Below are 45,419 nucleotides of genomic sequence, written 5' to 3'. Positions count from 1 at the left end.
TGCGCATCGGGTTGCTGTCGGCCGGCATGGTGTACGGCGCGAGCACGCTGAACACCGAGCCGAGCGCGACGCCGCAGCCGAGCATCGCCAGCGCGAGGCCGAGCGCGGAAGGCAGCCCGGCCCAGTCGCCGGTGACGGCGGCCAGCACCAGCCCGAGCACCGCCGCGACCGGCACGGCGTACGACAGCACGGCGTACGCCCGGCCGCGCAGCTCGTCCCGGGCGTCGGCGGGGGTGCGCAGGGTGGCGGCGACCATCCAGAACGCCGAGCCGTCCATGCCGAACAGGTTGAGCATCTGCAGCCCGAGGAAGGTCCCGGTCATCGCCAGCAGGTAGACGCTGGACCAGCCCTGGACCACCGACAGCGCGCAGATCACCAGCGTCATCCCGATGCTGGTGAACAGCGCCGCCTTGGCCCGCGGCTCACGCCAGGCGTACCGCAGGTGGCGCTGCATCACCGCGCCGGTCCGGCCCCGGGGCAGGAAGCGCCGGCCGTGCGACGCCTGCACCCCGCGGGCCACCTCCAGGGTGGAGGAGTCGGCGGTGACCATCAGCTCCTGCAGGCTGCTCCGCCACCAGCGCAGCAGCAGGGCCAGCAGTGCCCCGGCCGCGGCCAGCTGCAGGAGCGCCAGCGCGTAGCGGCCCTGGCCGGCGGTGTGGGTGGCGTCGGCCGCGCTGATCGGCGGGATCCAGCGCAGCACCGAGGCGATCGGCTTCAGCGGGCTGAGGTCGATCGGCCCGCCCCGGCGGCCGAAGATGCTCTGCGAGCCGACGTTGGCGGCCTGGACCAGCAGCGCGAAGGCCAGCCCGCCGAAGATCGCGAAGTCCTTGCCGCGCCGGCTGGAGAGCATCCGGGCGTTGCCGGCCGCGACCGCCCGGGAGAGCGTGACCAGGCAGAGCACCGCGAGCGGCACCCCGACCACCGCAGCCGCGGCCGAGGCACCCCCCTCGGCGCCGGACAGCGCCGCGCCGGTCACCAGCACCAGGCTGATCAGCGGACCGGGCCCGATCAGCGCGGCCAGCAGCGAGCCGCGCAGCAGCGGTCCGGGCCGCAGCGGCAGCATGGTGAGCCGGGTCGGGTCGGAGCTCTCGTCGCTGGAGAACAGGAACAGCGGCAGCGCGGCCCAGCCCAGGGTGAGCACGCCGAGCAGCACCACGCCGGCGTTCGCGGAGCCGGCGTAGCGCCCGTTGAGCATCGCCAGCGCGAAGGCGAGACCGCCCGCGAAGGCCAGCCCGACGAGGCCGCCGATCAGGTACACGGCGGTACGGCCGGGGCTGCGGCGCAGCCCGTTGCGCAGCAGCCGCAGCTTGAGCGCCACCAGGGCGCGGACCACCGTCCGCCCGTCGGGCACGGAAGCCGCGGTCACTGCCCACCGCCGAGCCGCTCGCCGCCGAGCCGCTCGCTCCCGGCGTGTCCGCCGCCGAGCCAGCCGAGCGCCTGGCCGTCGTCCTCGCGGACGCCGATCAGGTCGAGGAAGGCCGCGTGCAAGCTGCGCTCGCCGCGGACGGCGTCCAGCGGGCCGTGGGCGATCACCCGGCCGGCGTTGACCACCGCGACCCAGTCGCAGAGCTGCTCGACCAGTTCCATCACATGGCTGGAGAAGACCACCGTGGAGCCCGCCGCCGCGTACCGCTTGAGCACGCCGCGGATGGTCTGGGCGGAGACCGGGTCGACGCCCTCGAAGGGCTCGTCGAGGAACAGCACGTCGGGGTTGTGCAACAGCGCGGCGGCCAGCCCGATCTTCTTGCGCATGCCGGTGGAGTAGTCGGCGACCAGCTTGTCGGCGTCCCGGCCGAGGTCCAGGACGGTCAGCAGCTCCTCGGCGCGTCGGTCCACCTCGGCGCCGGGCAGGCCGCGCAGTCGGCCGGTGTACTGGAGCAGTTCGCGCCCGCTGAGCCGCTCGAACATCCGCAGGCCCTCGGGCAGGATGCCGATCCGGGCCTTGACCGTGACCGGGTCGGCCCACACGTCGGCGCCGTGCACCAGCACGGTGCCCTGGTCGGGCCGGAGCAGGCCGGTGACCATGGACAGCGTGGTGGTCTTGCCCGCGCCGTTCGGCCCGACCAGGCCGATGAAGGCCCCGGCGGGCAGTTCGAGGCTGAGCCCGGCCACGGCGGCCTGGCTGCCGAAGTGCTTCCACAGTCCCTGGATGCTGACGGCGGGCGGGGTGCCCGGTCCGGGGTGTCCGGAGGGCGACGGTACTGACGCCTGCATGGCGGCCTTCTGTCTCTACTCGTGTGCGGGTGGCTGAACGGTTGTCCGGGGCCCCAGCCTGTCACTGCCCGAACGGACTGTCGTCGGCTTTGAGCATCCCCTGAGCGTGTCCGCCGAACGGGTGAGGCGCGCCGCCCGGAATCCGCGCCGCCGCGGCAGACGGACCGATTTGGCAACTACTCAGCTCCGCTGTTCGTCCTGCACTATGAGGAACAGTGAGCACGCGCGGGGGTGCCGCGTTGCCGGGAGGTGGCGGATGTCCGTTCAACCGTGGGGCGAGTCCCGTCCCGCGCACCCGCACGGCCATCGGCCCGCGGTGCCGGGCTGGCAGCCCGCGCCCTCCCCGCAGACAACGATGCGGGCGAGCCACGCGGACCGGGACCGGACGGTGGACGTGCTGAAGGCCGGCTTCGCCGAGGGCCGGCTCTCCGCCGAGGAGTACGAGCAGCGCCACGAGGCGGCCGCCCTGGCGCGCACCTACGGCGAGCTGGCCGCGCTGGTGGCCGACCTGCCGGCCGGGCCGATGGTGGCGCCGCCGCTCCAGGCCGTGCAACCGGTCCCGGCGACCTTCCTGCCGCCGCCCGCGCCGCAGGTCCGTCCCACCAACGTGCTGGCAGTGGTCTCCCTGGTCTGCGGCCTGACCGGCTTCCTGGCGCTGCCGGCGGTGGGCGCGGTGGTCACCGGCCACATCGCCCGGGCGCAGATCCGCGAGCGCAACATGAACGGGGACGGGGCGGCCGTCCTCGGGCTGGTCCTCGGCTACCTGGGCACGGCCTTCTGGGCCCTGATGATCCTGCTGGGCATCGCGTAGGCCGTCCGTCCTCCCCGTCCGCCGCCGCGCCGGACGCCCGCTGGCGGGCCGGTTCCGCAGCATCAGTCGTGGCCGGACAAACCGGAACCGGACCGGGCGGGGGTGCCTCCCGGTGGGATTTTCACATTGTGAAGACCCTATGATGCCCGGAGAACTTCCATGTGCCCGGACCGTCGGCGTTCCGTGGCGGCCCGTGAACGAGGGGACCGGACACGACGTCCGGCAGATACGAGCTGAGGACCGTTCCAGTGACAGTCAGTGCCCGGGAGGCCGTCAGAGTTCCGCCGTCCAGGGGAGACGCCGCACTCGTACCCCCGGGCGGCCGCCGACCCCGGAACCCGTTCCTGACCTCCCCGCCGGTGCTGCTCGCCGGTGAGGCCGCGGTCGCCTTCCTGGCGGCGCTGGTGCTCCCACTGCTCGCCCGCGGTCTGAAGCTCGACCCGCTGGACCGGATCGCCCAGGTGAGCGGTCTCGCCGCCGTCCAGCTGCGGTTCGCCCTCCTCGGCCTACTGCTGCTCGCCGTCACGGTCGTGGCGATGCGGGCCCGGGCCGGACGGCACTTCAGCCTGGTGGCCCGTTTCGCCAGCGCCGGCCTCGCCGGCCTCGCCAGCGGCTTCGTGGCCGCCGGCGCGGTCATCGCGCTGCTGGGCACGCCGTGGCCGATGTTCGGCCTCAACGGCGACAGCGGACGCATCGTCGAGTGGGCCCACGCCGTGGTGAACGGCCAGCCCTCCGGATCGCCGGTCTACCCGCCCGCGCCGCTCTACACCCTCGGCTACTACGCCGAGTGGTTCCGCGGCGGCAACACCGCCTACGCCTTCAAGGACCTGCAGATCCTGGGCGCCGCGGCGTTCGGCCCGCTGGTGTACCTCTCCTGGCGGATGCTGCTCAGCCCGGTCCGCGCGCTCGCCTTCGGCGTGCTGCCGGCCTTCGCCCTGATCGACGCCTACAAGCCGTACAGCCAGACCGTGCTGGTGGTCCTGGTGCCGGTGCTGGTCGCGCTGGTGGTGGAGCTGCGCCGCAGTGGTACGGCGGCCTGGCGGCCGCTGCTGCTGAAGGCGGCCGGCTTCGGCGCCCTGCTGGGGCTGCTGTTCCTGACCTACTCCGGCTGGTACCTGTGGAGCGCGGCGGGCGTGCTGGTCGCGGCGTTGATGTACTTCCCGTGGCGGACCGGCCGGGCGAAGGGGCTGGTCTTCGCCGGTGTCACCGGGGTCGCGTTCCTGGCGGTCTGCGGCAGCTACCTGCTCACCATGCTGACGGAGGGGCAGGACACCAAGGACTCCAACTTCCGCTTCGACAACCTCACCGACCCGGCCTACTTCCTCATGTGGCGCACCGACATGCCGGGGAAGGTGGGGGAGTGGCCGCTGCCGGGCGAGTTCGGCGGCCTGGACCTGTTCGCCGTGCTGATGTTCGTCGCGCTCGGCGCCGCCCTGTGGCTGGGCATCCGCAAGCCGCTCGTGGTGGTCATCTGCTGCATGTTCGCGAGCGCCTGGGTGCTGCGGATGTACATCGCCTCGCACATGTACGAGACGCACACCGTCCAGCTCTACACCCGGACCAACAACCAGCTGCTCTACTGCGGCCTGCTGCTCTGCGCCCTGGTGGCCCATCTGGTGTCGCTGCGGCTGGCGGACCGCAGGGCCGCCGGACCGGCTCTTGGGGGGCTGCCCGGCTCCCACGCGGCCGTGGTCGGTACCCTGTTCGCTCTGCTGTTCTTGTTCGGCTCGGTCTCGTCGGCGATGGCGGACCGCTACATGCCGGCGAAGGAGAACAGCTACCGCATCCTGCCGTGGGTGTCGCACACGGTGCGCAAGCTCGACGGGACCTGCCCGAAGTTCGCGCCCGACGGCCGGTGCTCGAAGGACGGCGACCAGTCGTGGCTCACGATGATCCAGGACCCCACGGCGAGCTCCCACTGACCCCGAAGGCCCCTTGGACATGATGATCACTGCCGTCAAGAGCCTCGCCGACCGGCTCGCGTCGTCGCCGAGGCGCCTGTGGGCCGTGTCGTTCACGATCTTCCTGCTGCTGGGTGCCTCCTGGTCGCTGGCCACCCCGGTCGGCGCCTCCCCGGACGAGGCGGCGCACCTGATCCGGGCCGCGGCCGTCGCCCGAGGCCAGGTCGACGGCCGCGAGGTGATGGTCCCGCACGTGGTCGCCGATATCGAGGGCCACTTCTCGGAGACCGAGGTCACGCTTCCGCGGATGTACCAGGACGTGAAGGACGTGAACGCCTGTTACGTCTTCAAGTCCGACGTGCCGGCCTCCTGCGCGCCCAAGCTCAAGGACGAACCGGGGACGGCCCCGGTGACCACCGCGGCGGGCCGCTACCACCCGGCCTACTACTTCGCGGTGGGCTGGCCGAGCCTGCTGGTCGGGGGCGAGCCCGCGCTCTACCTGATGCGTCTGATGTCGGCCGCGATCTGTGCCGCCCTGGTGGCGAGTGCGATGGTCTCGGCGGCGGAGTGGCGGCGCCGCGACTTCACCCTGCTCGGCGTGATCACTGCGGCGACCCCGATGGCCCTGTTCATGTTCGGCATGGTCAACCCGAGCGGCCCGGAGATCGCGGCGGGCATCCTGGTCTGGAGCGCCGGGCTGCCCATGCTGATCAACCCGGACCCCCACCTGCTGAACCGCCGACTGGTCCGGCTCGGCATCGGCGCGCTGGTGCTGATCAGCATCCGTCCGCTGGGGCTGATCTGGTTCTCGGGGGCGCTCTTCTTCGCGCTGCTGCTGCAGACGAAGGGCGCGCTGCGGGAGGTGCTGCGCCGGAAGGCGACCTGGTTCTGGGGGCTGGCGGCGGTGGCCGCGGCAGGCTCCGCGTACGCCTGGGCGGCGCAGCACCCCGACCACTCGGTCATCGACACGCCGAGCAGCCTCACCCCGCTGGTGGCGGCTCGCAAGACCTTCGACAACTCGCTGGACTACATCAAGCAGATGGTCGGCTACTTCGGCTGGCTGGACGCGCCGCCGCCGGCCGCGACGCTGCTGGTCTGGTCCGGCGTGGTGCTCGCGCTCGTGCTGTTCGCGCTCTGCTTCGCGAAGGTCCGGGACACCCTCGCGATCGCGGGGGCGATGGCCGGGATCATCGCGATACCGATAGTGGCGCAGGCCATGCAGGCCAAGTCGCTCGGCATGATCTGGCAGGGCCGCTACCTGCTGCCGTTCGCCGTCGGACTGCCGATCGTCTGCGCCGTGATCTGCCACGAGCGCCTCCCACTGGGAGGCAGCTTCACCTGGCGCCGGCTGCTGGTGCTCTCCTCCTTCTCACTGACGGTGGTGAACGTCGCCGCGTTCCTCTGGGCGCTGCGCCGCAACGCGGTCGGCACCAAGGGCTCGCTGTTCATCAGCCCGGCCCACTGGGTGCCGCCCGGCGGCTGGCCGCTCTGGGTGGCGGTGTACACGGTGGCGGCACTGGCGCTGGGCGTGCTGGTGGCGGTGTCGGACAACCGGGGGCGCGGCGGGCTGGACGCCGGTGGCGCCGGTGGCGGTGCGACGGACCGGCGCGGTCGGCTCGCCGCGGTCCACGCGGGGGCGTAGGGTCGACCTGCGGGCGGCGGCCGGTTGTGGTATGGGTCCCGGCTCATGGCCGGTACCCGGTCCGCTTTCGGCGCGTACCCCGCGACCTGCGGCGTTGCATTTGTTTTGACCGCGCCCCATGCGCTAGGTACGCTCTGACCTTGTGCCTGGGGTGTCCCCGGGTCCTTGTGCGTGCATGCACACCGGTCGCCGCGCCGAGCCGGAGCGCCTCCCAGCGCGCCGCGCGTAGAGCGCCGTCGCTGTACATCAGCTCATGGGATTCCGTGTCGGAATAGCCCAACACACCCGACCGCGTGGGTCGACCACGGGGTCGTGTGCGAGGGAACACCGCAGGTTAGTTCCACCAAGCCTTGGCACACAGAAAACGGAGAAACGGTGCCTACGATCCAGCAGCTGGTCCGAAAGGGCCGGCAGGACAAGGTCGAGAAGAACAAGACTCCCGCGCTGAAGGGCTCCCCGCAGCGTCGTGGGGTCTGCACGCGTGTGTACACGACCACCCCGAAGAAGCCGAACTCGGCGCTTCGCAAGGTCGCCCGTGTGCGCCTCACCAGCGGGATCGAGGTCACCGCTTACATCCCGGGCGAGGGCCACAACCTGCAGGAGCACTCCATCGTGCTGGTGCGCGGTGGTCGTGTGAAGGACCTTCCTGGTGTCCGCTACAAGATCATCCGCGGTTCGCTCGACACCCAGGGTGTCAAGAACCGCAAGCAGGCCCGCAGCCGCTACGGCGCCAAGAAGGAGAAGTAAGAATGCCTCGTAAGGGCCCCGCCCCGAAGCGCCCGGTCATCATCGACCCGGTCTACGGCTCCCCGGTCGTCACCCAGCTGGTCAACAAGATCCTGCTGCACGGCAAGCGCTCCACCGCCGAGCGGATCGTGTACGGCGCCCTCGAGGGCGTCCGCGACAAGACCGGCTCGGACCCGGTCGTCACGCTGAAGCGCGCGCTGGAGAACGTCAAGCCGGCCCTCGAGGTCAAGTCCCGCCGTGTCGGTGGCGCGACCTACCAGGTTCCGGTCGAGGTCCGTCCGGGCCGCGCCAGCACCCTGGCGCTGCGCTGGATGGTCGGTTACTCCCGCGCCCGTCGCGAGAAGACCATGACCGAGCGCCTGATGAACGAGATCCTCGACGCCAGCAACGGCCTGGGCGCTTCCGTGAAGCGTCGTGAGGACACCCACAAGATGGCCGAGTCCAACAAGGCCTTCGCGCACTACCGCTGGTAGTCCGTACCCCGTCACTAGACAGAGAGAGAACGAGCCACCATGGCTGCAACCTCCCTTGACCTCGCCAGGGTCCGCAACATCGGGATCATGGCGCACATCGACGCGGGCAAGACCACCACCACCGAGCGGATCCTGTTCTACACCGGTGTCTCGTACAAGATCGGTGAGGTCCACGATGGCGCTGCCACCATGGACTGGATGGAGCAGGAGCAGGAGCGCGGCATCACGATCACGTCGGCCGCGACGACCTGCCACTGGACGGTCGACGGCGTCGACAACACCATCAACATCATCGACACCCCGGGCCACGTCGACTTCACCGTCGAGGTGGAGCGTTCGCTGCGCGTCCTCGACGGTGCCGTGACGGTGTTCGACGGTGTCGCCGGTGTCGAGCCCCAGTCCGAGACCGTGTGGCGGCAGGCTGACCGCTACGGCGTCCCGCGCATCTGCTTCATCAACAAGCTGGACCGCACGGGCGCGAACTTCTTCTTCTGCGTCGACACCATCGTGGAGCGCCTCGGCGCCACCCCGCTGGTGATGCAGCTCCCGATCGGCGCCGAGGCGGACTTCCAGGGCGTTGTCGACCTGGTCCGCATGAAGGCTCTGGTCTGGTCCGCCGAGGCCGCCAAGGGCGAGATGTACGACATCGTCGACATCCCGGCCGAGCTGCAGGAGCAGGCCGCGGAGTACCGCGAGCAGCTGATCGACACCGTCTCGAACGTCAGCGACGAGATCATGGAGCTCGCCCTCGAGGGCGAGGAGATCCCGGTCGAGCTGCTGCAGGACGCGATCCGCAAGGGCACCCTGAACTCGGACTTCACCCCGATCTTCTGCGGTACCGCCTTCAAGAACAAGGGCGTTCAGCCCCTGCTCGACGCGGTCGTCAAGTACCTGCCGTCGCCGCTGGACATCGAGTCCATCGAGGGCACCAAGCCCAACGACCCGGACACCAAGATCTCCCGCAAGGCCTCGGACGACGAGCCGCTGGCCGCGCTGGCGTTCAAGATCATGTCCGACCCGCACCTGGGCAAGCTCACCTTCGTCCGGATCTACTCCGGTCGCCTGGAGTCCGGCACCTCCGTGCTGAACGCCGTGAAGGGCAAGAAGGAGCGCATCGGCAAGATCTACCGCATGCACGCGAACAAGCGTGAGGAGATCGAGTCGGTGGGCGCCGGCGACATCGTCGCCGTCATGGGCCTGAAGCAGACCACCACCGGTGAGACGCTGGCCGACGAGAAGAACCCGGTCATCCTGGAGTCCATGGACTTCCCGGCCCCGGTCATCCGCGTCGCCATCGAGCCCAAGTCCAAGGGTGACCAGGAGAAGCTGGGTGTCGCCATCCAGCGTCTCGCCGAGGAGGACCCGTCCTTCCAGGTCAACACGGACGAGGAGACCGGCCAGACCATCATCGCGGGTATGGGCGAGCTGCACCTCGAGGTGCTCGTCGACCGTATGCGCCGTGAGTTCAAGGTCGAGGCCAACGTCGGCAAGCCGCAGGTCGCGTACCGCGAGACGATCCGTCAGGCCGTCGAGCGCATCGACTACACCCACAAGAAGCAGACCGGTGGTTCCGGTCAGTTCGCCAAGGTGCAGATCGCGATCGAGCCGCTCGAGCAGGCCGAGGGCTACGAGTTCGTCAACCTGGTCACCGGTGGCCGCGTGCCGCGCGAGTACATCCCGTCGGTCGACGCCGGTTGCCAGGAGGCCATGGAGTTCGGTGTTCTCGCCGGCTACCCGCTGCAGGGTGTCCGCGTGAAGCTGCTCGACGGCCAGTCGCACGACGTCGACTCCTCCGAGCTCGCGTTCAAGATCGCCGGTTCGATGGCCTTCAAGGAAGGCGCCAGGAAGGCCAAGCCGGTCCTTCTTGAGCCGATGATGGCCGTCGAGGTCACCACGCCCGAGGACTACATGGGCGACGTGATCGGTGACATCAACTCTCGCCGTGGCCAGATCCGGTCCATGGACGAGCGTCACGGTGCCCGCGTCGTCACGGCGCTGGTGCCCCTCTCCGAGATGTTCGGCTACGTCGGTGACCTGCGCAGCAAGACCTCTGGTCGCGCCAGCTACTCGATGCAGTTCGACTCGTACGCCGAGGTCCCCAAGGCCGTGGCTGAGGAGATCATCGCCAAGTCCAAGGGCGAGTGAGGTCCGGCTCTGCCGGCTTCAGAATCAGTCCGACATTCGGGATGATTCCGACCCCTTAGGCTATTAGGAGGCGACCCGGGAGGATCCGGACGGATCCTCCCGGGCCCTCCGGCCCCTACCCGCGGGACGGTTACGAGGTGCTTCCGGCACCACGGACCAAGCCCGATCAAGACCAACTGACGTCAGCACGGCGTACAGGAACTGTCCTCAGGAGGACTGCAGTGGCGAAGGCGAAGTTCGAGCGGACGAAGCCCCACGTCAACATCGGCACCATCGGTCACATCGACCACGGTAAGACGACCCTTACCGCGGCCATCACCAAGGTGCTGCACGACGCGTACCCGGAGATCAACCCCTTCACGCCGTTCGACCAGATCGACAAGGCGCCGGAGGAGCGGCAGCGCGGTATCACCATCTCGATCGCGCACGTCGAGTACCAGACCGAGGCGCGTCACTACGCCCACGTCGACTGCCCGGGTCACGCGGACTACATCAAGAACATGATCACCGGTGCGGCCCAGATGGACGGTGCGATCCTCGTCGTCGCCGCCACCGACGGCCCGATGCCGCAGACCAAGGAGCACGTCCTCCTGGCCCGCCAGGTCGGCGTCCCCTACATCGTCGTCGCCCTGAACAAGGCCGACATGGTGGACGACGAGGAGATCCTGGAGCTCGTCGAGCTCGAGGTCCGTGAGCTGCTCTCCGAGTACGAGTTCCCGGGCGACGACCTGCCGGTCGTCCGCGTCTCCGCCCTGAAGGCCCTCGAGGGCGACAAGGAGTGGGGCGAGAAGCTCCTCGGCCTCATGCACGCGGTCGACGAGAACATCCCCACCCCGGCCCGCGCCGTGGACCAGCCGTTCCTGATGCCGATCGAGGACGTCTTCACGATCACCGGTCGTGGCACCGTCGTCACCGGTCGTATCGAGCGCGGTATCCTCAAGGTCAACGAGACCGTCGACATCATCGGCATCAAGACCGAGAAGACCACCACCACGGTCACCGGCATCGAGATGTTCCGCAAGCTGCTCGACGAGGGCCAGGCCGGTGAGAACGTCGGTCTGCTGCTCCGTGGCATCAAGCGCGAGGACGTCGAGCGCGGCCAGGTCATCATCAAGCCGGGTTCGGTCACCCCGCACACCGACTTCGAGGCCCAGGCCTACATCCTGTCGAAGGACGAGGGTGGCCGTCACACCCCGTTCTTCAACAACTACCGCCCGCAGTTCTACTTCCGTACCACGGACGTGACCGGCGTCGTGACCCTCCCCGAGGGCACCGAGATGGTCATGCCGGGCGACAACACCGCCATGACCGTCGCGCTGATCCAGCCCGTCGCCATGGAGGAGGGCCTGAAGTTCGCCATCCGTGAGGGTGGCCGCACCGTCGGCGCCGGCCAGGTCACCAAGATCGTCAAGTAATTGACGTTCTGACGTTCTGACGTCTGACCTCTGGTCGAGGAGGGCTTGGTGAGGATCCTTGGATCTTCACCAAGCCCTCCTTCGTTTGTGCAGAAAATCGTCAACTATGCTCGCGGCGTCAGCCGGAGCGAAGCCGGGCGCGGGAGCGCGCCCGATACAGGGGATGGGATTTCGGGCTCTCGATGGACACTCTCCGCACCATGGCGGCCACTTCCTCGTCCGAGGAGGCCGCGCCGGGTGGCAGTCCCGGATCTCCACCGCGCTCCGCGGGTAAGCCGGCCCGCAGCCTGCCGGTCCTGGCCGGCGCGCTGCTCGCGTCCTGGCTGGTGCCCACCGCGCTGATCTCGGCCGGCCTCGGCTTCCTGGTCCTGCCGCTGCTGGTGCTGGCGGTCGCCGCGGTGATGCGGGTCGGCGGGGTGCTGCTCGACCGGCTGGTGGCGGCCGCGCTGGTCATCGCCGGCGGCGTGCTGGTGTTCGGCCTGGTGTTCTCGCTCTGGCCGTGGGGGATCGACCCCGTTCCGACCTCCGGCGTGCTGTTCTCCGTGGTGGCCCTGACCGGCTGGGCGAGCCGCCGCGCGCCGCGGCTGCCGCTGCGCTTCCGGCCCTCGGACCTGCTGGTCGTCGGCACCGGCTACGTGATGTGGCACTACCTCCACAAGCCGCTGGTCGGCAAGGGGCCGGGCTGGCGGCTGGAGTTCCTCACCACCTCCGAGGACCGGCTCAACCACTTCTCCTACTTCGTCGGCATCGAGCACGTCGGCGGCTACGACTTCCTGCACCAGGAGGCCGCCAAGGCGTACATGATGTCGGGCGAGGGGGTGTACCCGCAGGGTTCGCACTTCCTGCTGGCCTGGATCGACTCGCTGTTCCGCTCCTCGGCGGACCTGGGGTCGACGCTCGACACCATGAACCGCTACCTGCTCTACGTCCTGGCCGCCTACGCGCTGCTCGGCGTGGCGCTGGTCTGGGCGGCCCGCTGGATCGGCGGCCCGCGCCTGCGCGGCTGGCGCACCGCGGCGGTGTGCGGGACGGTCGCGGCGCTGGTGTTCTCCAGCAACTACACCGACCTGGTCACGCACGGCTTCGACTCGACGGTCATCGGCCTGCTGATGGTGGCCCTGCTGACCGCCTTCCTGGTCCGTCCCGCGATGCGGACGCCGGACTTCCTGGTGCTCGCCGGAGCCGGCCTGATCACCGTCACCTACGTCTACAACCTGTTCGGCGCCGTCGCCGGGATCGGCCTCGCGGCCGCGCTGCTGGTCCACCGGCGGCGCCTGCGCCGCTCGCGCTGGCTGCTGTACGTCCTCGCCGGGGTCGTCACCCTGGGCCTGGCCGCCCTGCCGAGCGTGGTGTCGGTGCTCTCCAACCTCGATGTCGCCAGCACGTCCAACCTGGGCGGGCCCAGCGTCGCGGCCGACCGGACGATCCTGGTCGGCGGTCTGCTGCTGGCGCTGCTGGCCGCGGCCGTGCCCGCCAACCGGCGCACCGGCACCGGGCAGGCGCACCTGGCCGTGGTGCTCGGCGCCGGCGTGGTGATCTGCGGCTTCGCCTGGTGGCAGATGCACACCATCGGGCACGTCTCGTACTACTTCGAGAAGCTGGCCGGCACCGGTGTGGTGATCGCGCTGGTCTCGATCGGCGCGATCGGACCGCTGCTGCGGGCCACCCCGCCCGCCCGGGTCCCGGTGCTGCGGCGCCGGATCGGCGACGGCGTGCTCTCGGTGGTCTCGGTGGCGACCGCGCTCAGCCTGTTCGCCGGCGTGCAGTGGGGGATGGAGTCCTTCAAGGCGGCGCCCACGGCCTGGCACCAGAACTCCCTGATGGCCTGGAGCCGGGGCGAGTCCTGGAGCGACATCGGCCCGCGTCACGGCGCCACCGTCATGGGGGACCTCGACGGCATCAACGAGCCGATGATGGTGCTGTACTCCAACGACGACTACAAGAACCTGAAGTCGACCTGGGTCGCGGCCCTGCTGCGCGGGCGCGGTGGTGACATGCGGGCGCTCTACGAGACGCACTGGGTGAACATCGGCGCCGAGCCGCGGAAGGACGCGGAGCACGAGGCCGCGCTGGCGCACGTGAAGACGGCCGCGGAGAAGCTCGGCCGGCCGATGACCGTGGTGGTCGCCGACCGCGCCACCGGCGACCGGCTGCGCAAGGAGCTGACCGGCTTCCAGCCGCGGATCACCGTGGTCGAGAAGCCGGGCAACAACTGGGTCGAGTCGTGGAACCGGAGCTTCCCGGGGGACTGATCCGCGACCCGGCGACGCCGGGGTGACAGCATCGCGTGGGGGCACCGTTCGAGCCGGGCGGTGCCCCGTCCGTTTCCGGCTCCCAGGGCCGTCGGACCACTCTCACCCCGTGCTCATCCGGTCTCATCGGGGGCTCACGACCGGCTGCTATTGTCGCCACAATCCAGCCCCACCAGTGGAAAGCGGGACCAAGTCATGTCGACAGCGCCTCAGTTGTCGGTCGTCATGCCGATCTACAACGAGCAGGAGGCGCTCCCGCTGACCGTCGAGCGGCTGCGGCCGATCCTCGACGGGCTCGGGGTCGACTACGAGGTGGTCGGCGTCGACGACGGCAGTACCGACGCCACTCCGGTGCTGATGCAGAAGATCCGGCAGGACTGGCCCGAGTTCCGGATCATCCGCTTCTCCCGCAACTCCGGCCACCAGGCCGCGCTCAAGGCCGGCCTGCACCGGGCGTTCGGCGACTACGTGGTGAGCATCGACGCGGACCTGCAGGACCCGCCGGAGAAGATCCCGGAGATGCTCGCGCTCGCCCGGGAGCAACACCTCGACATCGTCTACGGCGTGCGCGGGGACCGCGGCACCGACAGCGTCTTCAAGCGGCGCACGGCCGGCGCGTACTACTGGCTGATGCGCAAGCTCGTCGGCAAGCGGATGCCCAACCAGGCCGGCGACTACCGCCTGCTCAGCCGGGCGGCGGTGGACGCGCTCAAGGCGCTGCCCGAGCACCAGCCGGTCTACCGGCTCCTGGTGCCGTGGCTCGGCTTCCCCAGCGGCGAGGTGGTCTACGTCCGCGAGGAGCGGGTGGCCGGCGGCACCCACTACCCGCTGTCCAAGATGGTGCGGCTCGCCCTGGACAGCATCACCAACTTCTCCGCCGCCCCGCTGCGGCTGGCCACCTACCTCGGCCTGGTGAGCTTCCTGGTCTGCATCGGGCTCGCGATCCACGCCACCGTCGCGTACTCGCTCGGGTCGACCGTGCCCGGCTGGTCCTCGCTGTTCATCGGGATGCTGTTCCTCGGCGGCGTGCAGCTGATCTGCGTCGGACTGCTGGGGGAGTACGTCGGCCGGATCTACTCGGCGGTGCAGGCCCGCCCGGCCTACTTCGTCGGGTACGACTCGGCCGAGGACGACGAGCGGGGCCCGGGCCGGTGACCTTGACCGAGGAGCCCGCCGAGCCCGCCCCCAGGACCCGGCAGCTGCCGTCCTTCCTGGTCATCGGCATCCTCAGCACCCTCTTCTACCTGGGGTTGTTCGTCGCCGCGCGATGGTTCACCGACCCCCAGGTCGCCAACCTGATCGCGCTGGCGGTCAGCGCGGTGGCCAACACGGCGGCCAACCGCCGCTTCACCTTCGGGGTCGTCGGATCGGAGGGCATGGTCCGCCACCAGCTGCAGGGCGCCGTGGCCTTCCTGATCGGGCTCGGCCTCAGCAGCGGCGCACTGGCGCTGCTCGACCTGGCGGTGCCGCACGCGTCCCGGGTGGTCGAGGTGACCGGGCTGGTGGTGGCGAACGGTCTGGCCACCGTGGCCCGGTTCGTCCTGCTCAAGGTGTGGGTGTTCCGGAAGCACTGAACCGGGCCGGAGCGGCGCGCCGGGACCGGACACGAAGGAGGGGGCGCGTGCCGTTGCACGCGCCCCCTCCCGTCGGTCCTGCGTCGCCGTTACCGCTCGTTGAGCGAGTCCGTGTAGGCCTTGCACGCCTCGTAGGTCGGGAGCAGACCGGTGGCGATGGCTTCCTTGAGGGAGGGCGCCGCCGCGTCGCGGTCGGACAGCTGCGGAACCTCGGCGGGCCACTCGATGCCCAGGTCCGGGTCCAGCGGGTGCACGCCGTGCTCGCCGGTCGGGTTGTACGTCGCCGAGCAGAGGTAGGTCAGCGTGGCGTCGTCGGTGAGCGCGCAGAAGCCGTGGCCGAGGCCCTCCGGGATGTAGACGGCCTTGCGCTCGGTGTCGTCCAGGCGCACGCCCTCCCAGCGGCCGAAGGTCGGCGAGCCGACCCGCAGGTCCACGATGACGTCCAGCACCGCGCCGCGGGTGCAGGCCACGTACTTGGCCTGGCCGGGCGGGACGTCGGCGAAGTGGATGCCGCGCACGACGTCCTTGGCGGAGAGCGACAGGTTGGCCTGCGCCAGGTTCAGCGGGTGGCCGACCACCTCGGCGAGCCGGTCGAAGCGGTACCACTCGGTGAAGTGGCCGCGCGCGTCGCCGTGCACCTGCGGGGTGATCTCGAAGGCGCCCTCGATGGAGAGCTCGCGGAACTTCACCGGCCCGCCGCCTCGTCCAGCAGCGCCAGCAGGTACTGGCCGTAGCCGCTCTTCAGCAGCGGCTCGGCGAGCTCGCGCAGCTGGGCGTCGTCGATCAGGCCGGCCCGCCAGACCGCCTCCTCGATGCAGCCGATCTTGAAGCCCTGGCGCTCCTCTATGACCCGGACGAACTCCGACGCCTGCACCATCGAGACGAACGTGCCGGTGTCCAGCCAGGCGGTGCCGCGGTCGAGGATGGTCACGTGGAGGTCGCCGGAGTTCAGGTACGCCTCGTTGACGGCGGTGATCTCCAGCTCGCCGCGGGCGCTCGGCTTCAGACCGCGGGCGATCTCGACCACCCGGTTGTCGTAGAAGTACAGGCCCGGGACGGCGTACCGGGACTTGGGCTCGGTCGGCTTCTCCTCGATGGACAGGACCTGGCCGTCCTCGTCGAACTCGACCACGCCGTACGCGGTCGGGTCGGCCACCGGGTAGGCGAAGACCCGGCCGCCCTTGGCACCGGTGTGCTCCGAGAGCCGGGTGCCCAGGCCGCTGCCGTGGAAGATGTTGTCGCCGAGGATCAGCGCCACGGGCTCGTCGCCGATGAAGTCGGCGCCCAGCACGAACGCCTGGGCGATGCCCTCGGGGCGCTCCTGGACGGCGTACTCCAGGCGGAGGCCGAACTGGGAGCCGTCGCCCAGCAGGCGCTCGAACTGCTCCCGGTCGTTCGGGGTGGTGATGATCAGGATTTCGCTGATCCCCGCCATCACCAGGGTCGAGAGGGGGTAGTAGATCATCGGCTTGTCGAAGACCGGGAGGAGCTGCTTCGACACCGCTCGGGTCAGCGGCCAGAGCCGCGAGCCGGTGCCGCCGGCCAGAAGGATTCCACGCATGGGGTGCACCTTATTCGAGTCCGAAGGGGTCGGTGAGGCCCGGGTCGGCGGGTCCCCGGCGCGCCGGTAGACTACGGCGTACTATGCGCATCCTCGTGACCGGCGGTGCCGGCTTCATCGGTTCTGAATTCGTCCGCCAGCTGCTGGGCGCCGACTCCACTGACCAGATCACGGTCTTCGACAAGCTCACCTACTCGGGTGTCGAGGCCAACCTGGCGCCGGTGGCGGGTCACAGCGGCTACTCCTTCGTCCGGGGCGACATCTGCGACATCGACGCCGTCGATGCCGTCATGCCCGGCCACGACGTCGTGGTGCACTTCGCCGCCGAGTCCCACGTGGACCGGTCGATCGCGGGCGCCGGCCCGTTCGTGCTGACCAACGTCGTCGGCACCCAGGTCCTGCTGGACGCCGCCCGCAAGCACGGCGTGGGCCGCTTCGTGCACATCTCCACCGACGAGGTGTACGGCTCGATCAGCGAGGGCTCGTGGACCGAGACCTGGCCGCTGGAGCCGAACTCTCCGTACTCGGCCTCCAAGGCCTCCTCCGACCTGCTGGCGCTGGCGTACCACCGCACCCACGGCATGGACGTCGTGGTGACGCGCTGCTCCAACAACTACGGGCACTACCAGTTCCCGGAGAAGGTCATCCCGCTCTTCACCACCAACCTGATCGACGGCAAGAAGGTCCCGCTGTACGGCGACGGCGGCAACATCCGCGACTGGCTGCACGTCTCGGACCACTGCCGGGGCATCGAGCTGGTCATGCGCGGCGGCCGCGCCGGCGAGGTCTACAACATCGGCGGCGGCACCGAGGCCACCAACAAGGAGCTGACCGGCCTGCTGCTGGAGGCCGCCGGCGCCGGCTGGGACATGGTCGAGCACGTGGAGGACCGCAAGGGCCACGACCTGCGCTACTCGATCGACATCAGCAAGATCCGCGAGGAGCTCGGCTACGAGCCGCAGGTCCGCTTCGAGGACGGCCTCGCCGCGACCATCGCCTGGTACCGCGAGAACCGCGCCTGGTGGGAGCCCCTGAAGCAGAAGGCGGCGCTGCAGAAGTGAGCGCCACTTCCCCGGGCCGGGTCCGCTGGCTCGTCACCGGCGCGGCCGGCATGCTCGGCCAGGACCTGCTGACGGTGCTCGCCGGTGACCCGACGGCCGAGGTGACCGCCCTCGGCCGCGCCGACCTCGACATCACCGACGCGGCGGCCGTGCTGGCCGCCGTCGAGGGCCACGACGTCGTCGTCAACTGCGCCGCCTGGACCGCCGTCGACGCGGCCGAGACCGAGGAGGAGGCCGCCACCGCCGTCAACGGCACCGGCGTGCGCCACCTCGCCGCCGCCTGTGCCAAGACCGGCGCCCGGCTGCTCCAGGTGTCGACCGACTACGTGCTGCCCGGGGACGCCGCCGAGCCGTACGCCGAGACCGCGCCGACCGGCCCGGTCAACGCGTACGGCCGCGGCAAGCTGGTCGGCGAGCAGGCCGTGGCGGAACTCCTCCCGCAGCACGGCTACGTGGTGCGTACCGCCTGGCTGTACGGCGAACACGGCAAGAACTTCGTCGCCACCATGCTGCGACTCGCCGCCCAGCGCGAGACGCTGGACGTCGTGGACGACCAGCAGGGCCAGCCGACCTGGTCGCTGGCCCTGGCCCGGCAGCTCGTCGAGCTCGGCACCGCCGCGCTCGCCGGGCGGGCCCCGGCCGGGGTCTACCACGGCACCGCGGCCGGCCGGACGACCTGGTGCGGGCTGGCGCGCGAGGCCTACCGGCTGAGCGGCCTCGACCCGGAGCGGATCCGTCCGACCACCTCCGCGGCGTACGTCACGCCCGCCGTCCGGCCCGCGTTCAGCGTGCTGGGCCACGACCGGTGGACCGCGGCGGGCCTCAGCCCGCAGCCGGACTGGCGCGAGCAGCTCGCCGAGGCGCTCGGCACCCCCGTCTTCACCGAGCTGGCCGTCAAGGCCCGGACGACCGAGAGCGACAGACCGCAGTGAGGAATCCGCTGACCAAGGTGGCCGCCGCGCTACCGCCGGGAACCCTGGCGGTGGCGGGCGGCACTGTCGTGCTCGGCGCGGCTTCGTACATCCACCTCGGTGTGGCGGGCCACAGCCTCTCCGTCGACGACATGGCGAACGTGTCCCTGCTGTGGACCATCGTGATGTCCGTCGGCATCGGCGTGTTCTTCCCGATCGAGCAGGAGCTGACCCGGATCGTCGCGGCCCGCGCCGCGCTCGGGCACGGCGCCGCCCCGGTGCTGCGCCGCGCCACCCTGCTGACCGGCGGGATCCTCGCCACCGTGCTGCTGGTGCTCGGGGCCGGCTCGCGCCAGATCGCCGACGCCATGTTCCACGGCGACCGCTCGCTGGTGCTGGCACTGGGCGGCGCGTTCCTCGGGATGGCGGTCTGCTACCTCACCCGCGGCGTGCTGGCCGGCCTCGGCCGGTTCGGCGCGTACGGCACCCAGCTCGGCCTCGACGGCGGCCTGCGGATCGGGCTCGCCTTCGGCGCCGCGGTCGGCGGGGTGCACTCGGCGCTGGCGTTCAGCCTGATCCTGGCCGTCGCGCCGGTCGCGGCCACGCTGCTGACCCTGCCGCCGCTGTTCCGGGCCGTCCGGCCCGGCCCGCGGGTGCCCTGGTCGGAGCTCTGCTCCGGGCTGGGCCTGCTGATCTGCTCGACCCTGCTGTCCCAGGTCGTGGTGAACGCCGCCGTGGTGAGCACCAAGCTGCTCGCCCCCTCGGACTCCGCCCTGATCGCCGCGCTGCTCAACGCGCTGGTGCTGGCCCGGGTCCCGCTCTTCGTGTTCGGCTCGCTCCAGGCCTCGCTGCTCAGCGGGCTGTCCTCGGCGATCGCGGTCGGCGACCGTGCGGCCTTCACCGGTATGCTCCGGCGGATCGGCCTCGTGGTCGGCGGACTCGGCGTGATCGGCGGGATCCCGGCGGTGGCCCTCGGCCCCTGGCTGATCCAGGTGCTCTTCGGCGCCAAGCCGGTGCTCGGCTGCCTCGACTTCTTCTGGATGTCCGCCGGCACCGTGGCGTACATGTTCGCGATGGTGCTCGGTCAGGCGCTGATGGTATTCAAGCGACACAACCTGCAGCTGCTCTGCTGGGCGGTCGGGACGGCGGTCCTCGCCGGGGTCACCTTCCTGCCGGGCGACGTGTCCACCCGCGTGGTCGTGGCCTACACGGCCGGATCGGTGGTCACCGTGCTCGGTATGCTGGCCGCTCTCAGGCGCAGCTTCCCCGGTTCGACCGGGAACCGGGCCGGTACCGCGCGGAGCACGTCGGAGCAGGCCGCGCCCACCATGACTGCCGGGGTGGTCGGCGAATGACCGCACCGCCCCACGACATACAGATTGCCGCGCACGAGCGCGGGAGACACCCCGAACATGGAGCCCCCGTGTCCCAGTACGACGATGTCTGGCTGGTGATCCCGGCCTACAACGAAGGCCAGGTGATCGCTGACGTTGTGGAGGGAGCGCGCAAGACGTTCCCGAACATCGTTGTGGTCGATGACGGCAGTGCGGACGACTCGGCCAAGCACATCATGACGACGGGTGCCCACCTGGTGCGGCACCCGGTGAACCTCGGTCAGGGCGCCGCGCTGCAGACCGGCCTCGCCTACGCGCTCGACCAGCCCGACGCCAAGTACTTCGCCACCTTCGACGCGGACGGCCAGCACCAGACCGCCGACGTCGAGAAGATGGTCGCCCTGCTCCGCACGGGCGAGGCCGACGTGGTCCTCGGCTCGCGCTTCATCGAGCAGAACGGCCAGGTGCCGTGGATCAAGCGCGTCGTGCTGCGGACCGCCGCGACGGTCAGCCCGACCGCGCGCAAGCTCAAGCTCACCGACTCGCACAACGGCCTGCGCGTGCTCAACCGCGAGGCCGCGAGCCGCATCCGGATCACCATGAACGGCATGGCCCACGCCTCGGAGATCGTCAGCTTCCTGGCCGGCGCCGACCTTCGGGTGGCCGAACTCCCGGTGGACATCCTCTACACCGACTACTCGCGCGCCAAGGGCCAGTCCCTGATCAACGGCGTGAACATCATCTTCGACATTTCGCTTCGGGAGCGTGGCCGCCGATGAACTACTTCTGGATCCAGCTGGTGCTGATCGTGGGCGCGGTCACCCTCGCGTTCATGTTCATCCGGCGTTGGGACGCCGCGAACACCCGCGCCTGGAAGCGCATCGCGTTCTCCGTCTTCGTGATCGCGAACATCTACGCGATCCTGCGTCCGAGTGACGTCACCTGGGTGGCCCACAAGCTCGGCGTCGGCCGCGGCACCGACCTGGTGCTGTACGTCATGGTCCTGGCCATGGGCTTCCTGACCCTGAACACCTTCCTGCGCTTCCGCTCGCTGGAGAAGAAGCTCACGGACCTGGCCCGCACCGTCGCGATCAACGAGGGCTCCCGGCTGAACGGGGAGCGCTTCGATCTCGACCTGCCGATCTCCGCCCCGGTGAAGAGCGACGGAGTCTGAGTCCCATGGCGACCTTCGAGTTCATGCTGCCGTACTACGGCGACGTGGCGTTGATGCAGGCCGCCGTGCGCAGCATCCTGGGGCAGACCGACCCGGATCTCCGGCTGACCGTCGTCGACGACGGCAAGGAACCGGACGTCCCGGGCTGGTTCGCCGAGCTCGGCGACGAGCGGGTCCGCTACCTGCGCAACGAGCAGAACCTGGGGATCACCAAGAACTTCCAGAAGTGCGTGGAGCTGTCCACCGCGGACCACGTGGTGATCATGGGCTGCGACGACCTCCTGCACCCGCACTACCTGGAGACCGTCCGGGCGATCCTCAACGCCAACCCGGACCTGGGCATGGTGCAGCCGGGCGTCGAGGTGATCGACGGTGACGGCGTGGTCAGCTACGGCCTGGCCGACAACGTGAAGGGCAAGCTGTACGCCCCGAACGTCAAGGGCCGGCGCCTGATGGGCGGCGAGGAGCTCGCGGCCAGCGTGCTGCGCGGCAACTGGCTGTACTTCCCGTCGATCTGCTGGCGGGGCGAGGCCCTGCGCCAGGTCAACTTCCGCGACGAGTACTCGGTGATCCAGGACCTGGCACTGGTGGTCGACCTGCTGGAGCGGGGTGAGTCGATGATGATCGACAACACCACGGTGGTCTTCCAGTACCGCCGCCACGCGGTCAGTGAGTCGTCGGTGCAGGCCTTCTCCGGCACCCGCTTCACCGAGGCGGAGCGCTACTTCAACGCGGTGGCCGAGCGGATGGACGCCCGCGGCTGGCCCAAGGCCGCCCGCGCGGCCCGGGTCCGCAGCGCCTCCCGCTTCCACGCGCTCACGATGCTCCCCGGCGCCCTGCGCCGCGGCCAGTCGGCCGGCGTCAAGGTGCTGGCCAAGCACGCGTTCACCGCGGGGCAGCGCCACTAGCACCGTGCCCGCGCACGGCGTACCGAGCGAGCGGCCCCGCTGCCTGAGCAACGGGGCCGTTCCCGTGCCCGCCCGTTCCCACCCGGCCCGCGGCCCCGGCCGTCCGGTGCCTCGCGGTACTGTCCTTCGAAGGCCGGACCGCCCGGCACCGCCCCGCAGCAGCCCGCAGTCCTACGGAAGTGAAGCGACATGACCGATCTGGCAACCGACCGGCTCAGCGGACCGAATGTGTCACCAGGAGCGGACGACGGTGCCCGTACCGCCGACCGGGCGGCCGGTGACCGCTGGTTCGAGCAGCGCCGGGTGCTGGTGGCCGCGGAGATCCTGGTCAGCGCGGTGGCGGCGCTCGGCTTCACGCTGCTCTGCGGCCACATCAGCGTGAACCCGCTGAACCGGATCGGCCAGGTCAGCGGTCTGGCCAAGATCCAGCAGTACGCGGCGGTGATCGGGCTGCCGATCCTCGCGGTCCTGGTCTACACCGCCTACCGCGGCGGGCTGCGCCGGCACGGCATCGTCCAGCGGCTGGTCTGCGGGGCCCTGGCGGGCCTGGCCACCGGCGTGGTGGCCGGCGGCGTCGTGGTCGCGCTGCGCGGTACCCCGTGGCCGCTCGGCGGGCAGGAGGGCGACCCGAGCGTCCTGATCGACATGGCGACGTCGATGATGCACGGCCACGGGATCTCCGGTGTCTACCCGCCGCTGTTCCCGGCGGCGATCGCGTTCTGGTCGGAGCTGCGGTACGGCGGGGTCGGCGGCGCCGGCTTCGCCCTGCACGACCTGCAGATCGTCTGCAGCGCGTTGGTGGGGCCGCTCAGCTACCTGGCCTGGCGGCTGATGCTGCGGCCGTTCTGGGCGCTGGCCATCGCGGTGCCGTCGGCGCTGGTGTTCCTGGACCCGATCCGCCCGTACAGCCACGTCACGATGATCGTCCTGCTGCCGCTGCTGGCGGCCTGCCTGCGCGAGCTGCGCCGGGTGGGGGAGCTGTCGACCCGTTCGCTGTGGCTGCGCGGCCTCGGGTTCGGCGCCGCCTTCGGGATCCTGTTCCTGTGGTACTCGGGCTGGTTCGTCTGGTCGGCACCGGGCCTCTTCCTGCTGACCCTGTTCCTCTTCCCCTGGCGCGCCGGCCGGCAGACCGTCCGCCGCACCCTGCTGTTCCTGGCGGCCACGCTGGTCACCGCCGGGGTGATCGGCTCGCCGCTGCTGTACAACATGATCAGGCTGGGCGCCGACACCCCGGACCGCTACGCCTACATCGTCAACTACATCGACCCGGCCTACGTGCTGGGCTGGATGTCCGACCGCAGCGGTTCGCTGACGTACCACAACTGGCCGCAGTCGGGCGAGTTGGCCGGCCAGACCGGGTTCGCGATCATGCTGATCACCGCGGTCGGCATCGGGGTGGGCCTGGGCCTGCGCAACATGGTGGTGCGGGTCGCGGCGGCGGTACTGGCCGGTGCCTGGCTGATGCGGTTCTGGTTCGCCTCGCACATGGCGCACTCCCAGACGATCCAGCTCTACCCGCGGACCACCTGGATCATCATGTACTGCCTGCTGATCCTCGCGGTGGTCGGCCTGATGACCGGCCTGGAGCGCGGCGCCGGCTGGGTGGAGCGGCTGTTCCGCTCCGGCGGGCGCGCCCCCTCCGCGGGGCCGGTGATCCCGCGCCGGGTGACCAAGCAGCTGGCGGCCGGCCTGATCTGCGCCCTCGCACTGTTCGCCACCATGGGCGCCTCCTGGTCGGTGGACCGCTACATGCCGCAGCCGGAGTCCACCAACAGCATGGGCCTGGACGCCTGGCGGGCGCACACGATCAAGAAGAAGGACGGCACCTGCCCGAAGTTCTCGCCGGTGCAGAAGTGCGCGGACATCATCACCAAGGACTGGAAGCCGGAGACCGACAAGGGCTTCATCTGGTGCGCCAACGTGAGCACCGAGGACTGGCCGGCGGTCTGCGGCCGGCAGGCCCCCTGGGTGACCGATCAGAAGAAGTAATCCGCGCGAGCGACGATCGGGGCCGGTGAGGTGCACCTCACCGGCCCCGATTGGCATCTGGGCTGCTCCATGTGGCAGTATGTCCAAGTTGCTCGGTTGAGTGCCGATGCTGCGCGCCTCCCGCCGGGAGGACTGGAAGCGAGTCCCATGTACTCGTCGTTCCCGTGATGGCCGTCAAGCGTGAGTTCTACGCCACGGCAGCTGCGGGGCGGACGTACGGGAATCTTCCGGGAAGCGTATGCGGGGCCTCGGCCCGGCTCCCCCCACCCTGAAAGTTCGAAACCGACGAGTTATTCGCCGGTTTTTTGCAAGCGCGAGGGCGACACGCCCGAGCGCGGGGGTCGGAGGGGGAGTCGTGCAGCGACTAAGGACAAAGGACTACTGAGTAGCCATGGCGGGACAGAAGATCCGCATCCGGCTCAAGGCCTACGACCACGAGGTCATCGACTCCTCGGCGAAGAAGATCGTCGAGACGGTGATCCGTACTGGTGCGCAGGTCGCGGGCCCGGTGCCGCTGCCCACTGAGAAGAACGTGTACTGCGTCATCCGCTCGCCGCACAAGTACAAGGACTCGCGCGAGCACTTCGAGATGCGTACTCACAAGCGTCTGATCGACATCCTCGACCCCACGCCGAAGACGGTTGACTCGCTGATGCGTCTCGACCTGCCGGCGGGCGTCGACATCGAGATCAAGCTCTGAGAGGCGCACCGAAGATGGCTAAGCAGATTAAGGGCATCCTGGGCGAGAAGCTCGGCATGACCCAGGTCTGGGACGAGAACAACCGGGTCGTCCCGGTGACCGTCGTCAAGGCCGGGCCGAATGTCGTGACCCAGGTCCACACCGCCGACAGCCCGGCCGGCTACGACGCCGTCCAGATCGGCTTCGGCGAGATCGACCCCCGCAAGGTGAACAAGCCCCTCGCGGGCCACTTCGCCAAGGCCGGTGTCACCCCGCGCCGCCACCTGGTCGAGCTCCGTACCTCGGACGCCTCCGAGTACACCCTGGGCCAGGAGATCACCGCCGAGCTGTTCGAGGCGGGTGTCAAGGTCGACGTGACCGGCACCTCCAAGGGCAAGGGCTTCGCCGGTGTCATGAAGCGCCACAACTTCCGTGGTCTCGGCGCCGGTCACGGCACCCAGCGCAAGCACCGCTCGCCCGGTTCCATCGGTGGCTGCGCCACCCCGGGCCGTGTGTTCAAGGGCCTGCGCATGGCTGGTCGGATGGGCCACGAGCGTGTGACCACCCAGAACCTGACCGTGCACGCGGTCGACGCGGAGAAGGGTCTGCTGCTCATCAAGGGCGCCGTCCCGGGCCCGAACGGCGGCCTCGTCCTCGTCCGCACCGCGGCGAAGGGGCTGTGAGGAAATGAGCACCATTGACATCCTGTCGCCGGCTGGCGACAAGACCGGCAGCATCGAGCTGCCGGCCGAGATCTTCGACGCGAAGGTCAGCGTTCCGCTGATGCACCAGGTCGTCGTGGCGCAGCTCGCTGCGGCCCGTCAGGGCACCCACAAGACCAAGACTCGTGGCGAGGTCCGCGGTGGCGGCAAGAAGCCGTACCGCCAGAAGGGCACCGGCCGCGCCCGTCAGGGCTCGACCCGTGCGCCGCAGTTCGCCGGCGGTGGCGTCGTGCACGGTCCCGTGCCGCGTGACTACTCGCAGCGGACCCCGAAGAAGATGATCGCCGCCGCTCTGCGCGGTGCGCTCACCGACCGGGCCCGCCACAACCGCATTCACGTCATCACCGACGTGACCGCGACCGAGGCGCCGTCGACCAAGGCCGCCAAGGGCCTGTTCGGCAAGATCACCGACCGCAAGAACGTCCTCCTGGTCGTCGAGCGTTCGGACGAGCTGGGCCTCAAGTCCGCTCGCAACCTGCCGAACGTGCACATCCTGGACGCCGGTCAGCTGAACACCTACGACGTGCTCGTCTCCGACGATGTGGTCTTCACCCAGGCCGCCTTCGAGCGTTTCGTGGCCGGTCCGGCCGCGTCCGCCAAGGCCGTTGCCGCTGAGGGCGAGCTCGAAGGGAGCGCCGCCTGATGAGCGACGTTACGAGCAAGACGTTCACGGACCCCCGTGACGTCCTGGTGAAGCCGGTCATCTCGGAGAAGAGCTACTCGCTCCTCGACGAGAACAAGTACACGTTCATCGTGTCGCCGGGCGCCAACAAGACCCAGATCAAGCAGGCCGTCGAGGCGGTCTTCTCGGTCAAGGTCGAGGCTGTCAACACGATCAACCGTCAGGGCAAGCGCAAGCGCTCCAAGACGGGCTTTGGCAAGCGCAAGGACACCAAGCGCGCCATCGTGACGCTGGCCGAGGGCAACCGCATCGACATCTTCGGTGGTCCGGTCTCCTGAATCGGGAGATCGTGATCGTCGATTAGGACGAGGACGAGAGAGCCAAATGGGCATCCGCAAGTACAAGCCGACTACGCCGGGCCGTCGTGGCTCCAGCGTGGCCGACTTCGTAGAAATCACGCGGTCCACCCCGGAGAAGTCGCTGGTTCGCCCCCTGCACAGCAAGGGCGGCCGCAACAACGCCGGTCGTGTCACCGCTCGCCACCAGGGTGGCGGTCACAAGCGCGCCTACCGCGTGATCGACTTCCGTCGTCACGACAAGGACGGCGTGCCGGCCAAGGTCGCGCACATCGAGTACGACCCGAACCGCACCGCGCGCATCGCGCTCCTGCACTACGCGGACGGCGAGAAGCGCTACATCATCGCGCCGCGCGGCATCGCGCAGGGTGACCGGATCGAGAACGGCGCTGGCGCCGACATCAAGCCGGGCAACAACCTGCCGCTGCGCAACATCCCGGTCGGTACCACCATCCACGCGGTGGAGCTGCGTCCCGGCGGCGGTGCCAAGCTGGCCCGCTCGGCCGGCTCCGGCATCCAGCTGCTGGCGCGTGAGGGCAAGATGGCGCACCTGCGCATGCCCTCCGGTGAGATCCGCCTGGTGGACGCGCGCTGCCGCGCGACCGTCGGCGAGGTCGGCAACGCCGAGCAGTCGAACATCAACTGGGGCAAGGCCGGCCGCATGCGCTGGAAGGGCGTCCGCCCGACCGTGCGTGGTGTCGCCATGAACCCGATCGACCACCCGCACGGTGGTGGTGAGGGTAAGACCTCCGGTGGTCGCCACCCGGTCTCGCCGTGGGGTAAGCCCGAGGGCCGCACCCGTCGCCCGAACAAGGCGTCGGACAAGCTCATCGTGCGCCGCCGCAAGACCAACAAGAAGCGCTAGGAGCAGGTCAGATGCCGCGCAGTCTTAAGAAGGGCCCCTTCATCGACGGCCACCTCATCAAGAAGGTGGACGCTCAGAACGAGGCGGGTACTCAGAACGTCATCAAGACCTGGTCCCGTCGTTCCGTGATCTCCCCGAGCATGCTCGGTCACACGATCGCGGTCCACGATGGCCGTAAGCACGTCCCGGTGTTCGTCACCGAGTCGATGGTCGGCCACAAGCTCGGCGAGTTCGCTCCGACCCGTACCTTCCGTGGCCACGTGAAGGAAGACCGGAAGTCGAAGCGTCGCTAAGCGCCTGAGCTTCAAGCGCCAGAACGACTCAATGACTTACTCCATTAAGGGGACAACCATGGAAGCCAGGGCACAGGCGCGGTACATCCGCGTGACGCCCATGAAGGCCCGCCGCGTGGTGGACCTCATCCGTGGCATGAATGCCACGGAGGCCCAGGCCGTCCTGCGTTTCGCTCCGCAGGCCGCCACCGTGCCGGTCGGCAAGGTGCTCGACAGCGCCATTGCCAACGCCGCGCACAACTACAACCACTCCAACGTGGACGACCTCTACATCTCCGAGGCGTACGTTGACGAGGGCCCGACCCTGAAGCGGTTCCGTCCGCGTGCCCAGGGCCGCGCCTACCGGATCCGCAAGCGGACCAGCCACATCACCGTGGTCGTCAGCAGCAAGGAAGGGACCCGGTAATGGGCCAGAAGGTTAACCCGCACGGGTTCCGCCTCGGCATCAGCACGGACTTCAAGTCCCGCTGGTACGCCGACAAGCTGTACAAGGACTACGTCAAGGAAGACGTTGCCATTCGTCGCATGATGACGAAGGGCATGGAGCGCGCCGGCATCTCCAAGGTCGAGATCGAGCGCACCCGCGACCGCGTCCGCGTCGACATCCACACCGCTCGCCCCGGCATCGTCATCGGCCGCCGTGGCACCGAGGCCGACCGCATCCGCGGCGACCTCGAGAAGCTGACCGGCAAGCAGGTCCAGCTGAACATCCTCGAGGTCAAGAACCCCGAGCTGGACGCCCAGCTCGTGGCTCAGGGCGTCGCGGAGCAGCTGTCCTCCCGCGTCTCCTTCCGTCGTGCCATGCGCAAGTCGATGCAGGGCACCATGAAGTCCGGCGCCAAGGGCATCAAGGTCCAGTGCTCCGGTCGTCTCGGCGGCGCCGAGATGAGCCGTTCGGAGTTCTACCGCGAGGGTCGCGTGCCGCTGCACACCCTGCGTGCGAACGTCGACTACGGCTTCTTCGAGGCCAAGACCACCTTCGGCCGCATCGGCGTGAAGGTCTGGATCTACAAGGGCGACGTCAAGAACATCGCCGAGGTCCGCGCTGAGAACGCCGCTGCCCGCTCGGGCAACCGCCCGGCCCGTCCCGAGGGTGGTCGTCCCGCCCGCGGTGGCGAGCGCCGTGGTGGCGAGCGCGGTGGCCGTGGCCGTCGTCCCGCCGCTGCCGAGGCCCCCGCGGCCCCGGTCGCCGAGGCTCCGGCTGCTGAGAACACCGGAACGGAGGCCTGACCCCAATGCTGATCCCCCGTCGGGTCAAGCACCGCAAGCAGCACCACCCGAAGCGCCGCGGCGCTTCCAAGGGTGGCACCGAGCTGGCGTTCGGCCAGTTCGGCATCCAGGCCGTGACCCCGGCCTACGTGACGAACCGTCAGATCGAGTCCGCTCGTATCGCGATCACCCGTCACATCCGTCGTGGCGGCAAGGTCTGGATCAACATCTACCCGGACCGCCCGCTCACCAAGAAGCCGGCCGAGACCCGCATGGGTTCCGGTAAGGGTTCGCCGGAGTGGTGGATCGCGAACGTGCACCCGGGTCGGGTCATGTTCGAGCTGTCGTACCCGAACGAGAAGGTTGCTCGCGAGGCGCTCACCCGCGCCGCGCACAAGCTGCCGATGAAGTGCCGGATCGTCCGGCGCGAGGACGGTGAGAGCTGATGTCGGCCGCTACCAAGGCTGCTGAGCTTCGCTCGCTGGACAACGAGGGTCTCGTTGCCAAGCTGCGCGAGGCCAAGGAGGAGCTGTTCAACCTCCGCTTCCAGGCGGCGACCGGGCAGCTCGACAACCACGGACGGCTCAAGCTCGTCCGCAAGGACATCGCGCGGATCTACACCCTGATGCGCGAGCGCGAGCTGGGCATCGAGACGGTGGAGAACGCCTGATGACTGAGAACACCAACGAGACGCGCGGTTTCCGCAAGACCCGTGAGGGTCTCGTCGTCAGCGACAAGATGGACAAGACCGTCGTCGTCGCCGTCGAGGACCGCGTCAAGCACGCTCTGTACGGCAAGGTCATCCGCCGTACGAACAAGCTGAAGGCGCACGACGAGCAGAACGCGTGCGGCGTGGGCGACCGGGTCCTCCTCGCGGAGACCCGCCCGCTGTCCGCGACGAAGCGCTGGCGCGTCGTCGAGATCCTCGAGAAGGCCAAGTAACGAAGCCGATGAGGTACGGCCGTATGTGCAGCGGGTCCCCTGTGGACGCCGATGTGAGCAGCGGCCGGCCCGTCGACTCTCGTTGACGATCAGGAGAAAGCTGTGATCCAGCAGGAGTCGCGACTGCGTGTTGCCGACAACACTGGTGCCAAGGAGATCCTTTGCATCCGTGTTCTCGGTGGCTCCGGTCGCCGCTACGCCGGAATCGGGGACGTCATCGTCGCGACCGTCAAGGACGCGATCCCCGGTGGCTCGGTGAAGAAGGGTGACGTCGTCAAGTGCGTCGTCGTCCGCACCGTCAAGGAGCGTCGTCGTCCGGATGGCTCGTACATCCGTTTCGACGAGAACGCTGCTGTCGTGCTGAAGAACACCGAGGGTGACCCCCGCGGTACCCGCATCTTCGGCCCGGTGGGCCGCGAGCTGCGCGACAAGAAGTTCATGAAGATCATCTCGCTGGCGCCGGAGGTGCTCTAACCCATGGCGAACAGCATGAAGATCAAGAAGGGTGACCTGGTCCAGGTCATCACCGGCAAGGACAAGGGCAAGCAGGGCAAGGTCATCCAGGCCCTGCCGGCCGAGAACAAGGTCCTGGTCGAGGGTGTCAACCGGGTCAAGAAGCACACCAAGCCGGGTCCGGGTACCCAGGGTGGCATCGTGACCGTCGAGGCCCCGGTGCACGTCTCCAACGTCCAGCTGGTCGTGGAGAAGGACGGCAAGAAGGTCGTCACCCGCGTCGGCTACCGCTTCGACGACCAGGGCAACAAGATCCGCGTTGCCAAGCGGACCGGTGAGGACATCTGATGTCTGAGACGACTGTTGAGAAGGTGGCCCCCCGCCTCAAGGAGCGTTACAACTCCGAGATCAAGGGCCAGCTGCAGGAGCAGTTCTCGTACGAGAACGTCATGCTGATCCCCGGCCTGGTCAAGGTCGTGGTCAACATGGGTGTCGGCGAGGCTGCCCGTGACAGCAAGCTGATCGAGGGCGCGATCCGCGACCTGACCGCGATCACCGGTCAGAAGCCGGCCGTGACCAAGGCTCGCAAGTCCATCGCGCAGTTCAAGCTGCGCGAGGGCCAGCCGATCGGCACCCACGTCACCCTCCGCGGTGACCGCATGTGGGAGTTCCTGGACCGTCTGGTGTCGCTGGCTCTGCCGCGTATCCGTGACTTCCGTGGCCTCTCCCCGAAGCAGTTCGACGGCCGTGGCAACTACACCTTCGGTCTGACCGAGCAGGTTATGTTCCACGAGATCGACCAGGACAAGGTCGACCGTCAGCGCGGTATGGACATCACCGTCGTGACCACCGCTCAGACCGACGACGAGGGCCGGGCGCTCCTGCGCGCTCTGGGCTTCCCGTTCAAGGAGGCGTGAGCCAATGGCGAAGAAGTCCCTCATCGCGAAGTCCGAGCGCAAGCCGAAGTTCGGCGTCCGGGCCTACACCCGGTGCCAGCGCTGCGGCCGTCCGCACTCGGTGTACCGCAAGTTCGGCCTCTGCCGTGTCTGCCTCCGTGAGATGGCGCACCGCGGCGAGCTGCCGGGCGTGACCAAGAGCTCCTGGTAATCCAGCGCTCTAGGCACACCTAGCGAAGCAGAGGTGCCCGATCCCACATCGGCCCGTTTTGGGTCTGCCGTACGGATTCCCGTAAGGTAGTGGGGTCGGGCCCCCTGCCACGGCTTCCCCATGGATGCCCGTGGTCCTCTTCTGGGAGGGCTCGCACCCAGTCTTACTACGTCGTAGGTCCCCTGCGCTTGTGCCCCTGGCGAACTCGGAAGAGTCCGGCAGGGGGACCTGGTGCGGAGAAACCACGGCGAGAGAGGCCTGAGGCCATCATGACCATGACCGACCCCATCGCAGACATGCTCACGCGTCTGCGTAACGCGAACTCGGCGTACCACGACACCGTGGCGATGCCGGCCAGCAAGATCAAGGCGCACGTCGCCCAGATCCTGCAGCAGGAGGGGTACATCTCCTCCTACAAGGTTGAGGAGCCCGCTGAGGGCGAGGTCGGCAAGAAGCTGACCATCGAGCTCAAGTTCGGCCCCAACCGTGAGCGCTCCATCGCCGGCATCAAGCGCATCAGCAAGCCGGGTCTGCGCGTTTACGCAAAGTCCACCAACCTGCCGAAGGTCCTCGGCGGCCTGGGCGTGGCGATCATCTCCACGTCCTCCGGTCTCCTCACGGACAAGCAGGCTGCCAAGAAGGGCGTAGGCGGAGAAGTTCTCGCCTACGTCTGGTAATTCGGGAAACGGAGGTACAGCAATGTCGCGAATTGGACGGCTGCCCATCCAGGTTCCCGCTGGTGTGGACGTCACCATCGATGGCCAGACGGTCTCGGTGAAGGGCCCCAAGGGTTCCCTCACCCACGTCGTCGCTGAGCCGATCGAGATCGGCAAGGGCGAGGACGGCACCGTGCTCGTCACCCGCCCGAACGACGAGCGTCGCTCGAAGGCCCTGCACGGCCTGACCCGCACGCTGGTGGCGAACATGATCACCGGCGTGACCGCGGGCTACCGCAAGTCGCTGGAGATCAGCGGTGTCGGCTACCGAGTCACGGCGAAGGGCTCCGACATGGAGTTCGCGCTGGGCTACAGCCACCCGATCCTGATCACCGCGCCGGAGGGCATCTCCTTCGTCGTCGAGTCGCCCACCAAGTTCCACGTGGACGGCATCGACAAGCAGAAGGTCGGCGAGATCGCCGCCAACATCCGCAAGCTGCGCAAGCCCGACCCGTACAAGGCCAAGGGCGTGAAGTACGCGGGCGAGGTCATCCGCCGCAAGGTCGGAAAGAGTGGTAAGTAAGCGATGAGCGTCTCTGTCAAGATCGGCAAGGGCAACGCCTACAAGAGCGCCGCTCGCAAGCGCCGCGCGATCCGCGTTCGCAAGCGCGTCGTCGGCACCGAGGTGCGTCCGCGCCTCGTCGTGACGCGCTCGAACCGTCACATGGTCGCCCAGGTCATCGACGACGCCAAGGGTCACACCCTGGCGTCGGCGTCCACCCTCGACGTGTCCATCAAGGGCGCCGAGGGCGACAAGACCGAGCTGGCCAAGAAGGTCGGGAGCCTGGTCGCCGAGCGCGCCAAGGCCGCCGGCATCGAGTCGGTCGTCTTCGACCGCGCGGGCAACCGGTACGCCGGCCGCATCGCCGCTCTGGCGGACGCGGCTCGCGAGGCCGGGCTCGACTTCTAAGCCGCTCGTCGACTCTGTCGACGGACGTAAACGAGAGAGGTAATTCCAATGGCTGGACCCCAGCGCCGCGAAGGCGGCGCCGGTCGCGGCACGGGTGGCGAGCGGCGCGACCGTAAGCGTGACGGTCAGGGCAACGCCCAGGCTGTCGAGAAGACCGCTTACGTCGAGCGCGTCGTCGCGATCAACCGTGTCGCCAAGGTTGTCAAGGGTGGCCGTCGCTTCAGCTTCACCGCGCTCGTCGTGGTGGGCGATGGCGAGGGCACCGTGGGTGTCGGTTACGGCAAGGCGAAGGAGGTTCCGGCCGCCATCGCCAAGGGTGTTGAGGAGGCCAAGAAGAACTTCTTCCGCGTCCCCCGTATCCAGGGCACCATCCCGCACCCCATCCAGGGTGAGAAGGCCGCCGGCGTCGTGCTGCTGAAGCCCGCCGCCCCCGGTACCGGTGTTATCGCCGGTGGTCCGGTGCGTGCCGTCCTGGAGTGCGCCGGCATCCACGACATCCTGTCGAAGTCGCTCGGCTCGGACAACGCGATCAACATCGTGCACGCCACCGTGGCCGCTCTGAAGGGCCTCGTGCGCCCCGAGGAGATCGCCGCCCGTCGTGGCCTGCCGCTGGAGGACGTGGCCCCCGCCGCTCTGCTGCGGGCGCGTGCTGCTGGGGTGAGCGCCTGATGGCTCGCCTGAAGATCACGCAGACCAAGTCGTACATCGGCAGCAAGCAGAACCACCGTGACACCCTGCGTTCGCTTGGTCTCAAGCGCATGCACGACGTCGTGGTGAAGGAGGACCGTCCCGAGATCCGCGGGATGGCCCACACGGTCCGTCACCTGGTGACGGTTGAGGAGGTGGACTGATCATGGGCGACAACCCGATCAAGATCCACAACCTGCGTCCCGCCCCGGGTGCCAAGACCGACAAGATCCGCGTGGGTCGTGGTGAGGGCTCCAAGGGTAAGACCGCCGGTCGTGGTACCAAGGGCACCAAGGCCCGCTACCAGGTTCCGCAGCGCTTCGAGGGTGGCCAGATGCCGCTCCACATGCGTCTGCCGAAGCTGAAGGGCTTCAAGAACCCGTTCAAGATCACGTTCCAGGTTGTCAACCTCGACAAGCTGGCCGAGCTCTACCCGCAGGGTGGCGAGGTCACGGTCGAGGACCTGGTCGCCAAGGGCGCGGTTCGCAAGAACTCCCTCGTCAAGGTGCTCGGCACCGGCGAGATCTCGGTTGCCCTGCAGGTGACGGTCGACGCCGTCTCCGGCTCGGCCGCCGAGAAGATCACCGCCGCCGGCGGTACGGTCACCGAGCTCGTCTGAGCCCGCTGACCACCGGCTTCGAGCCCCGCACTTCCTCCGGGAAGTGCGGGGCTCGTGCTTTTTCGGGCCATTCCCGTATCGGCCGCTCCGGCCCGGTAAGGCGCTCGCTCTTTTGTGTGGCAAATCCGGGCATCCCGTACCCCGTGAGTGGGGGAGCGGCCGGACGCGCTTCTTTCGAGTGGCCGCGCACTGTTAGAGTCCGTGGAGTTCCCTTGTAGGCTGCGCGTAGGCTCGCCTGTGCCGTCTGTACGGGAGCCCGAACCGCAAACTCCCCATTCCAGGACCGACCCTCCCGCCGACGACGCGCGGGAGGCGCAGGAGGCACCGTGCTCAGTGCGTTCGCGCGGGCGTTCCAGACGCCCGACCTGCGCAAGAAGCTGCTGTTCACGCTGGGCATCATGGTGCTGTTCCGGCTGGGCTCGCACATTCCGATTCCGGGCGTGAGCTTCACGGCCGTGAACGAGTGCGTGAAGGAGACCAAGAACTCCGGCCTCTTCGGACTCGTCAACCTGTTCAGCGGCGGCGCGCTCCTCCAGCTGACGATCTTCGCCCTCGGCATCATGCCGTACATCACGGCGAGCATCATCCTCCAGCTCCTCACCGTCGTGATCCCGCGACTGGAGGCGCTGAAGAAGGAGGGCCAGGCCGGTACGGCGAAGATCACCCAGTACACCCGCTACCTGACCATCGCGCTCGCCGTGCTCCAGGGCACCGGCATCGTGGCGACGGCCTCCAGCGGTGCGCTGTTCTCGGGCTGCCCGCTGGCCAACCAGATCGTGCCGGACACCTCGGTGTTCCGGATCGCCACCATGGTCATCACGATGACGGCCGGCACCACGGTCATCATGTGGCTGGGCGAGCTGATCACCGACCGCGGCATCGGCAACGGCATGTCGCTGCTGATCTTCACCTCGATCGCCGCGCAGTTCCCGGCCAACATGTGGGCGATCAAGCAGTCCGGCACCATCGGCGGCGGCTGGGTCGAGTTCCTCTCCGTGGTCGCGGTCGGCATCATCGTTGTGATGCTGGTCATCTTCGTCGAGCAGGCCCAGCGCCGGATCCCGGTCCAGTACGCGAAGCGGATGATCGGCCGCCGGGCGTTCGGCGGCACCTCGACCTACATCCCGCTCAAGGTGAACCAGGCCGGTGTCATCCCGGTCATCTTCGCCTCGTCGCTGCTGTACATCCCCGCTCTCGTGGTCCAGCTGACCAACAGCCAGGCGGGCTGGGCGGTGTGGATCAAGCAGAACTTCGTCAAGGGTGACCACCCGATCTACATGGCCACCTACTTCCTGCTGATCGTCTTCTTCGCCTTCTTCTACGTCGCGATCTCCTTCAACCCCGAAGAAGTTGCCGACAATATGAAGAAGTATGGTGGCTTCATCCCGGGCATCCGGGCCGGCCGGCCGACGGCCGAGTACCTGAACTACGTGCTGACCCGAATCACGTGGCCGGGTTCGCTCTACCTGGGCCTGATCGCGTTGATCCCGATGATCGCCCTGGTCGCCTTCGGACAGCAGACCAACTTCCCGTTCGGCGGCACCAGCGTTCTCATCGTCGTCGGCGTCGGACTCGAAACTGTGAAGCAGATCGAGAGCCAGCTCCAGCAGCGCAATTACGAAGGGTTCCTCCGCTGATGCGTATCGTCCTCGTTGGTCCTCCCGGGGCCGGGAAGGGTACTCAGGCGCACTTGCTCGCCAAGACCCTGTCCATCCCCCACATCTCCACCGGCGACCTGTTCCGCGCCAACATCGGCCAGGGCACCCCACTGGGGCTCGAGGCCAAGAGCTACATGGACGCGGGTCGCCTGGTGCCGGATGAGGTCACCATCGGGATGGCCAAGGACCGCATGCTCCAGGCCGACGCGGCCAACGGCTTCCTGCTCGACGGCTTCCCCCGCAACCTGGGCCAGGCCAAGGCGCTGGACGAGTTCCTCGCCGAGCAGGGCATCAAGCTGGACGGCGTGCTGGACCTGGAGGTCCCCGAGGACGAGGTCGTCCGCCGGATCGCCGGCCGCCGCCTGTGCCGCAACGACGGCGGCCACGTCTTCCACGTGGACTACAACCCGCCGAAGGTCGAGGGCGTCTGCGACGAGTGCGGCGGCGAGCTGTACCAGCGCTCGGACGACACCGAGGAGAAGGTGCGCACGCGCCTGGAGGTCTACCACACGGAGACCGAGCCGATCATCGACTACTACGTCCAGCAGGGCCTGGTGGCGACGATCTCGGCCCTCGGCAAGGTGGACGAGGTCACCCAGCGCGCGATCGAGGCGCTGAAGCAGAACGGCTGAGGTCCCTCAGCGAGGTACGCGTGTACGGCCGGGTCGCCCGTGGAGCGGGCGGCCCGGCCGTTTCGGCGTCGTACGGTGGTAGGCAGTGGTAATCCGGACTTGGAAGGCGTGACCTGATGGTGGAGATCAAGACCCCCGAGCAGATCGCGAAGATGCGAGCGGCCGGGCTGGTCGTCGCCGAGGCGCTCAAGGCCTGCCGCGAGGCGGTCGCTCCCGGGGTGACCACCCAGGAGCTCAACGACATCGCGGACAAGGTCATCACCGGCCACGGCGCCACCTCGAACTTCCGCGCCCACCACGGCGGCCTGTGGTTCCCCGGTGTGATCTGCGCCTCGGTGAACAACGAGGTCGTGCACGGCATCCCGGGCGAGCGGGCGCTGCAGGAGGGCGACATCATCTCGATCGACTGCGGCGCCATCCTGGACGGCTGGCACGGCGACTCGGCGATCACCGTCGCGGTCGGCGAGGTCCGCCCCGAGGTCGAGATGCTGAGCCGGGTGACCGAGGGCTCGATGTGGGCCGGCATCGCCCAGATGAAGAAGAACAACCGCCTGGTCGACGTCTCCAAGGCGATCGAGGGCTACATCCGCCGCCAGCCGCTGCCGCCCAAGGGCAAGTGGGGCATCACCGAGGGCTACGGCGGCCACGGCATCGGCACCGCGATGCACATGGAGCCGCACGTGCTGAACTACGTCGAGCGCGGCCGCGGCAAGGGCCCGAAGCTGATCCCCGGCACCGTGCTGGCGATCGAGCCGATGGTCTCGCTGGGCACCCCGCACACCACCGTGCTGGACGACGAGTGGACGGTCGTCACCAACGACGGCACCTGGGCCTCGCACTGGGAGCACTCGGTGGCCGTCACCGAGCAGGGCCCGCTGGTGCTGACCGCCTTCGACGGCGGCAAGGCCGAGCTCGCCAAGCTGGGCATCACGGCCGCTCCGGACCCGCTGGCGTAGTCGCGGCGGCGTCCGACCGCCGCTCCTGACAAGGGATCAGAGCCCTGGAGGTTTGGACCTCCAGGGCTTTTGTCCTATTTTTAACGGCTGGCAGTGGCAAATCCGTGGCTTGACTGGCCTTCGATCGATGCAGGAGAGAGCACGTGCTCAAGGGATTCCGCGACTTCATGATGCGCGGCAACGTCGTCGACATGGCGGTCGGTGTGGTCATCGGTGCCGCGTTCACCGCCGTGGTGACCGGCTTCGTGTCGGCCTTCCTCACCCCGCTGGTCGGTGTGGTGGTCGGCGCGGCCGGCGACTTCAGCTCGTACAAGGCCGACATCGGCGGGGTGATCTTCCCGTACGGCCAGTTCCTGAACGTGCTGATCGCGTTCTTCATGACCGCCGCGGTGCTGTACTTCTGCGTGGTGCTGCCGGTCACCAAGGCCACCGCGCGCTACCTGCCGAAGAAGCCGAAGACCCCGAAGCGCCCCTGCCCCGAGTGCCTGACCGAGATCCCCGAGGCCGCCCGCCGCTGCTCGGCCTGCACCGCCCACGTGGAGCCGCTGACCGTCTCCACCGTGCTCTGAGCCGCGAGTGTGACGAGTACCGCCTTCCGGGCCCCGGTTTTGGCCCATCGCGCGCGCTGGCGTAGGATGGACCGTCGGCTCACTCGTAGCGTGCTTCAGCGCGCCCTCTTCCCCTCGGGGCAGGGGTGAACCCAGGTTCGCACGAGCGTTCCGCATACGGTAGCCGGTCCCGGAAGGTGGATCTCGCAGTTCATGGCTAAGAAGCAAGGCGCCATTGAGATCGAGGGCACCGTGATCGAGTCTCTTCCGAACGCGATGTTCAAGGTCGAGCTGCAGAACGGTCACAAGGTCCTCGCGCACATCAGTGGCAAGATGCGCATGCACTACATCCGCATCCTGCCGGACGACCGGGTCGTCGTGGAGCTCAGCCCCTACGACCTCACGCGCGGCCGGATCGTCTACCGCTACAAGTAAGAACGTCAGATCTAGACCCGGAGAACCTGAACATGAAGGTCAAGCCGAGCGTCAAGAAGATCTGCGACAAGTGCAAGGTGATCCGCCGTCACGGCCGGGTCATGGTGATCTGCGACAACCTGCGCCACAAGCAGCGCCAGGGCTGATCTCTCCCCAGCATTTCTCGTAGTACTTCGCGCGACGCGAAAACGTCATAAGCGGGCTACCCGATCCGTCCTGGAACAGGCGGACTGCCGCCCCCGGTCAGAGGCCGGGGCTCCCTCACCGTGAGGTGTCGGAGTAGGTAGCACGCAAGACCTCTGAAGAACCACAGGAGCCTTGAATGGCACGCCTCGCCGGCGTTGATCTCCCCCGTGAGAAGCGGATCGAGATCGCCCTCACCTACGTGTACGGCATCGGCCGTACCCGCGCCCAGCAGACCCTCGCCGAGACCGGCGTCAACCCGGATGTCCGCGTTCGCGACATCACCGAGGACGACCTGGTCAAGCTGAGCCAGTACATCGACGCCAACTTCACGGTCGAGGGTGACCTCCGCCGCGAGGTGGCCGCCGACATCCGCCGCAAGGTCGAGATCGGCTGCTACGAGGGTCTGCGTCACCGCCGTGGCCTGCCGGTCCGCGGCCAGCGCACCCACACCAACGCGCGTACCCGCAAGGGCCCGCGTCGCGCGATCGCCGGTAAGAAGAAGCCGGGCAAGAAGTAGTCCGTCCCGTAACCGGACATCCCTCCGGCCCGCGGGTCAGCGGACCGACCACCTCAGTAGGAGAACAGACTTATGCCCCCCAAGGGTCGTCAGGCTGCCGGCGCGAAGAAGATCCGCCGCAAGGAAAAGAAGAACGTCGCTCACGGCCACGCGCACATCAAGAGCACGTTCAACAACACCATCGTTTCGATCACCGACCCCGCGGGCAACGTGATCTCCTGGGCCTCCGCCGGCCACGTCGGCTTCAAGGGCTCGCGCAAGTCCACCCCGTTCGCCGCGCAGATGGCCGCCGAGGCCGCTGCCCGTCGCGCGCAGGAGCACGGCATGCGCAAGGTTGACGTCTTCGTGAAGGGTCCGGGCTCCGGCCGCGAGACCGCGATCCGTTCGCTCCAGGCCACCGGCCTGGAGGTCGGCTCGATCCAGGACGTCACCCCCACCCCGCACAACGGCTGCCGTCCGCCGAAGCGCCGCCGCGTCTGACCCGTGCCGTCCCCTTCGGGGGGCGATCCGGGCCCGCTGGGTCCTGCTTTAAACCTCGTACGGGCTCCCGTTTTTCTCGGGAGCCCGTACGCTTGGTCCTGTCGGCATCAAATAGTGGGTGCCGAAGACAACTGGAGGATTACCCCCCATGCTTATCGCTCAGCGTCCGTCGCTGACCGAAGAGGTCGTCGACGAGTTCCGCTCGCGGTTCGTGATCGAGCCGCTGGAGCCGGGCTTCGGCTACACCCTCGGCAACTCCCTGCGCCGCACGCTCCTGTCGTCGATCCCGGGTGCCGCTGTCACCAGCATCCGCATCGACGGCGTCCTGCACGAGTTCACCACCGTGCCGGGCGTCAAGGAGGACGTGACCGACCTCATCCTCAACATCAAGCAGCTGGTCGTCTCCTCGGAGCACGACGAGCCGGTCGTGATGTACCTGCGCAAGCAGGGCCCGGGTGTCGTCACCGCCGCCGACATCGCCCCGCCGGCGGGTGTCGAGGTGCACAACCCCGAGCTGGTCCTCGCCACCCTCAACGGCAAGGGCAAGCTGGAGATGGAGCTGACCGTCGAGCGCGGTCGCGGCTACGTCTCCGCCGTCCAGAACAAGGCCTCCGGCCAGGAGATCGGCCGCATCCCGGTCGACTCGATCTACAGCCCCGTGCTGAAGGTCACCTACAAGGTCGAGGCCACCCGTGTCGAGCAGCGGACCGACTTCGACAAGCTGATCGTCGACGTCGAGACCAAGCCCGCCATGCGTCCGCGTGACGCCATGGCCTCGGCCGGCAAGACCCTGGTGGAGCTGTTCGGCCTCGCCCGCGAGCTGAACATCGACGCCGAGGGCATCGACATGGGCCCGTCCCCGACGGACGCCGCCCTGGCCGCCGACCTGGCGCTGCCGATCGAGGAGCTGGAGCTCACCGTCCGCTCCTACAACTGCCTCAAGCGCGAGGGCATCCACACCGTGGGTGAGCTCGTCGCCCGCTCCGAGGCCGACCTGCTCGACATCCGCAACTTTGGTGCGAAGTCGATCGACGAGGTCAAGGCGAAGCTGGCCGGCATGGGCCTGGCCCTCAAGGACAGCCCGCCCGGGTTCGACCCGACCGCCGCCGCCGACGCCTTCGGCGCCGACGACCTCGACGACTCGCACTTCGCCGAGACCGAGCAGTACTAAGAGATTTGGCCGCGGGGGCGGTTCCACGGAGCCGCCCCCGTCGTCATGAAAGCCGTACGGGCACAGTGCCCGTACGCCCGCTGTGGTACCTGGTACGGCCGCAGTCGGAGATCCAAGGAGTAATTCCATGCCGCGTCCCACCAAGGGTGCCCGCCTCGGCGGCGGCCCGCACCACGAGCCGCTGCTGCTCGCCGGTCTGTGCCGGGAGCTGTTCCAGTACGGCCGCATCACCACGACCGAGGCCAAGGCCCGTCGGATGCGCCCGCTGGCGGAGAAGCTGATCACCAAGGCGAAGAAGGGCGACATCCACAACCGTCGCCTGGTGCGCAAGACGATCACCGACATCGCCGTGCTGCACACCCTCTTCACCGAGATCGCGCCGCGCTACGAGAACCGCCCGGGTGGCTACACCCGCATCACCAAGATCGGCCCCCGTCGTGGCGACAACGCCCCGATGGCCGTGATCGAGCTGGTCGAGGCGCTGACCGTCGCGCAGACCGCCGTCGGCGAGGCCGAGGCCGCCACCAAGCGCGCCGTCAAGGAGGCCGAGGAGGCCAAGGTCGAGGAGACCAAGGCTGACGAGGTCGCCGAGGCCGAGCAGGCCTGACGCCTCTAGGTGTTGCCGCGGGCCCGCTTTCCCAGCGATGGGGGAGCGGGCCCGTTCCTTGTCCGCGAGGTCCCTGGGAGAAGAGAAGCAGTGGTCAGTGATTGCGCCGAGCAGCCGCCGGTGAAGGACGGTCCGGCCGACGGGTACGTCCGGGTCCGGCTCGACCTCGCGTACCACGGCGCCGAGTTCTCCGGCTGGGCCCGCCAGAAGGGCGGCCGCCGCACGGTCCAGGAGGAGATCGAGAGCGCGCTGCAGGTCGTCACCCGCAGCCAGGAGCTCTTCCCGCTCACCGTGGCCGGCCGCACCGACGCCGGGGTGCACGCCCGCGGCCAGGTCGCCCACGTCGACCTGCCGGCCGAGCTGTGGGAGGCGCACCGGGAGAAGCTGCTGCGCCGGCTGGCCGGGCGGCTGCCCGGGGACGTCCGGATCTACCGGATCGGCGAGGCGCCGACCGGGTTCGACGCGCGCTTCTCGGCGATCTGGCGCCGGTACGCGTACCGGGTCGCCGACCACCCCGCCGGGGTCGACCCGCTGCTGCGCGGGCACGTGCTCTGGCACGACCGGCCGCTGGACCTGGACCGGATGAACGCGGCCGCGAAGCTGCTGCTCGGCGAGCACGACTTCGCCGCGTACTGCAAGAAGCGCGAGGGCGCCACCACCATCCGCACCCTGCTGGAGCTGCACTGGGACCGCGTCCCGGTGGACACCTACGCGGCCCAGGAGGGCTCGCTGGCGGTCGCCACCGTCCGGGCCGACGCCTTCTGCCACAACATGGTCCGGGCGCTGGTCGGCGCGATGCTGCTGGTCGGCGACGGGCACCGGCCGGTGGAGTTCCCCGGCGAGGTGCTGGCCGGCGGGGTCCGCAACTCGGCGGTCAACGTGATCCGGCCGTACGGGCTGACCCTCGAGGAGGTCGGCTACCCGCCGGACGACCAGCTCGCCGAGCGGAACCGGGCCGCCCGCCGGATGCGCACCCTGCCTGGTGCCGACCGGACGACCGGGGCGGCCGGCTGACCGGCTTCGCAGGGAGCCGTGGCGGGCCGGATCGCGGCGATGCCGCAGGCTGAGGGTCACAACGAAGGATTCCGCCCGGTCTGATCGACCGGACGGAATCCTTCAGCCGTTCTCGGACGGGCTCAGCGACGGCCGCTGAGCCGCGTCGGCAGCCTCAGGTCAGCCGAGCGTCTCCTCGCCGCCCGAACCCGGCCGCTTCGACACGGCATGCCAGACATCGAGCAGTCTGTCGGGCTGGACCAGCTCCGTGTGGGTGCAGGGGAGCCGGTGCTCCCGGATCCCCCCGGACGCGTAGGGCTCCCAGATCTCGACCGGGCGGGCGCTCTCCAGCTTGTCCTCGGTTGCGACGACGAGCAGCAGCTCCCCTTCGAAGGTGCGGGGCATGTGCTCCATCAGCAGCCTGGCGTTGTTCCGGATCACTCGGGCAGCCGTCTCCACCTCCTCGTCGGTGAGGTCGGCGACCGTGTCACCGCCGTTGCGGATGATGTCCGCGAGGTCGGCCATCTCGGCCGTCCCACCGTTCTCGCCGGAAGGCGTTCCCTCCAGGGAGACCGCCAGCATCGTCTCCAGCAGGTTCGACGGATAGGCGTCCAGGAGGGTCAGCGCTCCCACCTGCTCGCCGTCGGCCTCGAGCTGCGCCGCCATCTCGTGCGCGACCACACCTCCGAAGGACCAGCCCAGGAGGTGGTACGGGCCGGACTCCTGAACGCTGCGGATCTGCTCGATGTACTCCGCCGCCATCTCCTCGATGGAGGCGGGCAGCTCGGACGAACCGTCGAGGCCCCGGGCCTGCACCCCGTAGAGCGGGTGCTCGGTCGGCACGATGCGGGCCAGCGGCGAGTAGCACCAGCTCAGCCCGCCACCGGGGTGGATGCAGAAGAGAGGTGCGCCCTCCCCGTGCGGCCGGATCGGCAGGAGGATGCCGAGGGCGTCCTGCGTCGAGGCGTAGCCCAGGCGTGCGGCCAGGCCGGCGACGGTCGGGGTCTCGAACAGGGCGCGGATGCCGACCTCGACACCCAGCACGGTGCGGATCCGGCTGACCAGCTGGGTCGCGAGGAGGGAGTGGCCGCCGAGTTCGAAGAAGTTGTCGTCGATGCCGACGTTCGGCAGGCCGAGCACCTCGGCGAAGACGGTGCAGAGGACCACTTCCTGGGCGGTGCGGGGCGCTCGCCCGGAGGCGCCGACCGCGTAGTCCGGTGCGGGGAGGGCTCGGTGGTCGAGCTTGCCGTTGGCGGTCAGCGGCAGGGTTTCCAGCTGCACGACGGCGCTGGGGATCATGTAGTCGGGGAGTTCCGTCGCGAGGTGCTTGCGCAGTAGCTCGGTGTCCGCGTCGCCGTCCGGGGTGGGGACGATGTAGGCGACGAGGCGCTTGTCGCCGGGGGTGTCTTCGCGGGCGATGACGGTGGTCTGGGAGACGGCGGGGTGTGCGGCCAGTGCCGATTCGATTTCGCCGAGTTCGATGCGGAAGCCGCGGATCTTGACCTGGTCGTCGGCACGTCCCGCGAACTCCAGCATGCCGTCCGCACGCCAGCGCACCAGGTCACCGGTGCGGTACATGCGCTCGCCGGAGCCTCCGTAGGGGTTGGCGACGAAGCGCTCGGCGGACAGGCCCGGACGGTTCAGGTAACCACGGGCGAGCTGGGTGCCGGCGAGGTAGAGCTCGCCGACGGTGCCGGGTGGGACGGGCTGGAGGTGTGCGTCCAGGACGTAGACGCGGGTGTTCCAGATGGGGCGCCCGATGGGAACGGCTCGATCCGGTACCTCGTCCGAAGGAAGGACCCGGTACTCCACGCACCCGACCGTCGCCTCGGTCGGACCGTACTCGTTGACCACGGTGGCCCCCGGACGAACGCTCCGCCAGGCGTTGAGGACCTCTCCGAGCAGTTGCTCGCCGCCGACCACCAACTCGCCGGTCGGTGAGAAGGTTTCGGGAATCACGGAGAGCAGGGGTATGTGGCTGGGCGTCCCCTTGAGGAACGTCAGCCGGTCGCTGTCCTGAACTCGCGCGCCGTCTTCCAAGGGAGCGATCTCGATGCTTCCGCCGCTGATCAGCGGTGCGTACAGCGTCGTTACGGCGAGGTCGAAGGCGGCCGAGGAATGCAGCAGGGTCCCGCCCTTGACGGAGGGGTAGGCCTCGGCGCTCCACCGCAGGTAGTGGGCCAGGGCGCCGTGCTCGATCACGACGCCCTTGGGGCGGCCGGTGGAGCCGGAGGTGTAGATGACGTAGGCGGGGTGGGTGGGCAGGAGGCCGGACTCGGGGTTGGTGGTGTCGAGTTCGGCGAGGTGCGCGACGGTGTCGGCGTTGTCGAGGGCGATCCGCGTGGTGGTGTCGGGGAGGGTGTCCTGGAGGTCCTGGGTGGTGATGACCAGGGTGGGCCGTGCGTCGCCGAGCATGTAGGTGATGCGGTCGGCGGGGTAGTTGGGGTCGATGGGGAGGTAGGCGCCGCCGGCCTTGAGGATCGCGAGGAGTGAGACGACGAGGTCGGTGGAGCGTTCCATGAGGACGCCGACCAGGGTCTCGGGGCCGACGCCGCGCTGGGCCAGCAGCCGCGCGAGGCGGTTGGCGCGGGCGTTCACCTCGGCATAGGTGAGCTGGTCGTCCCGGTGGGTGAGGGCGGTGGCGTCGGGGGTGCGGGTGACCTGGGCGTGGAACAGCTCGGGCAGGGTGGCGGCGGGCAGGTCCCGGGTGGTGTTGTTCCAGCTGTTGAGGATCAGGTCGCGTTCGGCGTCGTCGAGGATCTCGATGCGGCTGACGGGCTGCTCGGGGTCGGTGGCGACAGCGCGCAGAACCCGGACGAAACGCTGCGCGATCCCCTCGACTGTAGTCCGGTCGAACAGGTCGGTGGCGTAGGTCAGCGCGCCGTGCAGGCCGACCGCCTTCCCGTGCGTGTCGTGGAGCTCACTGAGCTGGAAGTCGAGGTCG

54 protein-coding genes are annotated in these 45,419 nt (G+C 69.0%); 49 read left to right on the top strand and 5 right to left on the bottom strand.

Annotated features, from left to right (window positions below):
- Positions 1–1,366, bottom strand: a 1,366-nt coding sequence (locus tag ACFVWU_RS08050) for a transporter (protein ID WP_387616962.1), incomplete at its 3' end; no start/stop codon positions are given.
- On the bottom strand, positions 1,363–2,214 hold the full coding sequence (locus tag ACFVWU_RS08045) for an ABC transporter ATP-binding protein (RefSeq protein ID WP_387616960.1): 852 nt from the start codon (positions 2,212–2,214) through the stop codon (positions 1,363–1,365). The genes ACFVWU_RS08045 and ACFVWU_RS08050, both read right to left, overlap by 4 nt.
- A gap of 256 nt (positions 2,215–2,470) precedes the next feature.
- On the opposite strand from ACFVWU_RS08045, the gene ACFVWU_RS08040 reads away from it, so the two are divergent.
- From ACFVWU_RS08040 to ACFVWU_RS07995, 10 genes are all read left to right on the top strand, one after another.
- Positions 2,471–3,025, top strand: coding sequence for a DUF1707 and DUF4190 domain-containing protein (locus ACFVWU_RS08040; RefSeq protein WP_387616958.1), 555 nt, complete (start codon positions 2,471–2,473; stop codon positions 3,023–3,025).
- A gap of 248 nt (positions 3,026–3,273) precedes the next feature.
- Positions 3,274–4,947 (top strand): hypothetical protein, encoded by a 1,674-nt coding sequence (locus tag ACFVWU_RS08035; RefSeq protein ID WP_387616956.1) that lies wholly within the window; start codon positions 3,274–3,276, stop codon positions 4,945–4,947.
- 19 nt (positions 4,948–4,966) lie between these two features.
- On the top strand, positions 4,967–6,568 hold the full coding sequence (locus tag ACFVWU_RS08030) for a DUF2142 domain-containing protein (protein WP_387616954.1): 1,602 nt from the start codon (positions 4,967–4,969) through the stop codon (positions 6,566–6,568).
- Between the two features lie 375 nt (positions 6,569–6,943).
- Positions 6,944–7,315: a 30S ribosomal protein S12 gene (gene rpsL / locus ACFVWU_RS08025; protein WP_014144289.1), complete on the top strand. Its 372-nt coding sequence runs from the start codon at positions 6,944–6,946 to the stop codon at positions 7,313–7,315.
- A gap of 2 nt (positions 7,316–7,317) precedes the next feature.
- Positions 7,318–7,788 carry a 30S ribosomal protein S7 gene (rpsG, locus tag ACFVWU_RS08020; RefSeq protein WP_030232420.1) on the top strand — a complete coding sequence of 157 codons (471 nt, stop codon included), beginning with the start codon at positions 7,318–7,320 and terminating at the stop codon, positions 7,786–7,788.
- A gap of 39 nt (positions 7,789–7,827) precedes the next feature.
- Positions 7,828–9,933 carry an elongation factor G gene (fusA, locus tag ACFVWU_RS08015; protein WP_387616951.1) on the top strand — a complete coding sequence of 702 codons (2,106 nt, stop codon included), beginning with the start codon at positions 7,828–7,830 and terminating at the stop codon, positions 9,931–9,933.
- Between the two features lie 221 nt (positions 9,934–10,154).
- Positions 10,155–11,348, top strand: coding sequence for an elongation factor Tu (tuf, locus tag ACFVWU_RS08010; RefSeq protein ID WP_030280743.1), 1,194 nt, complete (start codon positions 10,155–10,157; stop codon positions 11,346–11,348).
- A gap of 200 nt (positions 11,349–11,548) precedes the next feature.
- Positions 11,549–13,600, top strand: coding sequence for a hypothetical protein (locus ACFVWU_RS08005; RefSeq protein WP_387616948.1), 2,052 nt, complete (start codon positions 11,549–11,551; stop codon positions 13,598–13,600).
- Positions 13,601–13,795: 195 nt separating this feature from the next.
- Positions 13,796–14,755: a glycosyltransferase family 2 protein gene (locus tag ACFVWU_RS08000; protein ID WP_387616946.1), complete on the top strand. Its 960-nt coding sequence runs from the start codon at positions 13,796–13,798 to the stop codon at positions 14,753–14,755.
- Entirely contained in the window at positions 14,752–15,174 is a 423-nt protein-coding gene (locus tag ACFVWU_RS07995; RefSeq protein ID WP_387616944.1) for a GtrA family protein, read from the top strand. Before ACFVWU_RS08000 ends, ACFVWU_RS07995 begins: the two co-directional genes overlap by 4 nt.
- A gap of 89 nt (positions 15,175–15,263) precedes the next feature.
- Here the strand turns inward: ACFVWU_RS07995 and rfbC are convergent, their stop codons facing one another.
- The gene (gene rfbC / locus ACFVWU_RS07990) at positions 15,264–15,863 is read right to left on the bottom strand and encodes a dTDP-4-dehydrorhamnose 3,5-epimerase (RefSeq protein WP_387616942.1); all 600 of its coding nucleotides are present in this window, start codon (positions 15,861–15,863) and stop codon (positions 15,264–15,266) included.
- Positions 15,860–16,735 carry a glucose-1-phosphate thymidylyltransferase RfbA gene (gene rfbA / locus ACFVWU_RS07985; protein ID WP_387616940.1) on the bottom strand — a complete coding sequence of 292 codons (876 nt, stop codon included), beginning with the start codon at positions 16,733–16,735 and terminating at the stop codon, positions 15,860–15,862. The genes rfbC and rfbA overlap by 4 nt, the downstream gene beginning before the upstream one ends.
- A gap of 83 nt (positions 16,736–16,818) precedes the next feature.
- Here rfbA and rfbB point away from each other — a divergent pair, with 83 nt between their 5' ends.
- The 39 genes from rfbB (at position 16,819) to truA (ending at position 42,496) form a co-directional block, all read left to right on the top strand.
- Complete coding sequence (gene rfbB / locus ACFVWU_RS07980) at positions 16,819–17,796, top strand: dTDP-glucose 4,6-dehydratase (RefSeq protein WP_387616938.1); 978 nt, start codon at positions 16,819–16,821, stop codon at positions 17,794–17,796.
- Positions 17,793–18,728 (top strand): dTDP-4-dehydrorhamnose reductase, encoded by a 936-nt coding sequence (gene rfbD, locus ACFVWU_RS07975; protein ID WP_387616936.1) that lies wholly within the window; start codon positions 17,793–17,795, stop codon positions 18,726–18,728. Before rfbB ends, rfbD begins: the two co-directional genes overlap by 4 nt.
- The gene (locus tag ACFVWU_RS07970; RefSeq protein WP_387616934.1) at positions 18,725–20,062 is read left to right on the top strand and encodes a lipopolysaccharide biosynthesis protein; all 1,338 of its coding nucleotides are present in this window, start codon (positions 18,725–18,727) and stop codon (positions 20,060–20,062) included. Before rfbD ends, ACFVWU_RS07970 begins: the two co-directional genes overlap by 4 nt.
- 68 nt (positions 20,063–20,130) lie before the next feature.
- The gene (locus ACFVWU_RS07965) at positions 20,131–20,820 is read left to right on the top strand and encodes a glycosyltransferase family 2 protein (protein WP_387616932.1); all 690 of its coding nucleotides are present in this window, start codon (positions 20,131–20,133) and stop codon (positions 20,818–20,820) included.
- Positions 20,817–21,215 (top strand): DUF2304 domain-containing protein, encoded by a 399-nt coding sequence (locus ACFVWU_RS07960; protein ID WP_387616930.1) that lies wholly within the window; start codon positions 20,817–20,819, stop codon positions 21,213–21,215. Before ACFVWU_RS07965 ends, ACFVWU_RS07960 begins: the two co-directional genes overlap by 4 nt.
- Positions 21,216–21,220: 5 nt before the next feature.
- Positions 21,221–22,123, top strand: coding sequence for a glycosyltransferase family 2 protein (locus tag ACFVWU_RS07955; RefSeq protein ID WP_387616928.1), 903 nt, complete (start codon positions 21,221–21,223; stop codon positions 22,121–22,123).
- A 189-nt stretch (positions 22,124–22,312) separates the two neighbouring features.
- Positions 22,313–24,112, top strand: coding sequence for a hypothetical protein (locus ACFVWU_RS07950; protein WP_387616926.1), 1,800 nt, complete (start codon positions 22,313–22,315; stop codon positions 24,110–24,112).
- A 391-nt stretch (positions 24,113–24,503) separates the two neighbouring features.
- Positions 24,504–24,812: a 30S ribosomal protein S10 gene (gene rpsJ / locus ACFVWU_RS07945; RefSeq protein WP_012785157.1), complete on the top strand. Its 309-nt coding sequence runs from the start codon at positions 24,504–24,506 to the stop codon at positions 24,810–24,812.
- Positions 24,813–24,826: 14 nt separating this feature from the next.
- Positions 24,827–25,474, top strand: a complete 648-nt coding sequence (gene rplC / locus ACFVWU_RS07940; protein WP_153460994.1) for a 50S ribosomal protein L3 — start codon at positions 24,827–24,829, stop codon at positions 25,472–25,474.
- Positions 25,475–25,478: 4 nt separating this feature from the next.
- Positions 25,479–26,156 carry a 50S ribosomal protein L4 gene (rplD, locus tag ACFVWU_RS07935; protein ID WP_387616924.1) on the top strand — a complete coding sequence of 226 codons (678 nt, stop codon included), beginning with the start codon at positions 25,479–25,481 and terminating at the stop codon, positions 26,154–26,156.
- On the top strand, positions 26,156–26,473 hold the full coding sequence (rplW, locus tag ACFVWU_RS07930) for a 50S ribosomal protein L23 (RefSeq protein WP_030280768.1): 318 nt from the start codon (positions 26,156–26,158) through the stop codon (positions 26,471–26,473). Before rplD ends, rplW begins: the two co-directional genes overlap by 1 nt.
- A 46-nt stretch (positions 26,474–26,519) precedes the next feature.
- Positions 26,520–27,356 (top strand): 50S ribosomal protein L2, encoded by an 837-nt coding sequence (rplB, locus tag ACFVWU_RS07925; RefSeq protein ID WP_030232466.1) that lies wholly within the window; start codon positions 26,520–26,522, stop codon positions 27,354–27,356.
- A gap of 11 nt (positions 27,357–27,367) precedes the next feature.
- Complete coding sequence (rpsS, locus tag ACFVWU_RS07920) at positions 27,368–27,649, top strand: 30S ribosomal protein S19 (protein ID WP_030280772.1); 282 nt, start codon at positions 27,368–27,370, stop codon at positions 27,647–27,649.
- Between the two features lie 58 nt (positions 27,650–27,707).
- Positions 27,708–28,055, top strand: coding sequence for a 50S ribosomal protein L22 (gene rplV, locus ACFVWU_RS07915; protein ID WP_030280773.1), 348 nt, complete (start codon positions 27,708–27,710; stop codon positions 28,053–28,055).
- Positions 28,055–28,879, top strand: coding sequence for a 30S ribosomal protein S3 (gene rpsC / locus ACFVWU_RS07910; RefSeq protein WP_030055823.1), 825 nt, complete (start codon positions 28,055–28,057; stop codon positions 28,877–28,879). The genes rplV and rpsC overlap by 1 nt, the downstream gene beginning before the upstream one ends.
- A 5-nt stretch (positions 28,880–28,884) precedes the next feature.
- Complete coding sequence (gene rplP, locus ACFVWU_RS07905; RefSeq protein WP_030300385.1) at positions 28,885–29,304, top strand: 50S ribosomal protein L16; 420 nt, start codon at positions 28,885–28,887, stop codon at positions 29,302–29,304.
- A complete protein-coding gene (gene rpmC, locus ACFVWU_RS07900; protein ID WP_030232478.1) occupies positions 29,304–29,528 on the top strand; it encodes a 50S ribosomal protein L29 in 225 nt (74 codons plus the stop codon). Before rplP ends, rpmC begins: the two co-directional genes overlap by 1 nt.
- Positions 29,528–29,800 carry a 30S ribosomal protein S17 gene (gene rpsQ, locus ACFVWU_RS07895; RefSeq protein WP_030280777.1) on the top strand — a complete coding sequence of 91 codons (273 nt, stop codon included), beginning with the start codon at positions 29,528–29,530 and terminating at the stop codon, positions 29,798–29,800. Before rpmC ends, rpsQ begins: the two co-directional genes overlap by 1 nt.
- A 102-nt stretch (positions 29,801–29,902) precedes the next feature.
- Positions 29,903–30,274: a 50S ribosomal protein L14 gene (gene rplN, locus ACFVWU_RS07890; protein ID WP_030232481.1), complete on the top strand. Its 372-nt coding sequence runs from the start codon at positions 29,903–29,905 to the stop codon at positions 30,272–30,274.
- A gap of 15 nt (positions 30,275–30,289) precedes the next feature.
- Positions 30,290–30,601, top strand: coding sequence for a 50S ribosomal protein L24 (rplX, locus tag ACFVWU_RS07885; RefSeq protein ID WP_270151185.1), 312 nt, complete (start codon positions 30,290–30,292; stop codon positions 30,599–30,601).
- Positions 30,601–31,170 carry a 50S ribosomal protein L5 gene (gene rplE / locus ACFVWU_RS07880; protein ID WP_030280779.1) on the top strand — a complete coding sequence of 190 codons (570 nt, stop codon included), beginning with the start codon at positions 30,601–30,603 and terminating at the stop codon, positions 31,168–31,170. Before rplX ends, rplE begins: the two co-directional genes overlap by 1 nt.
- Positions 31,171–31,174: 4 nt before the next feature.
- The gene (locus ACFVWU_RS07875; protein ID WP_030055830.1) at positions 31,175–31,360 is read left to right on the top strand and encodes a type Z 30S ribosomal protein S14; all 186 of its coding nucleotides are present in this window, start codon (positions 31,175–31,177) and stop codon (positions 31,358–31,360) included.
- 269 nt (positions 31,361–31,629) lie between these two features.
- Complete coding sequence (gene rpsH, locus ACFVWU_RS07870) at positions 31,630–32,037, top strand: 30S ribosomal protein S8 (RefSeq protein WP_350503566.1); 408 nt, start codon at positions 31,630–31,632, stop codon at positions 32,035–32,037.
- 22 nt (positions 32,038–32,059) lie between these two features.
- On the top strand, positions 32,060–32,599 hold the full coding sequence (gene rplF, locus ACFVWU_RS07865) for a 50S ribosomal protein L6 (protein WP_270146476.1): 540 nt from the start codon (positions 32,060–32,062) through the stop codon (positions 32,597–32,599).
- 3 nt (positions 32,600–32,602) lie between these two features.
- Positions 32,603–32,986: a 50S ribosomal protein L18 gene (gene rplR, locus ACFVWU_RS07860; protein ID WP_030280785.1), complete on the top strand. Its 384-nt coding sequence runs from the start codon at positions 32,603–32,605 to the stop codon at positions 32,984–32,986.
- Between the two features lie 48 nt (positions 32,987–33,034).
- Positions 33,035–33,655: a 30S ribosomal protein S5 gene (gene rpsE / locus ACFVWU_RS07855; RefSeq protein ID WP_030280788.1), complete on the top strand. Its 621-nt coding sequence runs from the start codon at positions 33,035–33,037 to the stop codon at positions 33,653–33,655.
- Positions 33,655–33,837: a 50S ribosomal protein L30 gene (rpmD, locus tag ACFVWU_RS07850; protein WP_030055835.1), complete on the top strand. Its 183-nt coding sequence runs from the start codon at positions 33,655–33,657 to the stop codon at positions 33,835–33,837. Before rpsE ends, rpmD begins: the two co-directional genes overlap by 1 nt.
- Before the next feature lie 2 nt (positions 33,838–33,839).
- The gene (gene rplO / locus ACFVWU_RS07845; protein ID WP_255752515.1) at positions 33,840–34,292 is read left to right on the top strand and encodes a 50S ribosomal protein L15; all 453 of its coding nucleotides are present in this window, start codon (positions 33,840–33,842) and stop codon (positions 34,290–34,292) included.
- A 326-nt stretch (positions 34,293–34,618) separates the two neighbouring features.
- Positions 34,619–35,929 (top strand): preprotein translocase subunit SecY, encoded by a 1,311-nt coding sequence (secY, locus tag ACFVWU_RS07840; RefSeq protein ID WP_387616917.1) that lies wholly within the window; start codon positions 34,619–34,621, stop codon positions 35,927–35,929.
- Positions 35,929–36,582, top strand: coding sequence for an adenylate kinase (locus ACFVWU_RS07835; protein ID WP_387616915.1), 654 nt, complete (start codon positions 35,929–35,931; stop codon positions 36,580–36,582). Before secY ends, ACFVWU_RS07835 begins: the two co-directional genes overlap by 1 nt.
- A 116-nt stretch (positions 36,583–36,698) precedes the next feature.
- Positions 36,699–37,538: a type I methionyl aminopeptidase gene (map, locus tag ACFVWU_RS07830; RefSeq protein WP_387616913.1), complete on the top strand. Its 840-nt coding sequence runs from the start codon at positions 36,699–36,701 to the stop codon at positions 37,536–37,538.
- Between the two features lie 143 nt (positions 37,539–37,681).
- Positions 37,682–38,107 (top strand): large conductance mechanosensitive channel protein MscL, encoded by a 426-nt coding sequence (gene mscL / locus ACFVWU_RS07825; protein ID WP_387616911.1) that lies wholly within the window; start codon positions 37,682–37,684, stop codon positions 38,105–38,107.
- Between the two features lie 192 nt (positions 38,108–38,299).
- Positions 38,300–38,521 carry a translation initiation factor IF-1 gene (gene infA, locus ACFVWU_RS07820; RefSeq protein WP_003956442.1) on the top strand — a complete coding sequence of 74 codons (222 nt, stop codon included), beginning with the start codon at positions 38,300–38,302 and terminating at the stop codon, positions 38,519–38,521.
- Positions 38,522–38,553: 32 nt separating this feature from the next.
- A complete protein-coding gene (gene rpmJ, locus ACFVWU_RS07815; protein ID WP_003956441.1) occupies positions 38,554–38,667 on the top strand; it encodes a 50S ribosomal protein L36 in 114 nt (37 codons plus the stop codon).
- Between the two features lie 176 nt (positions 38,668–38,843).
- Positions 38,844–39,224 carry a 30S ribosomal protein S13 gene (rpsM, locus tag ACFVWU_RS07810; protein ID WP_380608253.1) on the top strand — a complete coding sequence of 127 codons (381 nt, stop codon included), beginning with the start codon at positions 38,844–38,846 and terminating at the stop codon, positions 39,222–39,224.
- A 72-nt stretch (positions 39,225–39,296) separates the two neighbouring features.
- Positions 39,297–39,704 carry a 30S ribosomal protein S11 gene (rpsK, locus tag ACFVWU_RS07805; RefSeq protein WP_030232513.1) on the top strand — a complete coding sequence of 136 codons (408 nt, stop codon included), beginning with the start codon at positions 39,297–39,299 and terminating at the stop codon, positions 39,702–39,704.
- Positions 39,705–39,852: 148 nt separating this feature from the next.
- Positions 39,853–40,875: a DNA-directed RNA polymerase subunit alpha gene (locus ACFVWU_RS07800; protein WP_049649049.1), complete on the top strand. Its 1,023-nt coding sequence runs from the start codon at positions 39,853–39,855 to the stop codon at positions 40,873–40,875.
- A gap of 127 nt (positions 40,876–41,002) precedes the next feature.
- On the top strand, positions 41,003–41,482 hold the full coding sequence (rplQ, locus tag ACFVWU_RS07795) for a 50S ribosomal protein L17 (protein WP_387616908.1): 480 nt from the start codon (positions 41,003–41,005) through the stop codon (positions 41,480–41,482).
- Positions 41,483–41,602: 120 nt separating this feature from the next.
- Positions 41,603–42,496 carry a tRNA pseudouridine(38-40) synthase TruA gene (gene truA / locus ACFVWU_RS07790; RefSeq protein WP_387616906.1) on the top strand — a complete coding sequence of 298 codons (894 nt, stop codon included), beginning with the start codon at positions 41,603–41,605 and terminating at the stop codon, positions 42,494–42,496.
- 159 nt (positions 42,497–42,655) lie between these two features.
- Here the strand turns inward: truA and ACFVWU_RS07785 are convergent.
- The coding region (locus ACFVWU_RS07785; RefSeq protein WP_387616904.1) for an amino acid adenylation domain-containing protein at positions 42,656–45,419 on the bottom strand (2,764 nt) is incomplete at its 5' end.

Source organism: Kitasatospora sp. NPDC058190, from assembly GCF_042883685.1.
Taxonomy (GTDB): Bacteria; Actinomycetota; Actinomycetes; order Streptomycetales; family Streptomycetaceae; genus Kitasatospora.
This window is presented reverse-complemented; position numbering and strand designations above follow the sequence as displayed.

Bases quoted from the DNA above. Each gene is read 5' to 3' on its own strand.
- rpmD (WP_030055835.1), top strand. From the start codon at position 33,655: ATGGCTCGCCTGAAGATCACGCAGACCAAGTCGTACATCGGCAGCAAG.
- ACFVWU_RS07950 (WP_387616926.1), top strand. From the start codon at position 22,313: ATGACCGATCTGGCAACCGACCGGCTCAGCGGACCGAATGTGTCACCA.
- rplX (WP_270151185.1), top strand. From the start codon at position 30,290: ATGAAGATCAAGAAGGGTGACCTGGTCCAGGTCATCACCGGCAAGGAC.
- rpmC (WP_030232478.1), top strand. From the start codon at position 29,304: ATGTCGGCCGCTACCAAGGCTGCTGAGCTTCGCTCGCTGGACAACGAG.
- rplC (WP_153460994.1), top strand. From the start codon at position 24,827: ATGGCTAAGCAGATTAAGGGCATCCTGGGCGAGAAGCTCGGCATGACC.
- fusA (WP_387616951.1), top strand. From the start codon at position 7,828: ATGGCTGCAACCTCCCTTGACCTCGCCAGGGTCCGCAACATCGGGATC.
- ACFVWU_RS08000 (WP_387616946.1), top strand. From the start codon at position 13,796: ATGTCGACAGCGCCTCAGTTGTCGGTCGTCATGCCGATCTACAACGAG.
- rpsJ (WP_012785157.1), top strand. From the start codon at position 24,504: ATGGCGGGACAGAAGATCCGCATCCGGCTCAAGGCCTACGACCACGAG.
- rplR (WP_030280785.1), top strand. From the start codon at position 32,603: ATGAGCGTCTCTGTCAAGATCGGCAAGGGCAACGCCTACAAGAGCGCC.
- ACFVWU_RS07800 (WP_049649049.1), top strand. From the start codon at position 39,853: ATGCTTATCGCTCAGCGTCCGTCGCTGACCGAAGAGGTCGTCGACGAG.
- ACFVWU_RS07835 (WP_387616915.1), top strand. From the start codon at position 35,929: ATGCGTATCGTCCTCGTTGGTCCTCCCGGGGCCGGGAAGGGTACTCAG.
- rpsS (WP_030280772.1), top strand. From the start codon at position 27,368: ATGCCGCGCAGTCTTAAGAAGGGCCCCTTCATCGACGGCCACCTCATC.
- rpsE (WP_030280788.1), top strand. From the start codon at position 33,035: ATGGCTGGACCCCAGCGCCGCGAAGGCGGCGCCGGTCGCGGCACGGGT.
- rplB (WP_030232466.1), top strand. From the start codon at position 26,520: ATGGGCATCCGCAAGTACAAGCCGACTACGCCGGGCCGTCGTGGCTCC.
- rpmJ (WP_003956441.1), top strand. From the start codon at position 38,554: ATGAAGGTCAAGCCGAGCGTCAAGAAGATCTGCGACAAGTGCAAGGTG.
- rpsM (WP_380608253.1), top strand. From the start codon at position 38,844: ATGGCACGCCTCGCCGGCGTTGATCTCCCCCGTGAGAAGCGGATCGAG.
- rpsK (WP_030232513.1), top strand. From the start codon at position 39,297: ATGCCCCCCAAGGGTCGTCAGGCTGCCGGCGCGAAGAAGATCCGCCGC.
- rplW (WP_030280768.1), top strand. From the start codon at position 26,156: ATGAGCGACGTTACGAGCAAGACGTTCACGGACCCCCGTGACGTCCTG.
- rplP (WP_030300385.1), top strand. From the start codon at position 28,885: ATGCTGATCCCCCGTCGGGTCAAGCACCGCAAGCAGCACCACCCGAAG.
- ACFVWU_RS08030 (WP_387616954.1), top strand. From the start codon at position 4,967: ATGATGATCACTGCCGTCAAGAGCCTCGCCGACCGGCTCGCGTCGTCG.
- ACFVWU_RS07875 (WP_030055830.1), top strand. From the start codon at position 31,175: ATGGCGAAGAAGTCCCTCATCGCGAAGTCCGAGCGCAAGCCGAAGTTC.
- ACFVWU_RS07955 (WP_387616928.1), top strand. From the start codon at position 21,221: ATGGCGACCTTCGAGTTCATGCTGCCGTACTACGGCGACGTGGCGTTG.
- rplV (WP_030280773.1), top strand. From the start codon at position 27,708: ATGGAAGCCAGGGCACAGGCGCGGTACATCCGCGTGACGCCCATGAAG.
- rplF (WP_270146476.1), top strand. From the start codon at position 32,060: ATGTCGCGAATTGGACGGCTGCCCATCCAGGTTCCCGCTGGTGTGGAC.
- rplQ (WP_387616908.1), top strand. From the start codon at position 41,003: ATGCCGCGTCCCACCAAGGGTGCCCGCCTCGGCGGCGGCCCGCACCAC.
- rpsC (WP_030055823.1), top strand. From the start codon at position 28,055: ATGGGCCAGAAGGTTAACCCGCACGGGTTCCGCCTCGGCATCAGCACG.
- infA (WP_003956442.1), top strand. From the start codon at position 38,300: ATGGCTAAGAAGCAAGGCGCCATTGAGATCGAGGGCACCGTGATCGAG.
- ACFVWU_RS08005 (WP_387616948.1), top strand. From the start codon at position 11,549: ATGGCGGCCACTTCCTCGTCCGAGGAGGCCGCGCCGGGTGGCAGTCCC.
- ACFVWU_RS07960 (WP_387616930.1), top strand. From the start codon at position 20,817: ATGAACTACTTCTGGATCCAGCTGGTGCTGATCGTGGGCGCGGTCACC.
- rpsG (WP_030232420.1), top strand. From the start codon at position 7,318: ATGCCTCGTAAGGGCCCCGCCCCGAAGCGCCCGGTCATCATCGACCCG.
- rfbB (WP_387616938.1), top strand. From the start codon at position 16,819: ATGCGCATCCTCGTGACCGGCGGTGCCGGCTTCATCGGTTCTGAATTC.
- rpsQ (WP_030280777.1), top strand. From the start codon at position 29,528: ATGACTGAGAACACCAACGAGACGCGCGGTTTCCGCAAGACCCGTGAG.
- rplD (WP_387616924.1), top strand. From the start codon at position 25,479: ATGAGCACCATTGACATCCTGTCGCCGGCTGGCGACAAGACCGGCAGC.
- ACFVWU_RS08045 (WP_387616960.1), bottom strand. From the start codon at position 2,214: ATGCAGGCGTCAGTACCGTCGCCCTCCGGACACCCCGGACCGGGCACC.
- rfbA (WP_387616940.1), bottom strand. From the start codon at position 16,735: ATGCGTGGAATCCTTCTGGCCGGCGGCACCGGCTCGCGGCTCTGGCCG.
- rplE (WP_030280779.1), top strand. From the start codon at position 30,601: ATGTCTGAGACGACTGTTGAGAAGGTGGCCCCCCGCCTCAAGGAGCGT.
- map (WP_387616913.1), top strand. From the start codon at position 36,699: ATGGTGGAGATCAAGACCCCCGAGCAGATCGCGAAGATGCGAGCGGCC.
- rplO (WP_255752515.1), top strand. From the start codon at position 33,840: ATGGGCGACAACCCGATCAAGATCCACAACCTGCGTCCCGCCCCGGGT.
- ACFVWU_RS08040 (WP_387616958.1), top strand. From the start codon at position 2,471: ATGTCCGTTCAACCGTGGGGCGAGTCCCGTCCCGCGCACCCGCACGGC.
- rpsH (WP_350503566.1), top strand. From the start codon at position 31,630: ATGACCATGACCGACCCCATCGCAGACATGCTCACGCGTCTGCGTAAC.